Source organism: Kribbella sp. NPDC000426 (assembly GCF_040300265.1).
Taxonomy (GTDB): Bacteria; Actinomycetota; Actinomycetes; order Propionibacteriales; family Kribbellaceae; genus Kribbella.
Genome location: NZ_JBEPDK010000001.1, coordinates 167065 through 222438, shown reverse-complemented (window position 1 = coordinate 222438; position 55374 = coordinate 167065). Strand labels below are relative to the sequence as shown.

60 protein-coding genes and 2 pseudogenes (2 of these 62 cut by a window edge) are annotated in these 55374 nt (G+C 66.6%); 39 read left to right on the top strand and 23 right to left on the bottom strand.

Annotated features, from left to right (window positions below; translation table 11 throughout):
* The 3 genes in view from ABT313_RS01150 to ABT313_RS01140 are tightly spaced (at most 57 nt apart) and all read left to right on the top strand, a layout consistent with a single transcriptional unit that may run on beyond the window.
* Positions 1 to 361, top strand: the 3' end of a protein-coding gene (locus ABT313_RS01150; protein ID WP_350847326.1) for an SDR family NAD(P)-dependent oxidoreductase. 431 nt of this gene lie to the left of the window's left edge; the window shows 361 of its 792 coding nt (coding positions 432-792); its start codon lies off the left edge, out of view; its stop codon occupies positions 359 to 361.
* A gap of 57 nt (positions 362 to 418) precedes the next feature.
* A complete protein-coding gene (locus ABT313_RS01145) occupies positions 419 to 1126 on the top strand; it encodes a hypothetical protein (protein WP_350847324.1) in 708 nt (235 codons plus the stop codon).
* A 46-nt stretch (positions 1127 to 1172) separates the two neighbouring features.
* Positions 1173 to 2126, top strand: a complete 954-nt coding sequence (locus ABT313_RS01140; protein ID WP_350847322.1) for a sigma-70 family RNA polymerase sigma factor — start codon at positions 1173 to 1175, stop codon at positions 2124 to 2126.
* Positions 2127 to 2372: 246 nt separating this feature from the next.
* On the opposite strand, the gene ABT313_RS01135 is transcribed toward ABT313_RS01140, so the two are convergent.
* Entirely contained in the window at positions 2373 to 3341 is a 969-nt protein-coding gene (locus ABT313_RS01135; RefSeq protein ID WP_350847320.1) for an L-threonylcarbamoyladenylate synthase, read from the bottom strand.
* 135 nt (positions 3342 to 3476) lie between these two features.
* On the opposite strand from ABT313_RS01135, the gene ABT313_RS01130 reads away from it, so the two are divergent.
* Together ABT313_RS01130 and ABT313_RS01125 are read left to right on the top strand one after the other, a co-directional pair.
* Positions 3477 to 4295, top strand: coding sequence for an LLM class flavin-dependent oxidoreductase (locus tag ABT313_RS01130; RefSeq protein WP_350847318.1), 819 nt, complete (start codon positions 3477 to 3479; stop codon positions 4293 to 4295).
* A 99-nt stretch (positions 4296 to 4394) separates the two neighbouring features.
* On the top strand, positions 4395 to 4865 hold the full coding sequence (locus tag ABT313_RS01125) for a YdeI/OmpD-associated family protein (protein WP_350847316.1): 471 nt from the start codon (positions 4395 to 4397) through the stop codon (positions 4863 to 4865).
* A gap of 157 nt (positions 4866 to 5022) precedes the next feature.
* Here ABT313_RS01125 and ABT313_RS01120 read toward each other — a convergent pair whose 3' ends face one another.
* A complete protein-coding gene (locus ABT313_RS01120; RefSeq protein WP_350847314.1) occupies positions 5023 to 5688 on the bottom strand; it encodes a winged helix-turn-helix transcriptional regulator in 666 nt (221 codons plus the stop codon).
* 116 nt (positions 5689 to 5804) lie between these two features.
* Between ABT313_RS01120 and ABT313_RS01115 the strand changes: the two genes are divergently transcribed.
* The 3 genes from ABT313_RS01115 (at position 5805) to ABT313_RS01105 (ending at position 8223) form a co-directional block, all read left to right on the top strand.
* Positions 5805 to 6719, top strand: a complete 915-nt coding sequence (locus tag ABT313_RS01115) for an SDR family oxidoreductase (RefSeq protein ID WP_350847312.1) — start codon at positions 5805 to 5807, stop codon at positions 6717 to 6719.
* Between the two features lie 101 nt (positions 6720 to 6820).
* Positions 6821 to 7765, top strand: a complete 945-nt coding sequence (locus ABT313_RS01110; protein WP_350847311.1) for an LLM class F420-dependent oxidoreductase — start codon at positions 6821 to 6823, stop codon at positions 7763 to 7765.
* Positions 7766 to 7875: 110 nt separating this feature from the next.
* Positions 7876 to 8223, top strand: coding sequence for a TraR/DksA family transcriptional regulator (locus ABT313_RS01105; RefSeq protein WP_350847309.1), 348 nt, complete (start codon positions 7876 to 7878; stop codon positions 8221 to 8223).
* Positions 8224 to 8337: 114 nt separating this feature from the next.
* Here the strand turns inward: ABT313_RS01105 and ABT313_RS01100 are convergent, their stop codons facing one another.
* Positions 8338 to 8988 (bottom strand): DUF1345 domain-containing protein, encoded by a 651-nt coding sequence (locus ABT313_RS01100; RefSeq protein ID WP_350847306.1) that lies wholly within the window; start codon positions 8986 to 8988, stop codon positions 8338 to 8340.
* A gap of 84 nt (positions 8989 to 9072) precedes the next feature.
* On the bottom strand, positions 9073 to 9936 hold the full coding sequence (locus tag ABT313_RS01095) for a 4a-hydroxytetrahydrobiopterin dehydratase (protein ID WP_350847304.1): 864 nt from the start codon (positions 9934 to 9936) through the stop codon (positions 9073 to 9075).
* On the opposite strand from ABT313_RS01095, the gene ABT313_RS01090 reads away from it, so the two are divergent.
* The 14 genes from ABT313_RS01090 (at position 9889) to ABT313_RS01025 (ending at position 24301) form a co-directional block, all read left to right on the top strand.
* Entirely contained in the window at positions 9889 to 10860 is a 972-nt protein-coding gene (locus ABT313_RS01090) for a helix-turn-helix transcriptional regulator (protein WP_350847302.1), read from the top strand. The two genes, ABT313_RS01095 and ABT313_RS01090, sit on opposite strands and share 48 nt — an antisense overlap.
* 72 nt (positions 10861 to 10932) lie before the next feature.
* Positions 10933 to 12405 (top strand): sensor histidine kinase, encoded by a 1473-nt coding sequence (locus tag ABT313_RS01085; RefSeq protein ID WP_350847300.1) that lies wholly within the window; start codon positions 10933 to 10935, stop codon positions 12403 to 12405.
* An 84-nt stretch (positions 12406 to 12489) separates the two neighbouring features.
* A complete protein-coding gene (locus ABT313_RS01080) occupies positions 12490 to 12855 on the top strand; it encodes a response regulator (RefSeq protein ID WP_350847299.1) in 366 nt (121 codons plus the stop codon).
* Between the two features lie 15 nt (positions 12856 to 12870).
* Positions 12871 to 13554: a response regulator gene (locus ABT313_RS01075; protein WP_350847297.1), complete on the top strand. Its 684-nt coding sequence runs from the start codon at positions 12871 to 12873 to the stop codon at positions 13552 to 13554.
* Between the two features lie 139 nt (positions 13555 to 13693).
* On the top strand, positions 13694 to 15322 hold the full coding sequence (locus ABT313_RS01070; RefSeq protein ID WP_350847296.1) for a glycoside hydrolase family 13 protein: 1629 nt from the start codon (positions 13694 to 13696) through the stop codon (positions 15320 to 15322).
* Between the two features lie 315 nt (positions 15323 to 15637).
* Positions 15638 to 17017: a glutamate decarboxylase gene (gene gad, locus ABT313_RS01065; protein WP_350847294.1), complete on the top strand. Its 1380-nt coding sequence runs from the start codon at positions 15638 to 15640 to the stop codon at positions 17015 to 17017.
* A gap of 9 nt (positions 17018 to 17026) precedes the next feature.
* The gene (locus tag ABT313_RS01060) at positions 17027 to 17845 is read left to right on the top strand and encodes a hypothetical protein (RefSeq protein WP_350847292.1); all 819 of its coding nucleotides are present in this window, start codon (positions 17027 to 17029) and stop codon (positions 17843 to 17845) included.
* Between the two features lie 24 nt (positions 17846 to 17869).
* A complete protein-coding gene (locus ABT313_RS01055) occupies positions 17870 to 18139 on the top strand; it encodes a TraR/DksA C4-type zinc finger protein (RefSeq protein WP_350847290.1) in 270 nt (89 codons plus the stop codon).
* Positions 18028 to 18390, top strand: a complete 363-nt coding sequence (locus tag ABT313_RS01050; RefSeq protein ID WP_350849828.1) for a DUF899 family protein — start codon at positions 18028 to 18030, stop codon at positions 18388 to 18390. The genes ABT313_RS01055 and ABT313_RS01050 overlap by 112 nt, the downstream gene beginning before the upstream one ends.
* A 198-nt stretch (positions 18391 to 18588) precedes the next feature.
* On the top strand, positions 18589 to 20268 hold the full coding sequence (locus tag ABT313_RS01045) for an ABC transporter substrate-binding protein (protein WP_350847288.1): 1680 nt from the start codon (positions 18589 to 18591) through the stop codon (positions 20266 to 20268).
* A gap of 219 nt (positions 20269 to 20487) precedes the next feature.
* Positions 20488 to 21342, top strand: a complete 855-nt coding sequence (locus tag ABT313_RS01040) for an ABC transporter permease (protein ID WP_350847286.1) — start codon at positions 20488 to 20490, stop codon at positions 21340 to 21342.
* Complete coding sequence (locus ABT313_RS01035) at positions 21336 to 22277, top strand: carbohydrate ABC transporter permease (RefSeq protein ID WP_350847284.1); 942 nt, start codon at positions 21336 to 21338, stop codon at positions 22275 to 22277. Before ABT313_RS01040 ends, ABT313_RS01035 begins: the two co-directional genes overlap by 7 nt.
* Before the next feature lie 39 nt (positions 22278 to 22316).
* The gene (locus tag ABT313_RS01030; protein WP_350847282.1) at positions 22317 to 23006 is read left to right on the top strand and encodes a hypothetical protein; all 690 of its coding nucleotides are present in this window, start codon (positions 22317 to 22319) and stop codon (positions 23004 to 23006) included.
* A 53-nt stretch (positions 23007 to 23059) separates the two neighbouring features.
* Entirely contained in the window at positions 23060 to 24301 is a 1242-nt protein-coding gene (locus tag ABT313_RS01025; protein ID WP_350847280.1) for an endo-1,4-beta-xylanase, read from the top strand.
* Positions 24302 to 24304: 3 nt separating this feature from the next.
* Here ABT313_RS01025 and ABT313_RS01020 read toward each other — a convergent pair whose 3' ends face one another.
* The 6 genes and pseudogenes from ABT313_RS01020 to ABT313_RS00995 form a co-directional block, all read right to left on the bottom strand.
* Positions 24305 to 25165, bottom strand: coding sequence for a substrate-binding domain-containing protein (locus ABT313_RS01020; RefSeq protein WP_350849826.1), 861 nt, complete (start codon positions 25163 to 25165; stop codon positions 24305 to 24307).
* Between the two features lie 18 nt (positions 25166 to 25183).
* Positions 25184 to 25321, bottom strand: a pseudogene (locus ABT313_RS01015) (LacI family DNA-binding transcriptional regulator); the annotation flags it as partial.
* A 145-nt stretch (positions 25322 to 25466) separates the two neighbouring features.
* Positions 25467 to 27059, bottom strand: a complete 1593-nt coding sequence (locus tag ABT313_RS01010) for an amidase (protein WP_350847278.1) — start codon at positions 27057 to 27059, stop codon at positions 25467 to 25469.
* Complete coding sequence (locus ABT313_RS01005) at positions 27056 to 27337, bottom strand: hypothetical protein (protein ID WP_350847276.1); 282 nt, start codon at positions 27335 to 27337, stop codon at positions 27056 to 27058. Before ABT313_RS01005 ends, ABT313_RS01010 begins: the two co-directional genes overlap by 4 nt.
* 123 nt (positions 27338 to 27460) lie before the next feature.
* The gene (locus ABT313_RS44685; protein WP_502883942.1) at positions 27461 to 27739 is read right to left on the bottom strand and encodes an aldo/keto reductase; all 279 of its coding nucleotides are present in this window, start codon (positions 27737 to 27739) and stop codon (positions 27461 to 27463) included.
* A 128-nt stretch (positions 27740 to 27867) separates the two neighbouring features.
* Positions 27868 to 28335 (bottom strand): GNAT family N-acetyltransferase, encoded by a 468-nt coding sequence (locus ABT313_RS00995; RefSeq protein WP_350847274.1) that lies wholly within the window; start codon positions 28333 to 28335, stop codon positions 27868 to 27870.
* Between the two features lie 347 nt (positions 28336 to 28682).
* Here ABT313_RS00995 and ABT313_RS00990 point away from each other — a divergent pair, with 347 nt between their 5' ends.
* The gene (locus ABT313_RS00990) at positions 28683 to 29246 is read left to right on the top strand and encodes a TIGR03086 family metal-binding protein (RefSeq protein WP_350847272.1); all 564 of its coding nucleotides are present in this window, start codon (positions 28683 to 28685) and stop codon (positions 29244 to 29246) included.
* A gap of 357 nt (positions 29247 to 29603) precedes the next feature.
* On the opposite strand, the pseudogene ABT313_RS00985 reads toward ABT313_RS00990, so the two are convergent.
* Positions 29604 to 29828 (bottom strand): annotated as a pseudogene (locus tag ABT313_RS00985) (carbohydrate kinase family protein); the annotation flags it as partial.
* Positions 29829 to 29843: 15 nt separating this feature from the next.
* On the opposite strand from ABT313_RS00985, the gene ABT313_RS00980 reads away from it, so the two are divergent.
* Positions 29844 to 30245, top strand: coding sequence for a FadR/GntR family transcriptional regulator (locus ABT313_RS00980; protein WP_350847270.1), 402 nt, complete (start codon positions 29844 to 29846; stop codon positions 30243 to 30245).
* Positions 30246 to 30275: 30 nt separating this feature from the next.
* Here the strand turns inward: ABT313_RS00980 and ABT313_RS00975 are convergent, their stop codons facing one another.
* The 4 genes from ABT313_RS00975 to ABT313_RS00960 form a co-directional block, all read right to left on the bottom strand.
* On the bottom strand, positions 30276 to 31217 hold the full coding sequence (locus tag ABT313_RS00975; RefSeq protein ID WP_350847268.1) for a cyclase family protein: 942 nt from the start codon (positions 31215 to 31217) through the stop codon (positions 30276 to 30278).
* Between the two features lie 333 nt (positions 31218 to 31550).
* Positions 31551 to 32522 carry a TIGR03557 family F420-dependent LLM class oxidoreductase gene (locus tag ABT313_RS00970; protein ID WP_350847266.1) on the bottom strand — a complete coding sequence of 324 codons (972 nt, stop codon included), beginning with the start codon at positions 32520 to 32522 and terminating at the stop codon, positions 31551 to 31553.
* Between the two features lie 33 nt (positions 32523 to 32555).
* Entirely contained in the window at positions 32556 to 33545 is a 990-nt protein-coding gene (locus ABT313_RS00965) for an SDR family oxidoreductase (RefSeq protein ID WP_350847264.1), read from the bottom strand.
* Positions 33439 to 34128: a DUF6766 family protein gene (locus ABT313_RS00960; RefSeq protein WP_350847262.1), complete on the bottom strand. Its 690-nt coding sequence runs from the start codon at positions 34126 to 34128 to the stop codon at positions 33439 to 33441. Before ABT313_RS00960 ends, ABT313_RS00965 begins: the two co-directional genes overlap by 107 nt.
* A 79-nt stretch (positions 34129 to 34207) precedes the next feature.
* On the opposite strand from ABT313_RS00960, the gene ABT313_RS00955 reads away from it, so the two are divergent.
* The 5 genes from ABT313_RS00955 (at position 34208) to ABT313_RS00935 (ending at position 39564) form a co-directional block, all read left to right on the top strand.
* Positions 34208 to 35881: an alpha-amylase family protein gene (locus ABT313_RS00955; protein ID WP_350847261.1), complete on the top strand. Its 1674-nt coding sequence runs from the start codon at positions 34208 to 34210 to the stop codon at positions 35879 to 35881.
* Positions 35882 to 35909: 28 nt separating this feature from the next.
* The gene (locus ABT313_RS00950) at positions 35910 to 36605 is read left to right on the top strand and encodes a hypothetical protein (RefSeq protein ID WP_350847260.1); all 696 of its coding nucleotides are present in this window, start codon (positions 35910 to 35912) and stop codon (positions 36603 to 36605) included.
* Positions 36606 to 36646: 41 nt separating this feature from the next.
* A complete protein-coding gene (locus ABT313_RS00945; RefSeq protein WP_350847258.1) occupies positions 36647 to 37105 on the top strand; it encodes a hypothetical protein in 459 nt (152 codons plus the stop codon).
* A 64-nt stretch (positions 37106 to 37169) separates the two neighbouring features.
* Positions 37170 to 37691, top strand: a complete 522-nt coding sequence (locus tag ABT313_RS00940) for a type 1 glutamine amidotransferase domain-containing protein (RefSeq protein WP_350847256.1) — start codon at positions 37170 to 37172, stop codon at positions 37689 to 37691.
* An 85-nt stretch (positions 37692 to 37776) separates the two neighbouring features.
* Positions 37777 to 39564, top strand: coding sequence for a thiamine pyrophosphate-requiring protein (locus ABT313_RS00935; RefSeq protein ID WP_350847254.1), 1788 nt, complete (start codon positions 37777 to 37779; stop codon positions 39562 to 39564).
* A 194-nt stretch (positions 39565 to 39758) separates the two neighbouring features.
* Here the strand turns inward: ABT313_RS00935 and ABT313_RS00930 are convergent, their stop codons facing one another.
* Both ABT313_RS00930 and ABT313_RS00925 read right to left on the bottom strand, forming a co-directional pair.
* Entirely contained in the window at positions 39759 to 41102 is a 1344-nt protein-coding gene (locus ABT313_RS00930; protein ID WP_350847252.1) for a cytochrome P450, read from the bottom strand.
* A 75-nt stretch (positions 41103 to 41177) separates the two neighbouring features.
* On the bottom strand, positions 41178 to 41531 hold the full coding sequence (locus ABT313_RS00925) for a hypothetical protein (RefSeq protein ID WP_350847250.1): 354 nt from the start codon (positions 41529 to 41531) through the stop codon (positions 41178 to 41180).
* Positions 41532 to 41651: 120 nt separating this feature from the next.
* On the opposite strand from ABT313_RS00925, the gene ABT313_RS00920 reads away from it, so the two are divergent.
* The 3 genes from ABT313_RS00920 to ABT313_RS00910 are packed head-to-tail and all read left to right on the top strand — an operon-like array spanning position 41652 to position 42351.
* Positions 41652 to 41810 (top strand): hypothetical protein, encoded by a 159-nt coding sequence (locus tag ABT313_RS00920; RefSeq protein WP_350847248.1) that lies wholly within the window; start codon positions 41652 to 41654, stop codon positions 41808 to 41810.
* Positions 41811 to 41848: 38 nt separating this feature from the next.
* Positions 41849 to 42190: a TraR/DksA family transcriptional regulator gene (locus ABT313_RS00915; protein ID WP_350847246.1), complete on the top strand. Its 342-nt coding sequence runs from the start codon at positions 41849 to 41851 to the stop codon at positions 42188 to 42190.
* Positions 42163 to 42351, top strand: coding sequence for a hypothetical protein (locus ABT313_RS00910; RefSeq protein WP_350847244.1), 189 nt, complete (start codon positions 42163 to 42165; stop codon positions 42349 to 42351). The genes ABT313_RS00915 and ABT313_RS00910 overlap by 28 nt, the downstream gene beginning before the upstream one ends.
* Positions 42352 to 42548: 197 nt before the next feature.
* On the opposite strand, the gene ABT313_RS00905 is transcribed toward ABT313_RS00910, so the two are convergent.
* Positions 42549 to 43106: a hemerythrin domain-containing protein gene (locus ABT313_RS00905; protein WP_350847242.1), complete on the bottom strand. Its 558-nt coding sequence runs from the start codon at positions 43104 to 43106 to the stop codon at positions 42549 to 42551.
* Between the two features lie 637 nt (positions 43107 to 43743).
* Between ABT313_RS00905 and ABT313_RS00900 the strand changes: the two genes are divergently transcribed.
* Positions 43744 to 44397, top strand: a complete 654-nt coding sequence (locus ABT313_RS00900; RefSeq protein WP_502883925.1) for a GAF and ANTAR domain-containing protein — start codon at positions 43744 to 43746, stop codon at positions 44395 to 44397.
* A 239-nt stretch (positions 44398 to 44636) separates the two neighbouring features.
* Complete coding sequence (locus tag ABT313_RS00895; protein ID WP_350849822.1) at positions 44637 to 45365, top strand: endonuclease/exonuclease/phosphatase family protein; 729 nt, start codon at positions 44637 to 44639, stop codon at positions 45363 to 45365.
* On the opposite strand, the gene ABT313_RS00890 is transcribed toward ABT313_RS00895, so the two are convergent.
* The 4 genes from ABT313_RS00890 to ABT313_RS00875 form a co-directional block, all read right to left on the bottom strand.
* Positions 45332 to 45694, bottom strand: a complete 363-nt coding sequence (locus ABT313_RS00890; protein ID WP_350847240.1) for a VOC family protein — start codon at positions 45692 to 45694, stop codon at positions 45332 to 45334. The genes ABT313_RS00895 and ABT313_RS00890 overlap by 34 nt on opposite strands.
* Positions 45695 to 46055: 361 nt before the next feature.
* Positions 46056 to 46976, bottom strand: coding sequence for a hypothetical protein (locus ABT313_RS00885; RefSeq protein WP_350847238.1), 921 nt, complete (start codon positions 46974 to 46976; stop codon positions 46056 to 46058).
* Positions 46977 to 47069: 93 nt separating this feature from the next.
* Complete coding sequence (locus ABT313_RS00880) at positions 47070 to 48002, bottom strand: hypothetical protein (protein WP_350847237.1); 933 nt, start codon at positions 48000 to 48002, stop codon at positions 47070 to 47072.
* A gap of 48 nt (positions 48003 to 48050) precedes the next feature.
* Entirely contained in the window at positions 48051 to 49286 is a 1236-nt protein-coding gene (locus tag ABT313_RS00875) for a hypothetical protein (RefSeq protein WP_350847235.1), read from the bottom strand.
* A gap of 171 nt (positions 49287 to 49457) precedes the next feature.
* On the opposite strand from ABT313_RS00875, the gene ABT313_RS00870 reads away from it, so the two are divergent.
* From ABT313_RS00870 to ABT313_RS00860, 3 genes are all read left to right on the top strand, one after another.
* Complete coding sequence (locus ABT313_RS00870) at positions 49458 to 50897, top strand: DHA2 family efflux MFS transporter permease subunit (protein ID WP_350847233.1); 1440 nt, start codon at positions 49458 to 49460, stop codon at positions 50895 to 50897.
* Positions 50898 to 51023: 126 nt separating this feature from the next.
* Positions 51024 to 51737: a sigma factor-like helix-turn-helix DNA-binding protein gene (locus ABT313_RS00865; protein WP_350847231.1), complete on the top strand. Its 714-nt coding sequence runs from the start codon at positions 51024 to 51026 to the stop codon at positions 51735 to 51737.
* Positions 51738 to 51857: 120 nt separating this feature from the next.
* On the top strand, positions 51858 to 52754 hold the full coding sequence (locus ABT313_RS00860) for an alpha/beta hydrolase (RefSeq protein WP_350847229.1): 897 nt from the start codon (positions 51858 to 51860) through the stop codon (positions 52752 to 52754).
* 62 nt (positions 52755 to 52816) lie between these two features.
* On the opposite strand, the gene ABT313_RS00855 is transcribed toward ABT313_RS00860, so the two are convergent.
* Positions 52817 to 53806, bottom strand: coding sequence for a sigma-70 family RNA polymerase sigma factor (locus tag ABT313_RS00855; protein ID WP_350847227.1), 990 nt, complete (start codon positions 53804 to 53806; stop codon positions 52817 to 52819).
* Positions 53807 to 54120: 314 nt separating this feature from the next.
* Between ABT313_RS00855 and ABT313_RS00850 the strand changes: the two genes are divergently transcribed.
* Positions 54121 to 54723 carry a DUF5134 domain-containing protein gene (locus ABT313_RS00850; RefSeq protein ID WP_350847226.1) on the top strand — a complete coding sequence of 201 codons (603 nt, stop codon included), beginning with the start codon at positions 54121 to 54123 and terminating at the stop codon, positions 54721 to 54723.
* Positions 54724 to 54805: 82 nt separating this feature from the next.
* Positions 54806 to 55374, top strand: the 5' portion of a protein-coding gene (locus ABT313_RS00845; RefSeq protein ID WP_350847224.1) for a DUF899 domain-containing protein. The gene runs 136 nt beyond the window's last position; the window shows 569 of its 705 coding nt (coding positions 1-569); the start codon lies at positions 54806 to 54808; its stop codon lies beyond the right edge, outside the window.

Here is a 55374-nt window from a genome sequence, read left to right as displayed (position 1 = left end):
GCCCGAACCGGCCCGCGTGCCGCTGCCGCTTGTGGGCGGCATGAGCGTCGGCTGGGCGGCAATGGAAGCGCTCAACCGCGCGCTGTCGGCCGAATGGGCCCAGTACGGCGTTCGCACGATCTGCCTGCGTACGACGGGCATGGTGGAAACGCCGGTCATCGACGTCGTGTACGGGCTGCACGCCGACGCGCTGGGGATCACCAAGGAGCAATTCACTGCGCTGGCTGGTGGTATGAGCCACCGCAAGCGTCCGACCACATTGGCCGAACTCACCGAAGCGGCCGTGTTCCTCGCCTCGGACCGGGCATCGGCGATGACCGGCACTGTCGCCAACCTGACCGGCGGAATCGTCGTCGACTGACCCGCGCCGGCTGCCGGTTCCGGTGGCCGGACCATGGCTGAAAGAGGAGCACGAGCAATGAATGATCTACTCGAGAGTGCGGTCGCCGCGCATGGTGGCATCGAGCGGTGGAACCGGATCCGTTCGATCACTGTCGACGCCGCCATCTCCGGAGCCTTCTGGCAGCTCAAGGGGCAAGGCGACGCGCTGACGAAGGTCCGCTTCGAGGTGGACACCACGCGGGAACGGCTGACCATGGACTTCGTCGGCCAGGACCGGCGGTCGGTCTTCGAACCCGACCGGGTCGTCCTGCAACGACCGGTCGGCACGGTCGCCGAGGTGCGTGACGACCCGGAGCGGTCGTTCGACGGCCACCAGTTCGAGACGCCGTGGGACGACCTGCATCTCGCGTACTTCACCGGGGAAGGACTGTGGACGTACCTGACTGCGCCGTTCGTGTTCACCTGGCCGGGGTTCGTGTGTGAGGAGATCGCCGCGATCGAGGCCGACGGTGAAACCTGGCGGCGGCTGAAGGTGACCTTCCCCGGCCACATCAAGACCCACACCCGGACACAGGTGTTCTGCTTCGGACCGGACGGGTTGCTGCGCCGCCACGACTTCACCATCGACATCGTCGGCCGGACGGTCGAGTCGCAGCTTTTCGCCACCGACCACCGCGACGTCGACGGCATCGTCATCCCCACGACGCGACGGGCCTACGCGCCGATGGGCGAGGACCAGATCGTCTTCGTCGCCATCGACATGGCCGACATTGCCGTCCGGTGATCCGGGTTCCTTCTCACCGTCACGGGATCGGTGGATCATGCACACCATGACTGAAGCGAGGGCCGGCGACCAGGAGTTCGCCAGGCTCAGCGAACCGCACCGGCGCGAGCTGCTTGCCTATTGCTACCGCATGCTCGGCTCCGTCGACGAGGCCGAAGAGGTGGTGCAAGACGTCTACCTCGACGCCTGGCGTGGCTACGGCGCGTTCGAGGCACGGTCGTCGCTGCGTACTTGGCTGTACCGCATCGCGACCCGGGCGTGTTTCAAAGCACTGGAGAAAAGCCGGCGGAGACCTCTGCCCGCGGATCTCGGCGCCCCTCAGACAGACCTGGATGCGGCGCTCGGCGTACGGGCCCGGGAGGTGCCGTGGCTCCAGCCGATACCCGATTTCCTGTTCACCAGCGCACCGGCCGATCCAGCGACGGTCGTGGTGGAACGCCAGACCATGCGGCTCGCGCTGGTGGGAGCGCTGCAGCATCTGCCCCCGCGACAGCGTGCCGTGCTGATTCTGCGCGACGTGCTGCAGTGGCGTACCGCCGAGGTGGCGCAACTGCTGGAGATGACGACGGCTGCCGTCAACAGTGCGCTCCAGCGCGCCCGGGCCCAGGTTCCGCTCAGCCAGGACGACCTGACCGAACCTGCCGAGCCACGCCAAAGGGCCCTGCTCGACCGGTACGTCGCTGCCTTCGAAACCGCGGATGTCGATCAACTCGTCGCGGTACTGACCGAGGACGCCAGATGGGAGATGCCGCCGATCGTGACCTGGTTCGAAGGACGCGACGCCATCCTCGCTTTCCTGGCCAAACAGATGCGCGTGATCGGACCGGCCGCCCTGGTCCCCACCTCGGCCAACGGACAACCCGCCTTCGCGGTGTATGCCCACGACGGTGACGACGTGCTCCGCCCGCATGCGCTGCACTTACTGACCTTGACCACCGAGGGCGTCGGCCGGGTCGTCGCGTACCACGGCTCGGAGCTGTTCGCACTCTTCGGACTCTGACCCCGCCGGCTCGTCCCGCCAACGGGCCACCCGTGACGACAAGCAGGTGTCGATCGGCCGTGGCATGGATGCCGCCGATCCCCCCAGCCCCCCGGCTACGGCGGCATCCATGCCCGGTTAGAACTTTTATCGTTCGAAGTCACACTCTGTTACGACACCACGCGGTCCGGATCTGCCATCGTCGTCCGTGCGATCCGGCCGCGAATGTGGTTGGGGCGATGAGAGGTCAGACCATCTCGGCACAGGTCAGTCGCGCGGGCCTGCGGCGCGGCGAAGGCGGTTGGCGATGGCCAGGCCCAGTCCTCGCTCGTCCGGCAGGGAGGCGATGATCAGGTCGCAGCCCTGCTCGTCCAGCTCGCGGAGGTACTTGAACAGGCCTCGCGCATAGGCGGACTGCGAGTCCGGGACCGGCACGATCGCAGCTGCCTCGACCCGGGCACCGGCGAGTGACGGTGGTAGTAGGACGCCTACCCGGCGGCCGGCGCTGTGAGCGAGCTCGGACTCGGTGAGGATCTGGTCGGTCTCGACGAGTACGACGTGCGCCCGCGGTGCGTAATGGGTCGGATGCTGCCCCGGCACCCGGACGGCAGTCGCCGACGGGACGGCCAGCGGGTGTCCGAGCACCTCTTCCAGATCTTCACGGGTCAATCCACCGGGACGGAGCACGGTGGGCACGTCGCCGGTCACGTCCACGATCGTCGACTCGACGCCGACTTCGCACGGTCCGCCGTCCAGCACGATGTCGACATCGCCGCCGAGCTCGGTGCGGACATGATCGGGTGTCGTCGGGCTGACCGATCCGAAGCGGTTGGCCGATGGCGCCGCGACAGCGCCGCCGAATTCGGCCAACAACGCCAGCGCGGCAGGATGGTCGGGCACGCGGACGGCGACCGTCTCCAGTCCGCCCGTGGTCTCGAGGGGCACGCGCCGCCCACGACGCAGTACCAGCGTCAGCGGACCTGGCCAGAACGCCTCGGCAAGCAGCTTCGCGGTGGCCGGCACCTCCTCGACCCATTCGCCCAGTTGATCGGCGCTGCCGATGTGGACGATCAGCGGGTGCGTGGGAGGGCGGCCCTTCACCTCGAAGATCTTGGCGACCGCCTGCGGATCCTCGGCGTTTGCGGCCAGCCCATAGACGGTCTCGGTCGGGATTGCCACGAGTCCGCCGTTCCGCAGTACCTCGGCCGCCTTCTCGATCTGAGCAACTGCTAACACACCATCCATGCTCTCACGGCCTATTTCGGCGCCGGCAGCCCACGACGGAGCCGAGCTGTTGTCGAATTGGGGGTGGCGGGTTCGTGGATAGAGCAACCGGGCCTGATCAAGGCCCCAGACGCGAGGAGAATCACGATGAACGACCGGACCGGGCGAGCAGCCAGACCATTCCGTTTCGGAGTTGTTGCGCCGATCCTTTCGGACCTGCCGACCTGGCGGGATCGTGTGCGCCGCATCGCCGGCAGCGGTTACTCGACGTTGCTGATGCCCGACGTTCCTACCTGGCAGCCGGCTCTCGGGCCCACGCTGGCGACCGCGGCCGCCATCACTGACCTGCGGGTCGGCTCGTGGGTCTATGCGGCCGCGCTGCGCGAACCATCGAGTACGGCGTGGGAGGCGCACTCGCTCTCGGTACTCACCGAAGGCCGTTTCGAGATGGGCATCGGCGCCGGCCGGCCCGGGATCGAGGTCGAACTCGGACGGCCTGCCGTGTCAGTGGCTGAGCGTCGCACCAGGATGCGCGACACCGTGGCGGCCCTGCGTGAGTTCGACGGCCCCGACCTGCACACGCCGGTGGTCATGGCGGTGAGCGGTCCGAAGTCGCAGGCCTTGGCGCTGGACGTCGCAGACGCGGTCACGTTCGTACTCTCACTCGATGACGACCGGGGCGAAACCACAACCCGGGTCCGCGACTTCGCCGGCCGCACCGACATCGAGCTCGCCCAGCACGTCGCCGTCGTCGGTGATCGGGTCGCCCCGTTCATGGCACCGCCCACCCTCGACACCGCGGCGCTGCATGCGGCCGACTCCCTCGTCGTACTTCCGAGCGACCCCGCGGCTGCCGCCGAAGAAATCCAGCGCCGCCGCGAAGAGATCGGCCTGTCGTACTTCGTCATCGGCGCCGACTTCGCGGACACCTTCGCCCCGGTCGTCGCCAAGCTGGCCGGGCAGTAGACTGGTCTTGTCGCCCGAGACCCCGGCGGCGACCTCCTGGCCGCCGGTGTGGTCGCGGCGAACTTCCACGAGCGCCAGAACCATGCCAAGCTCACGATCGTGAGCCTGCAGCAGTTCCGCGCCGTCGTCACCGCCGGTTCGCGCGACCGCGCGGTGATCGTCGTACCGTTCGACCCGGACGAGACGTGGGGTGCCAAGGGCAACCATCCTGTCGGCGGAACCATCGACGGCAGGCGAATCCGCGCAAGGCTGTCGTCAACCGCCAACGGGTGGGTCCTGGTCATCACACCGATGTGGCTCCGTGACGCAGGCATCGCGATCGGCTCCGAGGTGACGGTCGAGCTGATCCCCGAGGGCCCGCAGCGCGACGACCTCGCCGACGACATCGCCGCGGCCCTCGCGGCCAACCCGGCCGCGGCCGCCTTCTTCGACACGCTGGCACAGTTCTACCGCAAGGCGTACCTCCGCTGGATCGATGCAACCACCCGCCGCCAGGACGTCCGCGCGGCCCGCATCGCCGAAGTAGTGACCCTGCTCGCCGCCCACGTCAAACAACGCCCGAAGCCATAACAAACCATGCTGACCGTTGGTAAAGATTGGCACACGCTCTGCACCTGAGGGCGGATTCCGCACTAGTCTGGCATTCCCCGAAGGGCCCAATTCCGGCGCAACCCCACACGCGCCGCTGGGCCCTTCGCCGCCGACCGGGCCATCGCGGGCTGAGTGTTCAGGGTGTGTCGATGGGCTCAGGTCTCGGGAAGCAGTCCAGCAGGCGTTCAACGGCTCCGACGTCGCCGGTGACGGTGATGTCCTCGGATCGCAGTGACTCGGTGAGACTGCGCTTCTTGGTGAATATGGCGGCGAACGCCTTCGGGTCGGTGGTGATGGTCGCGTCAGGATCGGCGGAGTCACCACGTCCGATGTCGAGTCGGCCGTCGCGGACGCGGACAGCGATGTGATCATCGCCGAACACGAGCACGTACGTCGCGTCGAGATCGCCGCTCGCACCGGCGTCGAAGTCTCCGGCAAGCGCGAGCATCAGTGCATCGACGCTGATCCCGGCGGTGAGGTCCCGGAACGGGGAGCGTCGGCCCCATCGGCCGAGATGGACGAGGACCGGCTGGAGGTCCTGTCCCCATTCGGTCAGCTCGTAGACCGCGGACCGAGCGGGCGGGCCGAGCCGGCGGCGCCTGACGATCCCGGATTCCTCGAGTTCGTGCAGCCGCTGGGTGAGGCGGTTCGGGCCGATCGCGGGGAGGCCGTTGCGTAGGTCGCTGAACCGTTTCGGGCCGAGCAGCAGTTCGCGGACCACGAGCAACGCCCAGCGTTCGCCGACCAGGTCCAGCGCGTGGGCAGCGGCACAGGCGTCGCTGTAGGTACGGGTGTTCGCCACGGCGCAGAGTCTAACCGGTCTGAGTTCCGAAACAAATGTATTTAGTTCCGAAGTTGTACTAGCCAGTTCACATGTGTAACCATCCTGTCCTCAGTCCCTACCGGAAGAAGAGGACGATGATTCTTGTCACCGGAGCCAACGGACGCCCTGGCTCGGCCGTCGTGCGGGAGTTCGCGCGCCACAATCGCCCGGTCCGTGCGCTGGTGCGTGATCCGGAGAAGGCAGAAGCGCTCCGGGCGTTGCCCGGCGTCGAGGTCGTGTACGGCGACATGCTGCAACCCGAGACCCTCGAACCGGCACTGACCGGGGTGAGTCGGGTGCTGATGATCTCCGGCGCCGGACCGCAGATGCTCGAGACGCAGTGCACCTTCATCGACGCGGCCCGCGCCGCCGGGGTCGGGCACATCGTGAAGTTCTCGGGCAAGGACTCCGTGACCGGGTTCGACCCGGAGAGATTCCGTTCGTCGCGAAGTCACGAGCAGATTCAGCGGTATCTGCTGGCCTCCGGGACGGCCTGGACAGTACTGCGTCCGAGCCAGTTCATGGACGTCTACTTCGAGGAGGTGCCGGACCTGGTCGCTTCGGGCGAGCTTCGTCTCCCACTCGGCGTCACGACGCTGGCGCCGATCGACATCGAAGACATCGCCAAGATCGCGTACTCCGTCCTCACGACGGACGGCCACGAATACACGACGTACCCGATGACCGGTCCAGAGGCGCTCACGATGACCGAAGTGGCCGAACGCCTCTCGGTCGTGACCGGCCGGACGATCCGCTACCGGGACGTGACATCTGCCGAGAAGCAGGCGGCCTGGCTGGCAGCGGGATACCCGCCGGCGCGCGCGAGCGCGTTCGCGCAGCTGTTCGAGGAACGCAGCCGGCTCGGGGAATCGAGCGTCGATCTCGGCGCCCATCGACGTTTCGGGATCGAACCGACGTCCTTCCTTGAATTCGCCCGCCGCAACGCCGCCGTCTTCCGGGGAGAGGCGCGGTACGGCGTCACCCCGGGGATAGCGGCAACTCTCGCCTGAGCCCGCCGCCGAGCGATTCCTCTGAGCGGCTGCGTGGTCTACATCCCTGAGCGCTCCCTTGCCTGGGCGCGCGAACCGTACGAGATTCGAGAGGACCTCAGGTGAAACTGAGCCTGTACATCCCCACTGGCACGACCCAGGAGTTCAACGGCTTCACCGATCCGCTCGCCGCGTTCGAGCGGATCCGGGAGTTGGCTGTCGCTGCTGACGAGTCCGGCTTCGAGACCATCTGGGCTCCGGACCACTTCGTCCCGTTCGGTCCGCCCGGGGCCTATGTGTTCGAAGCCTGGACCACGCTCTCCGCGCTGGCCCGGGAAACGAGCCGGATCCGCATCGGTCAGCTTGTGACCGGCAACGGTTACCGCAACCCGGCCTTGCTGGCGAAGATGGCTTCGACCCTCGACGTACTGGCCGGCGGCAGATTCACGTTCGGTATCGGGGCGGGCTGGTACGAGGACGAGTACCTTGCCTTCGGCTACGAGTTCCCGTCCGCGTCCGAGCGCCTGAAGCGCCTCGAGGAATCGCTGCAGATCCTGCAGTCGATGTGGAGCGGCGAGCCGACGACGTTCAACGGCAAGTACTTCCGGACCTCCGGCGTCGTCAACCAGCCGACCGGTGTCCAGACACCGCACGTGCCGGTGATGATCGCCGGCGGCGGCGAGAAGGTGACGCTGAAGCTGGTCGCGAAGTACGGCGACTTCTGCAACGTCCAGGAGTCACCGGACGAGGTCGAGCGCAAGTACGACATCCTCGAGCAACACTGTGTCGACGTCGGCCGTGACTACAGCACGATCACCAAGACGTCGACGTCGTACTGCATCATCGCCGACACAGACGAGGAGGCGCGGGCCGCCGTACCGCCGTGGGCGCCGATGGTGTTCCCGGGCGATCTCGGCTCCTACGGCCTCGTCGGCACCATCGACACGATCCGCGACCGACTCGCCGTCTACGCCGAAGCCGGCGTCGATGAACTCATCGTCGGCTTCCAGGACGCCCTGAACGTCGACACCCTCCGCCTCTTCGCCAAGGAGTTCATCCAGCCCTGACACCAGCCGGCGCCCGCCCTGAAACACCCCAGGACGGGCGCCGCACATGTCGTGCAGCCGAATCGGGTGCCCTGTGCCGTCGACCCAGCGGCGAATGCCACCATGGACAAATGGAGGAGACTCGCGTCCTGCTGGAGGCGCAACGGCGACAAGCGCTGCAACGGCTGGCGAGCCTGACAGGCGACTTCGACGAGGTCGTCGCCGCATCGCGAGACTCCAACGCCGACGACGAACACGACCCCGAGGGCGCCACGATCGCCTTCGAGAGATCCCAGGTCACATCGCTTGCGCAACAGGTCCAGAAGCAGCTGGCGGAGATCGAGGTAGCCTTCGGCCGACTGTCGGCCGGCACCTACGGCAGGTGTGAAGACTGCGCCCAACCAATCTCCCCAGCCCGTCTACAAGCCAGACCCGCGGCCACGACATGCATCCCCTGTGCGCAGCTCAGGACCGGGTGAAATGAACCTCGAGCTTGGTGTCCCCGGGGGTGATGTGGATTTCGGACTGGCAACCGGCCTCGGCTCGCAAAGCTTGTTCATGGAGGCCGTGGTGGCCGTGTATCCAACCGCCGACTACTTGCCGGTGAAGGTGCTGATGGCTATGCCGAGTACGGCGGCGTTGTAGAAGAAGGCGACGACGGAGTGCCAGAGGACGGCGTACCGGAGGCGTCGGCTGCGGACTTCCACGTCGGAGGTCGCGAAGGCGGCGCCGATGGCGAAGGCGAAGTAGCTGAAGTCGAGGAGGTTCGGGGTTTCTACTTCGGGAAAGGCGAGTCCTTTGTCCTCGTAGAAGTAGAGGTCGGCGTAGTGCATCGCGTAGCCGGCGTGCAGGATCAGCCAGGCGAGGACGACGGTCAGCGCGGCGAACGGCCGTACCGCCGAGAACGAGCCGGCGTCCTCGTCGAGGCTGTCCAGTGTCACGATCAGCAGTCCGCTGGACAGTCCGGCCGCGCTGGCCAGCAGTACGGCGGCGAAGCGCGCCGTCATCGACCGCCTGGGCAGCAGCCACCGGGACGGATCGTCGTCGCCGGTCCGGCCGCGCCGTACCAGAAGTAGTTGGCGAGTCAGGAAGATGGCGGCCAACAGGTCCCATCCCGCCAGTGTGATCAGCAGTACGTGCCGTCCGCCGCCCACGATCCACAGCACGACCAGTACGGCGAGACCGGCAGCGGCCAGCAGGACCCGGACGACTGCATCCAGCTTCCGTCCGACACCATCCAGCACGGGTCAGATGCTAGGGCCGCAACTGGACGATCACGCCCGAAACGTGGCCGTTGGCAACAACATCGCAAGAAACGAGACGAGGGGTCAGCTTCGGTCGATCCAGTTGGATCCGCCGGGGCGATATTGGGAATCGCACAGGGAGCTGTCGCCGGGTTGCCACGTGCACAGGTAGAGGTGATTGCCGTCAGGGTCGGCCAGCACCCAGGCCGACGGTGCGCCCTGATCGCTGACGAGTGTGCCGCCCGCAGCCAGTGCGGCGTCGATCCGTGGGCGTACTTGGCCCGGGTCGACCCAGACGTGCGGATGCCAGACCCGCTGTGTCGATCGATCATCTGAGGTCCGGAACCAGACCATCGGCAGTCCAGTGCGGGGGTCACCGACATCGCCCCAGGCGTCGGTGCCGATGACATGGTGAGAGTCCAGTACGGCGGCCCAGAACGGCGCGATCTTGGCGTACGCCGGCGTGTCCAGGCCGAGTTCGATTCGGGTGAGGCTCCCGCATTCGAGCTCGGCGCCGGCGGCAGCAACGATGTCGGTGACCTGACGAGCCAGCGTCATGTCGGTTTCGGTGACGCCGCCGCCATCACGGCTGCTCAGCCGCACATCGACCTGGAAGGGCCGCAAGTTGAGTTCCGCTTGATGGCCCAGGGCCTCGGCGGCCTGCCCGATGGACGCCACGATCCGCAGCCCCTGGGCGAAGCTTTCGGTGTGGATTCGGGTTTCCAGGCCGCCTTGTCCGAACGACAGCAGCATGGTCCAGCCGGGGAGCTCTGCGGCCGCGATCTGCTGCCCAGTCAGCGCCTGTGTGGTCATGAGTGGTCTCCTCCCAATCGCTTGGACCTGACGGTACGAAACAAAACTGGCCACCTGTACGTCCTGTTTCTCTGCTAATTTGCGAATATGCGCGCCGAGCGTCTGGTGGCGATCGCGCTGCTGCTGCAAGCGCATCGGAAGCTGACCGCGCCCGAGTTGGCGCGGCGCCTCGATGTGTCCGAGCGGACGATCCGCCGCGATCTGGATGCACTGCTGCTTTCCGGCTTGCCGCTGTACTCCGAACGCGGCCGTGGTGGTGGGTGGGCGCTCCTCGACGGTCCCGCGATCAATCTCTCGGCACTGACGCCGCAGGAGGCACAAGCGCTGTTCCTGGTCACCGGGCCTGAGCTGCTGGCCGGCCTCGGGCTGGAGCGTGGCATCACCTCGGCAGTCCGCAAGCTGCTCGATGCCCTCCCCGCGAACACTCGCGAGCAGGCCGACCGGACTCGGCAAGCCATTCACATCGACCCCACTCGATGGGGCCGACCCGCACAACCTGCGCCGGCCTCGCTCCTGCCGTTGCGGGACGCCGTCATCGCCGGAGTCCAGGTAGACCTCACCTACGCCCCGCCGGGAGCCGACGCCACGGTGCACCGCGTCCATCCGTACGGATTGGTGTCCAAGAGCGGCATTTGGTACCTCGTCGCAGGTGCTGACGCGGGGTTATGTACGTTCCGCGTCTCCTGGGCCATCGACGCCGCCGCCACGACCAAATCCGTCGAGCGACCTGACGGCTTCGACCTCGTCCGGGCCTGGGAGGACGTCAATCGCCGGCAAGTGCCCTGCTCGGCCAACCGGGTCGAGGTCGAGTTCCAGGTTCGCCCGGAGGATGTCGGCCGAGTCACAGTGGCGCTCTCGGAAGACGCGCAGATCCGCCCGATCGACAGCGGCACCGGAACCACACGCCGCTTCGCAGCAACCTTCAGCACGGTCCACGAGGCAGCCTGTGAGCTGATCTATCTCGGCGAGGGCGTCCAAGTACTCGAGCCGCCCTCCGTCCGCGCCGAACTGGTACGAATCGCCCACCGCCTGATAGCCACCCACACCCCAAGATGGTGACCACTTCCCTCCCCGGAAACGCCTCGGTTAGCGTTCGTGCAGGGAAAGTGTGGTGGGATGGACCGTCGCCGGATGAGCTCAGCGGTTGCCCGCCGGCTGACTGGACTGCTCGCAGCCGGTCTGCTGGTCGCTGCCGTGACCGGGCTCATCAAGCTCGGCGAGCCCCACGTCCCGACGCTCAGCCTGCTGGTGCTGTATCTGCTCGCGGTACTGCCCATCGCGATCTTCCGGGGTACGCCACTCGCCGTCGTCACGGCCGTGCTCAGCGTGTGGGCGTACGCGTACTTCTTCGTCAGCCCGCTGCACTCCCTCCTACTGGCTGACGCCCAGAACGGGATCGGCTTGGGCGTGTTTCTCGTAACTGCGGTGGTCGTGGGCGAGCTTGCGGCTCGGCTACGGCGGGCGGCGCTGGAGGCCCGACGGCTGTCGAACGAACAGTCCGCGCTCCGGCGGGTCGCCACTCAGGTGGCTCATGGGGTGGCGCCCGGTGTCCTGTTCACAGCCGTGACCGAAGAGGTGGGGCGACTCTGCGACGCTGATCTCGCGCGGATGGAGCGGTACGAACCGGACGGGACGGTCACCGGTGTCGGGGCTTGGAGCCGGGTGCCCGCCCATCTGGCCGTCGGCGAGCGGTTCGATCTCGACGGTCTGAGCATCGCCCGTGAGGTACGCCGCCACGCCGGACCGATCCGGTTGGACAGCTTCGCCGGTGCATCGGGCGCGATCGCGCAGGAGGCGCAGACCCTCGGAATCCGTTCCTCGATCGGCTGCCCGATCACGGTGGGCGGCCGGCTCTGGGGGGTCGTGGCCGCCTCGAAGACCAACGACGTACCCTTCCCGGCCGCGACCGAGGCACAGATCGCGGGCTTCACCGAGCTCGTCGCCACCGCGATCGAGAACGCGGAGGCCCGGGCCGAACTGATGGCATCCCGCGCCCGTGTGGTGGTCACCGCCGACCGGACGCGCCGCCAGATCGAGCGTAATCTGCATGACGGTGCACAGCAGCGGCTCGTCTCACTCGCGCTCCGGCTCCAGACAGCCCAGACCAAAGTGCCGCCTGAGTTGTCCGACCTGAACGCCGAGCTGGACCAGGTTCATGGCGGACTGACCGACGCCTTGGACGAACTCCGCGAGACGGCGCGTGGAATCCACCCGGCGATCCTCGCCGAGGGCGGCCTCAGCCCGGCCCTGAAGTCGCTGGGCCGCCGGTCGACGATCCCCATCCGCCTGACGCTCCGTGCGGAGCCGCGCCTGTCGGAGCGGATCGAGGCGAGTGCCTACTACTTCGTGTCCGAGGCCCTGACCAACGCGGCGAAACACTCGCAGGCTTCGCTGGTCGCGGTCACCACCGACATCACCACCGACAGCACCGGTGACGCGCTCCGCGTCGAGATCCGCGACAACGGACAAGGCGGCGCGGACTTCAGCCGGGGCACCGGGCTGGTCGGCCTCCGTGACCGGGTGGAAGCGCTCGGCGGCCAGCTGAGCCTCGACAGTCCCCGAGGCGCCGGCACCACCTTGACCGCTGAGTTCCCGCTGAGCTGACCTCCGCCGGAGCCAACGTTCGATTGCACAGAGAGTCGCGTTAGCTGGAATGCGCCGCGGCCCCCGGCGCGTGATTCTGGAGCCATGGGGTTGCGTTGTTTCATCGTCGACGACAGCACTGACTTCCTGGACGCTGCCCGGTCCCGCCTCGAAAGTGACGGGGTCACCGTGGTCGGAGTCGCCTCGACGATCGACGAGGCGTTGGCGGAACTGGACGGCGCCGAGCCTGACGTCGTACTCGTCGATGTGAACCTCGGCAGCGAGAGCGGCCTCGATCTGGCCCGGCGGATCCAGACCGAGACGAATGTGGACGCCGCGCAGGTCGTGCTGATCTCCACCCACGCGGCGGAGGACCTGATCGATCTGGTCGAGAGCGTGCCGGTCGCGGCGCTACTGTCCAAGACAGCATTGTCGGGTGTCACTCTTCGCCGGATCCTCGACGACAGGTAGGTCTACCGTGGGGAGATGACGATCGACTCGGCCGTCGACGGCGGTGCGACACGCACCCGCGTGCTCCTGGCCGAGGACGACGTACTCCTGCGCCAGGGGCTGGCCAGCCTCCTCGAGCAGTCGGAGTTCGAGGTCGTCGGACAGACCGGCGACAGCGTGTGGATCCTTCCGCTGGTGCGGGACCTTTCGCCCGACCTGGTCGTGGTGGATATCCGGATGCCACCCACGCACAGCACCGAAGGGCTGGACGCCGCCCGGGAGATCCGGCGCGAGTTCCCTGCCATCGGGATCCTCGTCCTGTCGGCCCACGCCGAGGTCGAGCACGCCATGGAGCTGCTCGCGTCCGGCCAGCGGATCGGCTACCTCCTGAAGAGCCGGGTGGCGGATGTGGGCGACTTCATCGAGACGATGGAGCGGATCCTCAGAGGTGGCTCGGTGATGGACCCGGCCCTGGTCCAGGAACTGGTCAACGCCCGCCGGGCCGACGATCCGCTCGCCGAGCTCAGTCCACGAGAGCACGAGGTGCTCGCACTGATGGCCGAGGGCCGCTCCAACTCGGGCATCGCACGCCGGCTGTGGGTGACCGAAGCGACTGTGGAGAAACACGTCCGGCATGTCTTCGTCAAGCTACGGCTCCCCGAGACCAGCGACGACCATCGCCGGGTGCTGGCTGTGGTCCGGTATCTCGACGCCCACTGAGTACGGGTCAGCCAGCCGCCAGAATTCGGGTTAGCAGGTAGCCCATCTGGACGCTGGCAGTGCTGCCCGGCCGCCCTCCGATAGCGGATCGTATTGACGAGATCAGCGGCCTGGGGAACGACCAGAGGGACCGATCGCGATGTTCACGACAAGGCCCCGCCTTGGAGCCGACTGGTGGCGGACCGCAGTCATATACCAGGTTTACCTGCGCAGCTTCCACGACTCCGACGGTGACGGTGTCGGTGATCTGGCCGGCGTCCGCGCGAAGCTCCCGTACCTGCAGGCGCTGGGAGTGGACGGCATCTGGCTGAACCCGTTCTACCCCTCACCGCAGCACGACCACGGGTACGACGTGTCCGACTACTTCTCGGTCGATCCCCGCTACGGCACGCTCGACGGTTTCGACCGTCTCGTTCGCGATGCGCACCGGCATGACATGAAGGTCCTCATTGACCTGGTCCCGAACCACTGCTCGACCGAGCATCCCTGGTTCACTGCGGCGCTGGCCGCAGAACCTGGGAGCCCAGAGCGCGAGCGGTTCCACTTCGCCGACGGCCGGGGCGAGGAACCACCCAACAACTGGCGATCCGTCTTCGGCGGCCCGGCCTGGCAACAGGTTCCCGACGGCCAGTGGTACCTGCACAGCTTCGCGCCGGAGCAGGCCGACTTCAACTGGCGCCACCCGGACGTCGCGGCGTACTTCGAGCAGGTACTGCGATTCTGGCTCGAGCGCGGTGTCGACGGCGTCCGCATCGACGTGGCGCACGGGTTGCACAAGGCAGCCGGACTGCCGGACCACGGGCAGGCGATCGACGACGAGCTCACGGGCGATCCGCTCAACCCGCACGCATGGAACCAGCCCGAGGTGCACGACGTGTGGCGCCGGTGGCGGCAGATCACCGACGGGTACTCGGCGTTCACCGGCCGCGAACGCGTGCTGATCGGCGAGGTCGGCGTACTGGACACCCGGCAACTCGCGCTGTACCAGCGGCCGGACGAACTGCATCAGACCTTCTACTTCGAGTTCCTCCGCGCGCATTGGGACGCGCAGATTCTCTCCGATGTCGTCGACCGCGGGCTGGGCACGATCCAGGACGCCGGCTCTTCGGTCGCCTGGGTGCTGAACAACCACGACATGCCGAGATCCGTCACCCGCTACGGCGGTGGGGTCCCAGGCTCACACGCCGGGGACGTCGATCTCGGGACCGCACGTGCGCGGGCGAGTGCGCTGCTGATGCTCGCGCTACCGGGAGCGGCGTACCTCTATCAAGGCGAGGAGCTCGGTCTGCCCGAGGTCACGGATCTGCCGGACAGTGTGCTGACGGATCCGATGTTCTACCGCAGCAACGGGGCGCGGCGGGGCCGGGACGGCTGCCGGATTCCGTTGCCCTGGTCAGCCGGCCAGGATGCTTTCGGCTTCTCCTGGTCGGATCCCTGGCTGCCGCAGCCTGACTGGTTCGCCACGCATGCTGTGGACCATCAGCTGGGCTGGGGCGAATCGATGCTGCATCTGTACCGCGAGGCACTCGGTGTACGCCGGCGGCTTCCGGCGCTGGCCTCGAACGACTTCGAATGGCTGGCGACCGAACCCGGCGTACTGGCCTTCACCCGCGGCGACGGTTTCTGCTGCGTCGTCAACTGCTCGTCGAGAGTGGTCGCTCCGCCGGTCGACGGCGAACTACTGCTCGCGAGTCACCAGGAAGCGGGCGACAAACTCTCGCCCAACAGCGCGGCGTGGTACCTGCTCTCGTCGCCGACCCCCACCTAGCAGGCGGGCCTGGCGTCTTGAGAACCCCTCCAACACCTCGGCGCCAGGCCCGCCCTTCCAAGGAGTTCCGATGCGACAGATTCGGATAGCCAAAGTCATCCGCAAAAAAGACCGCCGGTACGACGACGCCGCGGTGCTCCCGCTCGACCCCAGGGACCCGGACATCGTCCGCGCCAAGCAAGCAAATCTCAGACGTACCAGGTCGGCCGGTAAATAAGTCCCCGGCGTGTGCTCACCCCGCCGGGGGGATGCTCGGCCGGAGCCGAGGTGCTGATGATGGCAGGTCAGCAGGTGGGGCGTGGCTAAGGAGTCGTCGTGAGCGAGGCGGAGCGGTCGTACGAGAAGAGCGCCGAGTTGTTCGGCAGCAGTTTTCTTGCCCGGGAGGTGCCGACCCGCGACTTTCCGTCGGCGGGGATGACCGCGACCGATGCGCTGCGGCTGGTGGCCGAGGACCTGGCGCTCGAGGGGTTGCCGGCGCGCAACCTGGCCACGTTCGTCACCACCTGGATGGAGCCGGAGGCGCAGAAGCTGATCGCGTTCAACCTGCACCGGAACTTCATCGACCACGCTGAGTATCCGCGGACCGCCGAGCTCGAGCAGCGCTGCATCCGGATGCTGGCGGACCTCTTCCACGCCCCGGGCGAGACCACGGGCGCGCGGACGCAGGGCTCGTCCGAGGCGATCATGCTCGGCGCGCTGTCGCTGAAGTGGAACTGGCGCCAGCGCCGCCGCGACGCGGGCCTGCCGACCGACAATCCGAACCTCGTGTTCGGCGGCGACGTCCACGTGGTCTGGGAGAAGTTCTGCCGGTACTTCGACGTCGAGCCGCGGATCGTGCCGCTCCAGCCCGGCAAGTACACGATCGGCCCGGAGGACGTCGAGCCGCACATCGACGAGAACACGATCGGCGTCGCGGCCGTCCTCGGTACGACGTTCACCGGTCACAAGGACGACATCGGCGGCATCAACGACCTGCTGGTCCGGATCAAGAAGGAGCGGAAGCTCGACGTACCGCTGCACGTGGACGGTGCCAGCGGCGCCTTCGTCTGGCCGTTCCTGTACCCGCACTCGGAGTGGGACTTCCGGCTCGAGCAGGTGCGGTCGATCAACACCTCCGGGCACAAGTTCGGCCTCGTGTACCCCGGCATCGGCTGGCTGATCTTCCGGACCAAGGACGACCTCAACCCCGACCTGGTGTTCAACGAGAACTACCTCGGCAAGACGGACTCGACGTTCACGCTGAACTTCTCGACCGGGTCGGCGATGGTGGTCGCGCAGTACTACAACTTCGTCCGCTACGGCCGCCCCGGCTACACCTACATCATGGAGAACATGCAGCGGAACGCGGAGGTGCTCGCCGACAAACTCGAGAAGATGGGCGACTTCCGGGTGATCGGGCGCGAGTTCGAGCAGCTTCCGCTGGTCGCGTTCAGACTGACCGACGGGCATTCGTACGACGAGTTCGACGTCGCCTGGCAGTTGTCGGCCGAGCGCGGCTGGATGGTTCCGGCGTACACGATGCCGCCGGACGCGCAGGACGTGAAGATCATGCGGGCCCTGGTCAAGCAGACCCTGAGCCGCGAGCAGGTCGACACCCTCGCGCGGGACATCGAGGATGCGTGCCGGACGCTGGAGAAGAAGGGCGGGGCGCACGAGTCGGAGCGACAGAAGATGGTGGTCGGCTCCGGCCACTGAGCCGGAACCGTGAACACTTCAGGCCTGCCGATCGAGGTGCCGCCGGACGCGACGGATCTGGTGGTCGAAGGGCCGCGCCCGTTCATCACCCGCGTGCAGTACCGCCGTGCCGACGGCCGGCTGGTGCAGTGGGAGGCGCGAGCCCGCCGCAAGGCGGCAGGTGCACGCGGATTCGGTACGACGTGGTGGATCGGACTGCTGTTCGCCATCGGATCGGCGTGTTTCGTGATCGGGCCGATCCCGGCGTACGCGAAGGCCGTCGGCGGGCACGTCGATGCGCTCACGTACTTCGTCGGCTCGCTGTTCTTCACGTCGGGCGCGTACCTGTCGTACCTGCAGGTGGTGCGGCAGGCCGGCCATCGCTGGTTCGCCTGGGCGCCGCGGAGTCCCGGATTCTGGGCCTGTGCGATCCAGTTGGCCGGCACGCTCTACTTCAACGTGACCACGCTCGCCGGGCTGTTCGACGTACCGTCCGATCTGGCGAACCGGATCGTCTGGCGTCCGGACGCGATCGGCTCGGTGTGCTTCCTGCTCTCGTCGGCGATCGCGTTCGCGGAAGCCGGCCACCGCTGGTGGTCGTGGCGGCCCGGTGAGCGCGACTGGCACATCACCGCCCTCAACCTGTGGGGCTCGGTCTTCTTCGCCCTGTCCGCGATCGGCGCGCACTACGACCCGGCCGGCTCCATCTCCAACGTCCAACTCGCCAACGCCGGCACCTTCCTCGGCGCCGTCTGCTTCCTCATCGCCTCCCTCCTCACAATGCCCGAGGGCCGCACCGCAGCGACACCATCCGATTCCCCTGACACTGTTCGTGATCGCGAACGTTAAGACCCGGCGTGCCACGATGGATGGATGGAGGAAGCTCGCGACCTGCTGGACGCGCAACGGCGCCAAGCACTGCAACGGCTGGCGAGCCTGACGGGCGACTTCCATGAGGTGATCGCTGCCTCACGAGACTCGAACGCTGACGACGAGCACGACCCCGAGGGCGCAACTCTCGCCTTCGAGAGATCTCAGGTCACGTCGCTCGTGCAACAGGTCCAGACGCAGCTGACGGAGATCGACGCAGCCTTCGACCGACTATCCGCCAGCACCTACGGCTCACATCCGTCACCCGGCTGACCAACGTCCCGGACTATCACGTCACCACCGACGAGGCCGTCGCGCCGGTCGAGTACAACTACAAGGACAAGGCCACGCTGGTCGAGAAGGGCAGTCCCTGGTACGCCAGCGGGGAGTGGCAGGGAGTCAGTGTCTTCCTGCGCGACGGTGACGATGTCTACCACACGTACTCCGCCTACGAGCGCGGGATCGACCTGTACAGCGTCACCCGCCGGCCTGGGCACCACGGAGGCCTGGCGACCGCCTTGTGACGCTCCGTTTGAAACGACTTGATGTAAGGCCTCGACAGAGTCCACCTAGCTCTCCGCGAAGTCTTGACAGCCGGTTGTGATGAAACTTACTCTTCGAAAGTCTCGGAGCTAGCCCGAAACTTTCAGTTGGCGGGTCTGTGAAAGTGCGCCCAAGCTGTCCGGACAACTCGAACCCCGCCGATCTCGAAGAGGAGAATCATGGCCTTCGTGTCTTCGACGCCGATGAAGCGTCGCCATTTCCTGGGGCTGGCCGCTGCCGCTACCGGCGGGGTATTAGGTCTTTCCGCATGTAGCAAGGACGGCGGGGGGAGCGGGTCCGCCGAAGACCTGAAGGATCAGGCCGCCGGCGCAATGGACGGATTCGCCGCGGACAGCCAGTTCACGGCAACCGCACCGTTCACGATCTCCATGCTGTGGACAGACTGGCCCGACCTGCCGGTACAGAAGACGTGGCAGGTGTTCGAAGAGATCAAGAAGCGTACAAAGGTCGAACTGAAGCTGACCCACATCCCGTTCAGCGACGCCACCGAGAAGCGAAGCCTGCTGCTCAGCGCCGGTGACGCCCCATCAGCGATCCCACTCATCTATACCGGTGATGAGACGCCGTTCGTATCTTCTGGGGCGATCCTGCCGATGAGTGACTACGTCCAGCACATGCCCAACTTCCAGAAGTACGTCAAGGAGTGGGATCTGCAGGGCATGATCGACAACCTGAAACAGGCCGACGGGAAGTACTACATGGTGCCCGGCCTGCAAGAGGTGTCCGTGCCGGTGTTCACGTTGATCATCCGCAAAGATGTGTTCGACAAGGTTGGAGCACCGCGTCCTGAAACCTGGGACGACCTTCGAACCGGCCTGCGCCTGATCAAGCAGAAGTACCCGGACTCGAAGCCGTTGGCCGACGGGTTCGAGGCGCAGTCGTTGATCAACTACGCGGCACACGCTTTCGGAACCCAGGCAGGCTGGGGGTTCGGTGACGGAACGATGCCCAACGCTTCCGGCGACCTGGAGTACTGCGCGATCGGCGACGGTTACAAGCAGATGCTCGAATACTTCAACAGCCTGGTAACGGACGGCTTGCTCGATGAGGAGTCGTTGACCGCGAGCAACGACGGCAGCGGCGGCGGTAGCGTCGCGGAGAAGATCGCCCAGAACAAGGTATTCGCTGCATCGGGATCGAACGGCACGGTGATCGATTTCGCGAAGGCGCTCAACGAGACCGTCGGCGCGGGTAACTTCGAACTGCTACAGATCGCGCCACCCGGAGGGCCGGCCGGCATGGTCGTGGAACCGCGGAACTTCTGGCACGGCTTCTGCCTCAACTCCAAATTGAAGGATTCGGAGAACCTCCTGGCCACCTTGCAGTTCATGGACTGGATGTATTACAGCCCGGATGCTCGCGAGTTCTGGCGGTGGGGCGTCAAGGACCAGACATACACCAAGGACGCCAGCGGCAAGATCACGCTCAAGCCGCAGTACTCGCTGGGTGCCTTCAACATCAACCCGAAGGGCAAGACCGACATCCAGAAAGCGCTCGGCTTCTCCACCTTCCCCGCGGAGGCAACCGAGTCCAGAGCCCTGAAAGAGTCCTACAACTCCAAGGACTTCGTCGACTACATCGACACCGTGCTCAAGACCCGGAAACCTCGCGATCCCAATCCGCCGGCGCCCCTGACCGAAGGTGAGTTGGAGCAGGCAACCTTGCTCGCGACACCGCTCAAGGACGCGGTCGACACCAACACCCTGAAGTTCATCCTCGGCAAGCGCCCGCTGAGCGAGTGGGACAAGTATCAGTCCGAGCTGAAGGCCAAAGGCCTGGACCAGTACCTCGAGATCAAGAACAAGGCTCGCCAGCGGTTCAAGAAAGAGCACGGCTGACCATGATCCCGCAGGCGCTGAGAGGCAGGCATCGACGTGACTGTCACCGGAGGTGACTCCGCCGTAAAACCCGTGGGTCGTGTCGGCGAAGACGCGACCAGGACGCTCACCACAGGTCTCCGTGACGGGACCTCGGTCGAGAACAAGCGAGCCAGGAAGTCCGGTACGCCGCATCGCTCGTGGCGGCACGATCTGCGCCGCGATTGGCAGCTGTATGCGTTGGCGATCCTGCCGGTGGTCTTCCTCGTCGTCTTCCGGTACGTGCCGATGCTCGGCAATGTGATCGCATTTCGCCGGTTCCGCCCCGGGGGGAGCATCCTCGGGGAGGAATGGGTCGGCCTGCGTTATGTCAGGATGTTCATCCAGGATCCGTCTTTCTGGCACGTCTTCGCCAACACCGCCATCCTCGGTGGCTTGACTATGGTCGTGACGTTCCCGCTGCCGATCGTCCTGTCCTTGATGATCAACGAGGTACGCCGATCCCACTTCAAGAAGCTCGTGCAGTCGATCACCTACCTCCCACACTTCTTGTCGGTGGTGATCGTCGCCGGCATGACGATCCAGCTTCTTTCGACAACCGGCACGGCAAACCAGTTGATCACCGCCTTCGGCGGCGACGCGATCCCGTTCCTGCAGCGGCCTGAATGGTTCCGCACGATCTATGTAGGCACCGAGGTCTGGCAGACAGTCGGCTGGGGGACAATCCTGTATCTGGCCGCGCTGACGACTGTCGATGACAGCTTGTACGAGGCGGCGGCCATCGACGGTGCGAGTCGGCTGCGGCAGACTTGGCACGTCACACTGCCGGGCATCCGGCCAACCATGATCACGTTGCTGATTCTCAATATCGGGTCGTTCCTTGCGGTTGGGTTCGAAAAGGTGCTGCTGCTGTACAACCCGTTGACCTACTCGACCGCCGACGTCATCTCGACCTATCTGTATCGGGTGGGCCTGATGTCGAACAACCTCAGCTACGCCGCAGCCATCGGCCTGTTCCAAGCCCTGATCGGACTGGCAATGGTGCTGACTGCAAACGGAGTTTCACGACGACTGGTGGGAGCGAGCTTATGGTGACCCACGCCCCCCGACCAACAGCCGAGCTGAAGGCGGCGACACCTCGTCGTACCATCGGAATGCGCGACTCCCGGGGCTATCGCGTCTTCCGGGTCGCAAACGCCGCGGCCCTGATCGCCTTGTGTGCGCTCATGCTGTACCCGTTCATCACGGTGCTGGCCCAGTCATTCAGTTCCGAGGGTGCGATCAAAGCAGGGAAAGTGAGCTTCCTGCCGGTCGGCTTCAATGTCGAGACCTACCGGGCGGTGGTCGGGGACGGCACCTTCTGGCGCAACTACGCCAACACGTTCACCTACACCGTTGTCGGCACACTGATCGCCATGGTCCTGACGACGACGTTCGCCTTCGTACTGTCCAAGCCGCATCTCCGCGGTCGCAATCTTCTGATCGGCATAGCGGTTTTCACGATGTTCTTCAATGGCGGCATCGTGCCGAACTATGTACTTATCTCGGCGTTGGGCATGAAGAATACGATGTGGTCGATCGTGTTGCCGGGTGCGATGTCGGTATTCAACCTGCTGGTGATGAAATCGTTCTTCGAGAGCCTTCCCAAAGACCTCGAAGAAGCAGCTCAGATCGACGGACTCGGCTGGTTCGGAATCTTCTTCCGCATCGTCCTCCCGTTGTCCAAGGCGATCATCGCCACGATGGTCCTGTTCTACGCCGTCGCCTACTGGAATGACTGGTTCGCGGCCTTCCTCTACCTCGATCAGAGCGACAAGTTTCCAGTCACACTGTTCCTGCGCAACCTGATCGCCGGCGCCTCGACAACGGCCAGCGAAGGGGCGGCCGCGGCAGGCACCACCACCGCCGCGGTCTCGGCGAACATCCAGGCGGTGACCATGATCCTGACCATCATCCCCATCCTGTGCGTCTATCCCTTCGTGCAGCGTCACTTCGTCAAAGGCGTGATGCTCGGTTCGGTGAAGGGGTAGAGCCATCAGAGACCTCGCACGCAACCGAGACACGTCGGCATGACCCGGGTCGATCAGAGCGATGAGATAGGGGCGGGCATCCTGTCGCGGCTCGCCGCCGCGGTCTACCGCTACATGATTCTCGCCGTGTTCGGATTCCTGAACGCCCTGCCGACGTTGATCTTGTGGACGTTCCTCCGGGCCGACGCATCGAACATGGTGTTGTTCATGGCCGCTCTGCTGCCCATCGGCCCGGCCGGATCGGCAGCGGTCTATGCGTTGCGAGCTTGGAGGGATTCCCCGGATCTCCAGCCTTCGAAGGCACTGATTCGTGGCTACCGACTCAATCTCTTCGACACACTGAAATGGTGGGTCCCGGTCCTGGCCGTTGCAACGCCGCTCATGATGAACGTCGTCCTCGCCGGTGACGCCGGGGTGTGGCCAGCGGTGCGACCGGTCAGTCTCGCTCTGATCGTTTTGATGGGCATCTGGTCGGCCCAGTTGCTCGTCGTCACGTCGTTGTTCTCTTTCCGCACGCGTGACGCGATGAGGATCGCGACTGTTGAGGCCATCGGCCAATGGCGAGCGAGTCTTGGTTTTCTGGCCCTGATGGTCGTCGCGGCGGCCGTTGTCGGGTTGTGGTCCGAGGCTGTGCTGGCCCTGATGGGTTGGGCGTTCGTCTGCCTGCTATGGCTCATTGCCAAGCCGATCGAGGCCGACGTGGCCGCGAGATTCATCCGCGCTGAGTGAGCTGAACCAGCCACGGTGTCCCGCGAAACCAGCTCCTGCAACGAGGGATTGAAATGACGCCTGCGCTCGATGAAGGAAGCGCCTATGAGCACCGTCAGACCCGCGCGATGATCACCGTGGCCGGTCCTGATGGTAGGCCGCTGGCTGACCAGCCGGTTCGGATTCGCCAACTCCGACACGCTTTCGGCTTCGGCTGCACGGCTCCGGACATGAGATCGGAAGGCACGCCTTTGCCGGCATCGTGGCTCGCGCTCTTCGACACCGCGACCCTTGCGTTCTACTGGGGGCGCTATGAACCGGAGCCAGGGCACACCGAGCGTGATCGTCTGCTTCTGGCTGCTCAGAAACTCGCTGACAGAGGTGTCCGGTTGAAGGGCCATCCGTTGGTATGGCACACGGTCAAGCCACAGTGGGCCGACGCGTTGCCGTTGACTGAGGCGGAACAGACGCTACGCAGACGGATCCGCCGTGAGGTCGGCGAATTCAAGGGACTGATCGACACCTGGGATGTGATCAACGAGACCGTGATCATGCCGGTGTTCGGCAATGAGCCGGACGGCGTGCGCAACGCGGTGACACGGATGTGCGCCGACAAGGGGCGAGTCGAGATGGTTCGGATGGCTGTCGACGAGGCCCGGAGTGCGAACGAGGGTGCAACCCTGGTGATCAACGACTTTGATCTTGGTCCTCAATACGAAGCATTGCTCGCTGAACTACTCGACGCCGGAGTCGACATCGATGTGATCGGCCTGCAGTCCCATATGCACCAGGGATTCCGCGGGGAGGAGTATCTCGTAGACGTCTGCGACCGGTTTGCCCAATTCGGCCTTCCACTGCACTGGACCGAAACGACCCTGGTGTCGGGCGACCTGATGCCATCCGAGGTAAACGACCTCAACGACTATCGGGTCGAACGCTGGCCGAGCACAGCCGAGGGTGAACTTCGCCAAGCTGACGAGATCGTCAGGCACTACCGCACCCTGGTGTCGCATCCGGCCGTGCAGGCCGTCACCTACTGGGGATTCGACGACGCGAGCGCCTGGTTGGGAGCACCCTGCGGCTTGATTCGCGCCGACGGATCGGAGAAGCCGGCGTATCACGCGCTGCGGTCGTTGGTACGCGACGAATGGTGGGTTGCCGACACCGAGGAGATCACCGACACCGAAGGCCGGATCGCGTTGACGGCCTTCGCCGGAGACTTCGAATTCTCGGTGGGCGATTTGACGGGGACCGCGCATCTTCCGGTCGGTGCCGTGCGAACCGAGGCGAGACTGGGCAGCTCAAGCCCGTCGTAGCTGTCAGCCGGCCGGGGGCCCAGTCGTCTTCCGCACGATCAGTTCGGTCCCGAGCTCGACCCGACTGGCCGACAACTGCTCGCCGCGGGACATTGATATGAGCATCTGTGTGGCGACCGTCGCCATTTCCGATAGTGGCTGTCGCACAGTGGTCAACGGCGGAGTCACCCATTCCAACAGTGGGACGTCGTCGTACCCGACAACTGAGAGATCCTGAGGCACCCGCAAGCCGAGATCGTCGGCCGCCCGGATGACTCCGAGGGCCTGCGAGTCGGAACCGGCGAAGATCGCCGTCGGTCGTTGCTGTTGCTGCAGCAGCCGGGCCGCGTGTTCGTATCCGGCTGGTGCTTCGAAGTCTCCCCAGCAGATCATCGCGGGATCGACGTGGAGCCCCACCTCGTCGTGGGCGGATCGGAAGCCGTCGACACGGGCCCGGCTGCACAACACGTCTTCAGGACCTGAGATGACAGCGATCCTGGTATGCCCGAGGCCGATGAGGTGCCGGGTAGCTGAGAGACCGCCACTCCAGTTGTTCGATCCGACCGACGGCACCTCACTGGGCGGCTCGCCGTCCGTGTCGACGACGACGAACGGGATGGACCGCGAACTCAATTGGTGGCGTTGCATCTCGTCAAGACCGGAGAGGACCAGCAAAACGCCCAGCGGCCGGCGCGCCATGATGCTGTCCAGCCACTCCTGATCCGGCCGATGAGAGCCTCCGAGTTCAGACAGCACGATACTGATCTGCTCGGGAGCTGCAGCTCGCTCTACGCCGACGATGATCGCCTGTGCCCAGGCACTGCCGAACCAATGAAACACGACATCGATCAGCTGGCTGGAGCGAGCGGCTGCATTCGAAGCCACGGGTTTGCGGTACTGATGCCGGGTCAAGGCCTCTTCGACTCGAGTCCTCGTCGCTGCGGCCACGTCGCTGCGCCCGTTGAGGACCCGTGAGACGGTTGGGACAGAAACCCCGACTTCGGCCGCTATCGCCGCGATCGTCGCTCGATCCTTGGCCACCGAACTACCTCCCGTGCGACGTCTGAAACTTTCGGGGCAATCCTATCCTCCGGTGCCTGACAGCCTGTCTGACTCGGCCTTCAAGGTGTTCGAGTGGGACGCCAACGGTGACGGCCGGGGGAGGCCTGCGGCCGTGCAGCACGTGCTACTGCATGAGATCGGGGACCTGCTCGGCCAGGATGCGGCCGCGGTTGGCGGGCGCCGTGGTGCGGGCAGCGGCCGAGGGTACGACGGGGTCGGCTGGTCGGCGGTGGTGCCAATCGGTGGTGGCTTGGTACGCGGCGGCCACGGCGAGCAGACGGTCCTCGCCGTACGGCTTGCCGCCGAGGATCGTGCCGATCGGCAGCCCACTCCTGGTGAAGCCGATCGGTAGCGCAAGTTCCGGAAGCCCGAGCGCGTCGAACGGTGTCGGAGAGGTCTGGACGACCACCTCGCACTGCCCGAACAGGTCGTCGAGGACCCGCTCGAGCAGCCGGAGCTTGGCGCGTTGCCCGATCAGGTATTCGTTCGCGCCGAGCAAGGCGCCCTGCAGCCATCCGGTCACGGATACACCGAAACCACGCAGGTCCGAGCGCAGCATCGGCAGGAACGGTTCGCTCCGTTCGGGCAGCCGAACGTTGTTGAAGGCGGCGTTGGTGAGTAGGTCCCACTCGTCCGGCATGGTCACGTCGACGACGGAGAGACCATCGATCCCCGCCAGCAGGTCGAGCGCGGCGGTCCGGGCGACGGCGGTTTCCGACGTACCGCTGGTGAAACCGGGAATCACGCCGATCCGGGTCCGCCAGCGCGATCGGATGCGGCCGGCCCGGACGATCGGCGTAGCTGCGGTCACCAGGTCGGGTACCGGTGGGAGCCCTTGGGTTCTGGGATCCTCCGGGTCCTCCCCGGCCATCGCCGTGAGCATGATCGCCGCGTCCATCGCATCCCGCGCCAGCGTCCCCGGGTGGTCCCGGGTGTAGCTGAGGGGCACGATGCCGTGCAGCGAGACCCGGCCCATCGTCGGCTTCAGCCCGGTCAGGTTCTGCGCGTTCGAGGGCGCCGTGATCGAGCCGCCGGTCTGCGTCCCGACACTGGACGTAGCCATCCGCGCCGCGACCGCGGTCGCGGAACCGGACGACGAACCGCCGGGATCCGTGCTCGGGTCGGCCGGCGTCCACGCGTTCACCGTGGTGATCCGGCCGTCCGGCGTGGTCGCGCGAGTCGTTGCCAACGGCCCCATCTGGGTCTTGCCCAGGACGATGCCACCGGCCGCGGTCAGCCGCCGTACGGCGGTCGCGTCGTACGGCGGCACGAAGTTCTCGAACAGGTACGAGTTCGCGGTCGTGGTCACGCCGGCGGTGTAGTAGTTGTCCTTGATCGCCAGCGGTATGCCGTGCAGTGCAGGGCCGCGGTCTCGGCCGAGCGACCGGGCGCGCGCCAGCGCCTCGTCCGCCAGCACCCGGTTGAACGCCTGGTACGTCGGATCGAATTCCTCGATCCGGTCCAGATGGGCCCGCACCAGATCCTCGGGCGTCAGCCGGCCCTTGCGGATCAGCGTGGCAGCTTCGGCGATGGTCAGTTCGCTGATGTCGACCGACCGAGCGGGTGCGTCGACGAGCGCCGCAGGCCCCGTCGGCGCAGGAGCTGCGTGAGCGATCGACGGCAGCGCGACCGAACCGACGGTAGCCGCCGCGGCCAAGGCGCTCGCGCGGTACAGGAACGAGCGTCGGTCGACCTGATCGTCCTGGGGCGCGCTCATCGTGATTCCCGGACATCGTCGATGGACGGGTACAACGCCGGTGGCGCGGCCTGCTGGGCGAGCGCGGCGTCGGTTGCGAACGTGTACGAGCTCAGCGGCAGCACGGTCGTCCGGACGAAGTCCCGCAGGCTCGCCAGCGCCGTGTCTCGGCCCGGACTCCCGGTCTGCGGATCCGGCGCCCTCCCCGGCGGCAGCTGGTCGAGATCAATACCGATCGACGCCAGACGCGCCCTGATCATCGCGTCCAGCTCGGCATCCGTCGGCTGACTGAGACCCATCCGAGTCCCCTCCCGGTCGTGGCGGCAACCATGTCGGGAACATTTATGTCACCCCGCTTCGCACCTGACATTTCCCCGATGTCAACAACACGTTGCGCCGGAGGGGTGTCCTACTCGTCGGCGTCAGCAGGAGGACGACGTCGTGGCGTGGATCGTCCGCCAGGCGGTAACTTGCGGACGAAGCTCCACTACCGCTCCGCCCGCGCCGGCCGACGCGAGATCGCTCAGCACCCACAGCGTTTCCTCGAGGTCCGTGATGTGGTCCGGCCGGTGCACCTGGTACAGATCGATCCACTCGGTGTCCAGCCGCGGCAGGCTGTCCTCGACCGCGTCCGGGAGCTGACCGCCGCCGAGACCGGGCTGACCGAGAAGACGATGTTCGGCGGCCTGGCCGTTCGATATGACCGGCCGCCCGATGAAAGGCTGGCGCGTGGTCGACTCCGATGCGCTCTCGGAGAACGATGGCCTGCGGCGTTGGGTCGACCGCGGCGTCGCGTTCGCGCGCAGCCTGCCCGCGAAGTAGGCCCCCGTCAGAGGGCCAGCTCCTGGTCGAGCCAGACGCGGTCGCGGAGCGGGATGCCGTCGATGACGATCCCGTCCGGGTATCCGGCGGCCGCGGTGAACGCGTCGCGCTCGATGCTCAGCATCCGGAATCCTCTCCGTTGGTAGAAGCGCAGGTTGTCGATGTCCGCGGCGGCGGTCGCAACCAGTAGGTGCGTCGCACCGCGTGCCCGACAGAGTGCGATGGCCTCCTCGACCAGGGCACGACCGATCCCGCCGCCACGCCTGCCGTCGATGACCGCCATGCTCTTCAGCTCGAACGTCGACGGCTCGGCTGTCGCCGTCAACTGCAGCTGGCCGACGAGCTCACCGTTGTCTTCGGCAACGAGTACGTCGCCGAGGCCGACGTACCGATCGATCTCTTGCTCCGAGTCGTCAGCAAGCCGGAAGAGCGGACGCAGTACTTCGCGGTTCCCGTCGTACAGCCGTATCAACATGCCCCCACGGTGCCATCCGTACCGCGTGCTCGTCCGCCGAATTACGGGGCGGTGACGTGATGTCAGTTGCCTGTGCTTGGGCGGGTTCAGTACGACGCCGTACGACGGTGGCCGGTAGAAGTCGGTGTGGATGCGGAGGCCGATGGCCCAGTCCGCCCTGATCGCCGCCCATCGTGCCGGGATCGAGTGTCCGGAGCAGGCTCATCCAGAACACGCCGTGCCATGCGCCGTGGTCGCGAACGTCGCCCGGAGCGAGCAGCAGGATCAGCCCCGAGACCACCACGACCATGACCACGGAACAGCTGGCGACCTGGAAGTGTCCGGGGGGCCTAGTAGCGTGCGCTGGCATGACCTTTGCGCAGCAGTTGCGGGACTATGCCGCGAGTCTGGATTGGGTGTCCGGCTTGATTGCCGGTACTGCGGCCGAGGATCTTGGCCGGCCGACTCCGTGCAGCGAATGGGACGTGCGGTTGCTGATCGGTCACCTGATCGGCACTGCGTACCGTGGTCGCGGGACCGCGACCGGGCTCCCGGCCTCGGACGTCCCGCATGTCGTGACCGATGTGCCTGACGACAAGCTGGCCGCGACCTATGCGCAGTTGGCCGCTGAGATCGGTCCCGCGTTCGCATCATTCGAGGGCGGTACGTCCGTGCGAGCGCCGTGGGGCCAGGTGACTGCGCTGGAGGCGGTCCGTGGATTCACGATCGAGACTACGACGCACGGGTGGGATCTGGCCGTCGCGACTGACCGCCCGGGTGATGCTCCACCAGGCGTGGCCGAAAGGTGTCTGGCGTCGGCCGCCGACGCGGTCCCGGCCCGGTTGCGGGGTCTGATGTACGCCGACCCGCTGACCGACGATCCGCAAAGGTCACCCACGGAGCGGCTGGCCCGCCTCCTCGGCCATCACTGACGCTCAGCCTGGCCCCCGATCGCACAGCCGCGGCAGTTTGCCGGTCTACGCGTACGACGACGTGGCAACTGAACCGCGCCTCGGTTGCAGGGAGGCCCGGTGCCTCATGTGTTGCTGAGTCCGTGGTTGCGGCGGGCCTAGGCGATCAGTGCGCCGGCGGGGGTGCGATCACCGCTGGAATGCAAGCCGTCGCTGTGGCCTCGTTCTCAAGCGTCGTCGACATCCGGGACACCGGTGCCAAGGCCGGCGACCGGTGCAGCTCACGGGACTCGAGGACATCTAGTATCCAAACCGGCATTCGCGTCGCGCGGGCTTGGTGAGTGGGTCAGCGGATTGTGGTGCCTGGGGGTAGGGAGATCAGGTCGAGTTCGGGGTGGTGGGTAGGCCTTCCCAGTCGCCTGGGGTTGAGATGGAGAAGGCGGCGGTGGTGGTGGCTCGGGTGAGTCGGTCGGGGATGGGGAGGTTGTCGAGGACGGCCGAGAGGTATCCGGCTGCGAAGGCGTCGCCGGCACCGACGACGTCGAGGAGGGGTACCTGGACGGCTGGGCAGTGGTGGTCTCGGTCGGCGGTGTGGCGGCTGGCGCCTGCGGCGCCCGGATGGCCGCCCTACGCGCCGGGCCCGCGGACCTTGCACAGCTGACCCGTGCCATCGACACCATGTACGCCGCCTTGGACCAACGCGATCTGCATACCTTCGTGTCAGCCGACGTCAACTTCCATGTCACGCTTCTGGATCTGTCCGGCAGCAAGATGTTCGACTGTCTCGGCAGCGTCATCGAGACCGCGGTCCGGACCCGGGAAACCCTCGTGTTCCCGGTCGTCGAGGCGATGCGCCGAGGTCTCGAGCTGCACCGTCAACTGGTCCAGGACATCATGACCGGCTCACCTGACCTCGAGACAACGTCCCGCCGCCTGATCGTCGACGCCCACGACGAGGCCAACATCGCCCTCGGCGTCTGGGGCTCGGGCACCGTCAACGACATACCGAGCCAGCTGTAAGCGCCGGATGCCGTCGAGCTGGCCCAGCAGTCAGAAGGTGGCGATTGGGTTGACGGGGCTGCCTGAGGTGCCGGTGAGGCGGATTGGGGGGACGGCGAGGTGGAAGTCCCATTGCTGGAGTTGGGCGGCGGTTGTTGCGCAGGCTTCGAGGTCGCAGTTGTCGAGTAGCCACAGGCCCATGGCGACGAGGCTGACGGCGTGGACCGGCATGAGTATGTCAGCGTACCCGGACGGCTGGACGTCGGAGGGGGTGTCGGCTCCGATGAGTGCGACGCCGCGTTCGTGCAGCCACGGCAGGCAGGAGGCGTGCCAGCCGGCTTGCTCGATGCCGCCGGCCGGGCCGGATTCGTGCCGGGCGCGGCCGTAGCCGGTTCGCAGGAGCACTGCGTCGCCCGGGCGCACACGCACACCCTGGCGACGTTCGGCCTCTTCGAGGTCCTCGGGATACACCCCCTCACCCGGTCCCAGCCACGGCACGTCGCGCACCGTCGCGATGTCGAGCAGGACACCTCGCGTGACGATCCCGTCCGCCGCGGCTGTGACGGCGCCCCACGCTGATCCCGTTGCGGCGTCGACCATCGTGTGGGGTCGCCCATTGTACAGCTTGCCGTCCCAGAAGATGTGGCACGGCGAGTCGAGGTGGGTGATCGTGTTGCCGTGGAACAGAATCCCGAGCCGCTCGTTCGAGAAGCCCCAGCGCCGATCGTTGTGGAACGCGGCCGGCATGTGCTCGGCCCCCGGCATCTCAGCGGCGCACGGACACGTCGTGGTTGATCGGTCCATCTCTTCTGGTACGGCGATATCCCACGCGCACGACACGCTCCTGCCGTGCCGCACAGCCCGCGCTGCCGCGAGCCGTACGTCGTCGGTGATGTGGTTCAGCGTGCCGCGCTCGTCATCTGCACCCCACCGGCCCCAGTTCGACAACGTGTCGAAGTACCCCAGCACGTCGTCTTGCGTCGGTAGCGTCATCCCGTCAACTCCTCCGGCCGCGTGGTTCGAGGCATTGAGCGAGGTTACGCGGTGAGCTGGTCCAGATGGGTTTCGACCCAGGTGCGTACGGCTTGGTGGCGAGAGGGCTCGGTCAGTTCGTCAGGACTCGGTTGGTCGGTGGCGCTCGAGGTCGGTCTTGATGGCTGCCAGGGTTTGTTCGAGCTCGGCGTCGACACCGTCGTCGTGGCCGGTCCGGAGTCTGACCGTGAGCTTCGACGTGCCGTCGGTAGCCGGGGAGGCGACCCAGGTCGGACAGGCGGTCGAAGACGATGTTCGGGGCGACGTCGATCGTGGTCCAGGCTTCGTGGTTGTTCATGAGTGCTCCTTGCGGAGGCGGAGTTCGGGGAGGATCTCGGTGCGGTAGAGGTTCATCATGTCGACGGTGTGCGGGCCCATGTTGGCGACGTACACCTCGTCGAAGCCGGCCTCGGCGTACGGCGTGAACGCGTCGACATGGTCGCCCGCCTTCGGGCCGCAGGCGACGGACTTCGCCGTGGCCTCCTTGGTCACCAGTTGGCTGGCCTGCTCGAAATGCCGGGGCGAGGGGAGGACCTGGGCGAGCTCGCCGGGCAGGCCGGAGTTGCCCCAGATCCGGTGGGCCTGGTCGATACCTTCGGCCTCGGTCGGCGCGTAGCTGACCTTGAAACCGGCCTGCGTCGGTTTGCTGCCGCCGCCGTTGTCGCGGAATCGCTGCAGCAGCTCCCGGTCCGGGGTCGTGGTGATGTAGCCGTCCGCGATCCGCGCCGCGACATCGGTTGCCTCAGGCCCGAATCCGGACATGTAGATCGGCAGCGGCTGTTGCGGCCGGGTGTAGATCCGGGCGGTGTCGACGGTGTAGTGCTTGCCGTGGTGGCTGACGAACCCGTCCTCGGTCCACAGCCGGCGCATGATCTCGACCGCTTCCTCGAGCATCTCCAGCCGGACGTCGACGGTCGGCCACACCGACCCGAGGACGTGCTCGTTCAGCGCCTCGCCGGTTCCGATCCCGAGCGTGAACCGCCCGTTCAGCAGTACGGCGCTGGTCGCGGCCGCCTGCGCGATCACGGCCGGGTGGATCCGGACCGTCGGACAGGTCACCGCCGTTGTCACGGGTAGCTCGCACACCTGCGAGATCGCGCCGATCGCCGACCAGACGAACGCGCTCTGCCCCTGCTCGTCGTTCCACGGATGGAAGTGGTCACTGATCCACAACCCGTCGAACCCGGCCTCCTCGGCCATCCGAGCCTGCTCGATCAGCTCGGCGGGTGTGTACTCCTCACTGGAGAGGAAGTATCCGATCTTCACACGCACCTCCGATGTCGTGGTGGGTGGTTATGGCTACCGGTGGCTGCGCGTGAGGTAGACGGTCGCGGCTGCTGCGCCGGTGGCGAGGGCTGTGACGAGGCCGCGATGTCGCGAGGCCCACACCTGATAGCTGCGGGCGGTCGAGCGGTCGTCGAAGGCGCCGTGGGCACCGTAGTCGCGGTCGTCGTCGGCCGGGTCCCAGAGGTTGGCGGCCTTCTCGGCCGGCTCGTCGGCCTGTTGGGACTTGTAGCCGGTCCTGGCCAGGTAGCGGTCGAGCAGGCCGGCGGCGAACTTGTTCGCGACGATGGTGGCGGCTGTCGGCGCCCCGACCCAGTACTCGCGCCGGCGCGGGTGGTCAGCGGCGTACACAACGGCGTCGGCGGCGACCTCGGGCTGGAAGATCGGCGGCACCGGCTGTGGGTGCTTCGGCAGCCGCGACAGCACCCAGGAGAACTGCGGTGTATTGACGGCAGGCATCTGCACCATCGTGACGTGGACGTTCGACTTGTCGTGCATGAGCTCGCAGCGCAGCGAGTCGTGGAAGCCTTGGATCGCGTGCTTCGCCCCGCAGTACGCCGACTGCAGCGGGATCCCGCGATAGGCCAGCGCCGAGCCGACCTGCACGATCGTCCCCTGGTCCCGCGGCTTCATCCTGGTGAGCGCCGCGCGGGTGCCGTACACATACCCGAGGTAGGTCACGTCCGTCGTCCGCTGGAACTCCTCCGGCGCGATCTCCAGGAACGGCGCGAACACCGAGCTGAAGGCGACGTTCACCCACACGTCGATCGGCCCGAGCTCCCGCTCCACCTGCTTGGCAGCGAGCTCGACCTGCTCGTAGTCAGCCACATCCACCTCGACCGGCAGCGCCGTACCGCCGGCTCGCTCAACCTCCCGAGCAGCAGCGGAAAGCCCGGCCTCACCCCGAGCCAGCATCCCCACTCGGGCGCCTCGCCGACCGAACTCCACCGCCGTGGCGCGCCCGATCCCGCCACTCGCCCCAGTCACCACCACAACCTGTCCCATACGTGCCCGGTGTCCCCGCCGAGGCACGCCCAAACGCGACCGAACGTCGTTCAGCCGCCTGTCTCGGAGTGCCGATGTACTGCCAGGTGGTCACCGCCGGGCTGGCGTGGAGCTCCTGATCCTGGCTGTACGCCGCCGCGCCCGTTGCCGCGTGCAACCAGATCGAGACCAGGAACGCGAGCCCGAAGGCGATCGCGAGCGAGTTCTCGTACAGCGTGAGGATCAGCTCGGAACCGCGCCGTACCGGCCAGGGCGCCTCGCGATCGCCGCGGTGGTCCCGGGGGTCCTCGTCCTGCGGCGCGGGCTCGTCCAGCGGCCGCGACTCGGCCGAGCCTTTCTGCACAAGGTACGCCGTGAGCAGTACGTAGCTGAACATCTGCAGGAATTCCGACTCCCAGTTCTCGAAGACCGCTTCACCGAACGACGAGGAGCCGAGGTACTGGGTGAGCGTCTGCGGCGGCCGGCCGTGGTCGGTCAACTCCGCGTTCTGCTGGGCATGACCGGTCAGCGCGAGTCCGACCAGGAACGCGAAGAACAACCCCAGGTTTGCCAGCAGCAACGCACGCAGTCGAAGCCATCGCATAGCGCCCCGGTACCCGCAATGGCCTCAGTTCATGATGCCTGCGGGGTGTACGTCGTGGCCGGCGGGGGCACGGGGAGCTATGCGGCTGACCGAGACGGCGGATGTGTGGTGGAAGAACGCGGTGATCTACTGCCTCGATGTCGAGACGTTCTTCGACACCGACGGTGATGGATCAGGGGATCTGCGTGGGGTCTGCCAACGGATCGATCATCTGGCCGATCTGGGCGTGACGTGTGTGTGGCTGATGCCGTTCTATCCGAGTCCGGATCGTGACGACGGGTACGACATCACCGACTTCTACGGTGTCGATCCGCAGCTGGGTACGCACGGGGATCTGGTCGAGCTGATCACGCTCGCTCAGGATCGCGGGATCCGGGTGATCGCGGACCTGGTCGTCAACCACACATCGAACGCGCACCCTTGGTTCCGGAGCGCTCGCGCCTCGCGGCAATCGCCGTACCGCGGCTGGTACGTCTGGCGGGACGAACCGCCGGCGAACCAGCACGAGGGCATCGTCTTCCCGGATCAGGAGACGAGCCTGTGGGAGTACGACGATGAGGCGGGCCAGTACTACCTGCACCGGTTCTACAAGTATCAGCCGGATCTCGACATCGCGAACGTCGAGGTGCGTGAGGAGATCGAGCGGGTGATCGGTTTCTGGTCGCAGTTGGGGCTGTCGGGGTTCCGCGTGGACGCCGTGCCGTTCCTGCTCGACACGACCGGGGCCGAGGACGCGGGCAACCTGCCGGACCCGCACGACTACCTGCGCGATCTGCGGTCGTTCCTGGACCGGCGGTACGGCCGGTCGATGCTCATCGGGGAGGTCAACCTGCCGTACGACGACACCCGCCGGTTCTTCGGTGACGAGGACGGTGACGAGCTGACGATGTGCTTCGACTTCATCGGGATGCAGCGGCTCTACCTGTCCCTGGCGCGCAATGACCCCGCCGAGCTGGTGAAAGCGCTGCGGCAACGTCCGCGGCCTGCCGAGGAGGGCCAGTGGGGGACGTTCGTACGCAACCACGACGAGCTCACGCTGGACAAGCTGTCCGACAGCGAGCGGCAGGAGGTCTTCGACGCGTTCGGACCGGACAAGGACATGCAGCTCTACGGCCGCGGTCTGCGCCGGCGCCTGCCGCCGATGTTGGGCAACGACCAGGCGCGGCTCAAGATGGTCTACAGCCTGCTGTTCTCGCTGCCCGGTACGCCGGTGCTGTTCTACGGCGAGGAGATCGGTATGGGCGAGAATCTCGCGATCGAGGGCCGGGGTGCTGTCCGTACGCCGATGCAGTGGACCTCCGGCCCGAACGGCGGTTTCTCGACGGCCGACCCGTCGCAGCTGAGGGCACCGGTCACCGACGGGGAGTTCGGTCCCGAACACGTCAATGTGGCCGCGCAGCGCCGGGATCCCGACTCGTTGCTCAACTGGATCAAGCTGCTTATCCGGCGCTACCGGGAGTGCCCGGAGCTGTCGTGGGGAGAGTGCACGATCCTCGAACACGACGCCCCGGCGGTCTTCGCGCACCGATCGGAGTACGAGGGTGGTGCCATCGTCACCGCTCACAACTTCGCCGCCGAAGCCGGGGAGGTAACGCTCACGGTCGCCGGCTCGGGTGTCGGACTTCGCGCGGTCGATCTTCTGCGTGACGAGACCACCGACCTGGCGGAGGACGGCACGCTGACCCTGCAACTCGGGCCCCATGCCGCCCGTTGGCTCCGCATCGTCGGCCCCGGAGACCGTTATCTGATCTGAGCCCGACCGATGTGGGAGGGTGGCCGGCGTGGGTGACGAGAAGAAGCAGGCCCATCCGGGCGAACCGCGGTTGCCGGCGGCACTTGGTGTCGTGGTCGCGGTCGCGCTGTACGCCCTGCTGCCCAGTGCCCTCCAGATCGGGCCGCGGTTCGTGATCCCCGGGCTGGAGTTGTTGCTGTTCATCCCGTTGGTCCTGGCCAATCCGCGCCGGATGAGCAAGGAGAACCGCTTGCTACGGCGGTTGTCGATCGCCCTCGTGCTGCTGATCGCGCTCTCCAACACGACCGCCCTGGTGCTCTTGATCCGCTCGCTGCTGGCGGGCCAGGCGACCGCGGGCGCCCAGTTGCTGGCGGCCGCGGGACAGGTGTGGCTCACGAACGTGCTCGTGTTCGCGCTCGCGTACTGGGAACTCGACCGGGGCGGACCCGTCACCCGCTTCCGTGTCGACCGGCCTGGACTGCCCGATGCCGATTTCCGCTTCCCCCAGGACGAGGACCATGACGCGATCAGCGAGATGGCAAGGCGATCGTCGAGCCGGTCCGGCTGGGCTCCGGGCTTCGTCGACTACCTGTATGTGTCCGTCACCAACTCGTCGGCCTTCAGCCCGACCGACACCATGCCGCTGTCGGTCCGCGCCAAGCTCCTGATGGGCGTCGAATCCGTGTCGGCCCTGATGACCTCCATCCTCGTCGTGTCGTTCGCCATCGGCCTCCTGGGGCACTGACCCTGGCCGGATCCAGGGCATGTGGCCGGGTACTCGCAAGTGTGCGACTTCGCCGGAGCCATCCCGACAAGCCGGGCCTGACGCGTCAGCAAGCACAAGGTCGTCTTCGACTTCGTGGCGAAGGGCGGCCTGCAGCGCACCCTCGAGCTCGACGATCCGCACCTGGCCACGGCGGTGCGCTCGTTGAAGCGCGGCCGGCACCAGAATCCGCTGCTGCTGGTGTATCGCGAAACGGCGCCTATCACGAACTCGACGCCGACGCCGTCAACGGGCGTTTCCAGGAACTCGTCGGTGCCGACTACACCGTCAAGGACCTGCGGACCTGGACCGCCACCGTACACGCCGCTTCGTACGTCGACCCGCGCGTGATCGAGCAGTACGAACACGGCCACACGATCGCCGGCGCCGTACACCGAGCCGGCACGAACCTGGAGAACGCCCAGGTGCGCGCAACCCTGGAACGCTCGGTGAGCCGTCTGCTCAACGTTCGCATGCGCTGATGGGTCCCGGGTACCGGGTGCAGGAGGCACGAATCGAAGGACGTCTGAATCAGCGGAGGACCAGATGAGCAGGATCGCATTCCTCGTGGCCGCGGAGGGAATCGAGCGGGTCGAGTTGACGGAGCCGTGGAAGGCGGTCGAGGACGCCGGCCATGGGCCGGTCCTGGTGAGTCCGGACACCGGGCAGGTGCAGACCTTCGATCATCTGACCGCAGCCGTGAAGTTGCCGGTCGACCAGGTGGTCGGTGACGTCGCGGCGGACGAGTTCGATGCTCTCGTTCTGCCAGGAGGTGTGGCGAATCCCGACGCATTGCGCCGTGATGGCACGGCGGTTGCCTTCGTCAAGGACTTCGTTGCCTCCGGCAAGCCGGTGGCGGCGATCTGCCATGCGCCGTGGACCTTGATCGAGGCCGGCGTCGTTGCTGGACGGACGCTGACGTCGTGGCCCAGCCTGCAGACCGATCTGCGGAACGCCGGGGCTACGTGGGTCGATCAGGAAGTCGTGATCGACGGGAACCTGATCACGAGTCGGAATCCGGACGATCTGCCGGCCTTCTCGGATGCTCTCCTCAAGGCGCTCGGCTGACGAGCAGCAAGAGCTGAGGGGAAGACCGACCGGTGGGCCGTACATCTCGCCGAACTCTTGGCCACGGGCCTTCAGGAGGATTGATATGAGCACGACAGTTGGCGACTACATCCTGCAGCGGCTTCGCGAGTGGGGTGTCGATCATGTCTTCGGGTACGCCGGTGACGGGATCAACGGGTTGTTGTCGGCGTGGGAGAGGGCCGACAACCAGCCGAGGTTCGTGCAGGCGCGGCATGAGGAGATGGCGGCGTTCGAGGCGGTCGGGTATGCGAAGTTCACCGGACGGGTCGGGGTGTGTGCGGCGACCAGTGGACCGGGTGCGATTCATCTGCTGAACGGGTTGTACGACGCGAAGCTCGATCATGTGCCGGTGGTGGCGATCGTCGGGCAGACGGCGCGGAGTGCGATGGGTGGCAGCTATCAGCAGGAGGTCGACCTGCACACGCTGTACAAGGATGTTGCCTCGGATTACTGCGAGACGGTGATGGTTGCGGAGCAGTTGCCGAACGTGCTCGATCGGGCGATCCGGATTGCGGCGTCGCGTCGTACGGTCACTGCGCTGATCATTCCGTCGGACCTGCAGGAGCTGGAGTACACGGCGCCGTCGCATGCGTTCAAGATGGTGCCGTCGAGCACGGACCTGAGCTGGTCGGCGCCGGTCCCGGCGGCCGCGGATATCGAGCGGGCCGCGGAGATCCTGAACGCGGGCGAGAAGGTCGCGATTCTCGTCGGCCAGGGCGCGCGAGGTGCGGTGGACGAGGTCACGCAGCTGGCTCAGCTGACCGGTGCCGGTGTGGCTAAAGCCCTGCTGGGCAAGGACGTGCTGCCGGATGATCTGCCGTGGGTGACGGGGTCGATCGGGTTGCTCGGCACGAGGCCGTCGTACGAAATGATGATGGACTGCGACACGTTGCTGGTGGTCGGGTCGAACTTCCCGTACAGCCAGTTCCTGCCGCCGTTCGGTCAGGCGCGGGCGATCCAGATCGATCACGATCCGACGATGATCGGGATGCGGTATCCGTTCGAGGTGAATCTGGTCGGTGATGCGACGCGGACCCTGCACGAGTTACTGGCATTGGTCCGGCCGAAGAACGACCGGTCGTGGCTGGAAGGTATCGAGGCGAACGTCTCGCGCTGGTGGGAGGTGATGGAGCGGCGCGCTAATACGTCGGCCGATCCGATCAATCCGGAGCTTGTGTTCCATGAGTTGTCGCCGCGGCTGCCGTCGAACGCGATCCTGGCGGCGGACTCGGGCTCGGCGGCGAACTGGTATGCGCGGCACATCCGGATGCGGGGTGAGATGCGCGGGTCGTTGTCCGGGACGCTGGCGACGATGGGGCCCGGGGTGCCGTACGTGATCGGTGCGAAGTTCGGGCTGCCGGACCGGCCGGGGTACGCGTTGGTGGGGGACGGCGCGATGCAGATGAACGGGATCAACGAGCTGATCACGATCGCGAAGTACTGGCAGGAGTGGGCGGATCCGCGGCTGGTGGTGGCCGTGCTGCACAACAACGATCTGAACCAGGTGACGTGGGAACTGCGGGCGATGGGAGGCTCGCCCCAGTTCCTGCCTTCTCAGGAACTGCCGGAGTTCCCGTACGCCGGGTTCGCGCGGCTGCTCGGGCTGCACGGGGTGACCGCGGAGAAGCCGGAGGAGGTCGGGCCGGCGTGGGACGAGGCGTTGCGGGCGGACCGGCCGTGCGTGGTGGAGTTCCGCACCGATCCCGCCGTACCCCCGATCCCGCCGCACGCGACCTGGGACCAGCTGGAGAAGGCGCTGGAATCGATCGTACGCGGCGACACCGACCGGGTGAACATGGTCAAGGAAGGCGTGAAGTCAAAGGTGCAGGAATTCCTGCCAGGCAAGTCATGACCACCGCGCCGATCAAGTCGGTCCGCGCCTCGGCGTACACGGTCCCGACCGACACGCGCGAGGCGGACGGAACGTTCGAGTGCGACAGTACGACGCTGACCCTGGTCGAGATCTCTGCCGCCGGACGCACCGGGACGGGCTGGACCTGGGGGCCGGGATGGCGATGTCGGCGGTCGACTGCGCACTGTGGGATCTCAAGGCACGGGTGATGAAGCTGCCGCTGCATCGGCTGCTGGGGGCGGTTCGTCGGGCACGGGCCAGAAGCCGAGGCGGATGGTGGCGTGGTTGAAGGTGGCGGGCATCGGGCCCGCGAGTTTGGCGCGGGTGGTCGGGTCGACGTCGAGGTGGTAGCGGTCGGCGACGTAGCTGACCGCGGTGCTGGTGGTCAGCAGGACCACGTTGCGGCCAGGGCATTCCGCCGGACCGGCGCTGAACGGGATCAGTGGCCAGGATCCGTCGGCGCGGCCGTCGAGCCAGATGGACGGTTCGAAGCGGTTGGCGAAGTCGAGGGCCCGGTCGTCGCGGTGGAAGACGGAGCTGATGATTGCGAACTCGGTTCCGGTCGGAGCGGTCTTGCCGCGCCAGCCGGTGTCCCTGGTCGACTCGCGCAGAACGACGAGAGTGGTCGGCCACAGCCGGAGGGATTCCTGGACAGCTGCGCCGGCTTGCGCGAGAAGCGGTGAGGCGTCCGGATGTCGAGCCTCGGTGATGATGGGGTCGAGCGTCGACGGGTGCGCGGCGAGTACGGCGAACAGCCGCCACAGTGCGATGCCTGCGGCGTCGAACGCGAACAACCAGTGCGGGACCTGACCGGCCGGATCGAGACTGCTGTCGTCGGTGTCGAGCAGGCTGACCAACGACCCGGGCTCCGACTTGGCGACGTACGCCGCCAGGACGCCGAGGAAACGTTCCCGGACCTCCCCGCGGCGCGGGCGGAACTCTGCCCAGTTGGCGTCGGCGCGGAGCTGGTCGAGGTCCGCAGTGACCTCGGTGTCGTCGCGGGCCGCGTCGCCGAGGACGATCCGCCGTACGACGCGCGACCAGATCGACCGGAACTGGTCCCATCCGAGGGTCCCGGTCAGGGTGTCCAGCTCCTCCCGCACGACCTCGAGCATGCGGTGTCCGTGCTCGTGGACCGGCTGATGGGTGCCGAGGGCTTGTTCGTTCAGCTCGCGGCGGGCGGCCCGCAGAGGCGGATCGGTGACGAGGACCGCGTGTGGCTGGAAGTGGCGTAGGGCGCCGGCCTTCTCGGTGGTCGCGGCGCTGAACGGATCGGGTGTCTCGGCGAGCACCCGGCGTACGTCGGCCGCGGCGAGCACGAGCCCGATCGTCCGGCCGCCGATGCGGAACAGCAGCGGCCCGTCGCCGTACCTCTCGCGGAACCTGCGCACCAGCCGCAGCGCTCGGTCGTCGGCGTGGACCTTCTCCGCGAGCGTGCCCAGCCGCGGCCGGCGGAGGATGGCTCCCTGCGCAACCAGCGGCAGGAAGATGTCCCGAACGGCACGTGAGGTGTCGAGTGGCGAGGCGATCGGCAGCATGCCTCCCAGGTGTCCGCGCGCCGAACGGGCCAAACGCGACGAGCGACCTGCGCGGGGGAACTGGGGCGTCGTTCCTCAGGCGTGGTCACCGTCGAGGAGTTCGTGGATCTTCTCGAGGGCTTGCTGGATGTCGGTGTGGTTGTACTGCGCGGCCCGGGACTCGGCGCTGATGACGCCGCAACGGTGGACGCGGCGGAAGTCGCCGTACGGGAACTCGTAGTGCCCCTTGGTCTCCTCGTCCATCTCGTCGTCGACACCGAGGAACCACAGGCTGTAATCGTTCCAGCCGTGCTTGTCCAGGTACGCATTCTGCTCAGCCGCGGTCGGGGCGTGCTCGCTCCAGTCGTCCCGCTCGTCCTTGGTCGTCTGCCCCTTGCCGACCAGGTGCTTCGCGTGCTCGAACGCCTTGTCGTTCAGCTTCACAGTCATATCCGACCGGTTCCCGCCTGGTCGCACCTGAATCAGACTGACGGGCTCCGGGGCGAATGTGCCTGGGTATCGGCCAGCTGACGAGTTGTTTGCGGAGAGCAACAGTTTGTGGAGGTCATGATGAGTACGACGCCTGTGCCGCCCGTGCCGCCACTGCCTGATCCGACGGACCCTGACCGTCCGGGCCGCGACGACCCGGACACCACACCGTACCCGGATCCCGAGCCGCAGCCGGACGAAGATCCCGACGAGCAACTCCCGAGGCCTGACCGTCCGTGATCCCACGGACGGACCCGGGGACGAGGAGACCTGCGGCGATGGACGTTGCGGATCGGGCACCTGCCGACGGGCCCGCCCTGAACACGGCCTGGTTCCAGCGCGAGCTGGAGCAGGAACGGGAGTTCAGGCTCGAGCAGCTGATCAGCCTGTCCTACGCGGCCGACACGCCTTGTTCGGCGGCTCTCGACGAAGTCCGGGCCACGTTGACGGCCGGAGCCAGGCGTGCGGTGGCAGAGATCGACGCCGCGCTCTTCCGCCTCTCACGAGGCAGGTTCGGCACCTGCGAGCGCTGCGGCCGCCCGATCCCGGTCCACCGCCTGGCAGCGCTCCCGACCATCAGACTGTGCCTACCATGCGAACGCGCCCAGCTCGGCCGCTGATGGTGATCCCCAATGGATACAGCGGGTGCGGCACCCGTGGGGCATACCCGTCGGCCTGCGGGTCCGGCGTACCGAACCCATCGCTTCGCCGAGTGGCGCCCGCGGCCGGGATCGTGAAGCCGACGTCGTTCGGCGCCTGGAAGACCTCGGCGCTGACGTGATGCGCACCGTCTTCGTTGCCCACGACACCGATCAAGGGCACCTTCCCGTACGCCGAGGGCCGGCCACTCGCCAGCACGTAACGTTGTCATGAGCAACCTCCATCGCACAGGCCTCTGAACCGCCCGGTAGCCGTGGGAGACGGCGGCAGAGTTCGTCGCTGAGGGAGTCAAGGTGTATGGCGAGCCTCAGTTCTGCCTCACTCCTCGGCTTCGCGCTGCACTTTCTGCTGCAGTTTGTCCTTCGGTAGTCCGGACGCGCCGGTGATGTCGGCGTTGCGCGCTTGCTGCGCGAGTTGGTCGCGGGTCATCTCGCCTGGTTGTTCGCCGAGGTGCTGCTTGCGGCTCGCGGCGAACGCTTGGCCGAGTTCGATACGGCGTTCGTCGGACAGGTTGGAGCGCATGCCGGGAAGGACCTTGGTCTCTTCTTCCTCGACGTGGTGCGACACCGCGTCGATCAGGTTCTGCAGCACGGTCTCGAACTGGGTCGACTCCGGATCGGTGTTCGCGAGTTCGGCCAGTAGCTGATCGGCCTCGATGTGTTCTTGCTGGCTGTGCGAGACCTCGTCCTTCTCACCGGCTTCCGCGGCCGCGACCGGGTACACCTCGGCTTCTTCGGCCCGGCTGTGCGCGGTCAGCAAGGTGGTCAGTACGGGCAAGAGGTTCGGCCGCTTGTCCGGATTCTGCTTGAGCTCGTCGAACAGCCGCTCCACCTCGCGGTGGTCCTGCATGATCAGATCAACTACGTCGCCTGGCATTTCGCTGTCCCCTCAGGTTCGGATGGGTGCTCGGCAGGTACCCAGACGCAATCCTGATCACCGGAGTCCGTCGTACCCGAGCTCACCTGCAGCTGAACTAGTGCAGCGGCATTGGGCATTGGGGTTCGGTGGCTACGTCGGCGAGATCGTAGGCCGTCAGGGGACACCGCCGGCAGTACAGCAGTCCGTCGCGAGGGTCGGTGAACAGTTCGTGCCCGTGCGGCTGTCGGGTGGCGGGGCATCGGGTCTTGTGGGGCTCATGCCGGTCGGTGAAATGGGCACCGCATCGGACGCAGATCCACCCTGCGGGGACGAGCCCTGTGGTCGTCACCCGCTGTGCGTCAGCCACCCAATGGCCGTTGATCTCGACGAAGAACCCCGTCACGCCTCGTCTCCGAACGCTGTGAACAACGTCCAGAGTGCCCGGCGGTGCCGATCTCAATCCAGGTGCTACGGGGTCAGGAGAACCTTTGCTCGCTCCGAGGTCGAACGTTTCGGGTCGGCCGATCTGGGCACCAATTGCTTGCCGTCCAACAGGGGGCGGGTGATTGTGGGGGGATCTTCGGAGGCGTCCGTGGAAATCGGTGACCCGGCAGTGGTACCTCAAGCGGCCGTCGACTCGCCGGATACTGCCTCTGTGTTTGCCCGGCTCGCGCTCGAGTTGCATGCCTCCGGCGGAGTCGAGGAGACGGTCCAGGCCGTGGTCGAGTTCGCGCTGCAGGCACTGAGCTGTTCGTACGCCGGTGTCGCGCTGGCGACTCGCTCCGGGCCCGACGTTCCTGCGGTGACTGATCCCGTCGTGGAGGAGATCTACCGGTGGCAGATGGCCGACCAAGCGGGACCGCTGACGGCATCCATGCGCGATCACACCACGATCCTGGTACGCGACACCGAGTCTGACGACCGGTGGCCTGACTGGGCAGCGAAGGTATTGTCGTTGGGGGTTCGCAGCGTTCTCGACGTACCTCTGACCACCGCGAGCGGCACTGTCGGCGTTCTGGGGCTCTACAGCTCGGCGCCCGACGCGTTCGACGCCGACGACGAGGCCGTGGCGCACATCTTGGCGCGGCACGCATCAGTGGCGGTGGCGACCGCCCGCAAGGAGCAGACGCTCGCCCGCGCGGTCGACGCCCGCAAGCTGGTCGGGCAGGCGATGGGGATCCTGATGGAGCGTTACAACCTCGACGGCGACCGTGCGTTCGCGATCTTGAAGCGCTACTCCCAAGACACCAACACCAAGCTGCGCGACGTCGCCCAGCAGTTGATCGACACTCGTCGGCTGCCGCGGTAGCCGCGCTCGGTGCCCGGGTTCAAGCTGATCGCTGAGGCGTACTCGCCGACCGAGAGAGGCTGGTGGGAATGGTCGCCGGTACGCCGACGTGCCGCTGTCGTGGGCCCCGACCGAGCTGGTTTCGCGCGAACAGACCTGCTCCCGGCGTTGCGCGAACTCCAGCGATCACCGGCGTGTCCCCGGGTCGTCGCGGGTACCGGGTGGGGCGACTCGAGGAAGGTGACGTGCCAGTGAGGTTCATGACGTGGAACGTCTGGGGACGGTTCGGGGATCGCTGGATGCAGCGGCAGCGGGCGATCATCGATACGGTGCGGGGACAACGACCGGATTTCGTTGCCCTGCAGGAGACCTGGCATCGCGACGGCCAGGCGCAGACCGGTCTGCTCGGGTTCGAGCTCGGCATGAAGTCGGCGTTCGCTCCGTCGCGGATGCCGCAGGACCCGGACCCCGACGTACAGCTCGGACTCGGCATTCTCAGCCGGTTTCCGTTGTGTGAGGTCGAGCAGCACCAGTTGTCTACCGGCACTGTCGCGTTGCGCGCGGAGATCCGGCTCGGAACGAGCAGCTTGCATTTCATCACCAGCTGTCTGGATTGGGAGCAGGACCATCAGCAGGAGCGCCTGGATCAGGCAAGTTCGCTCTCTGCGCTGGTGTCTGAGCTGCGAGCTGGTGGTGACGCCGTGGTTCTTGCCGGCGACCTCAATGCCCCGCCCGATCACCCGGAGCTCGAGCCGTTGCTCGCCGTACTCGACGACTGCTGGCAGCCACGGACGTCAAACGGCACCACGTACAGCTCACGCAACCCCTATCTGGGCAACGGCGAGTGGCTGGAGGACGAGCGCATCGACTACATCATGGCCGACGGCAATCTGGTCCCAGCCGGCTCCCGGCTGGCGGGCTTTCACGAGGACCATGGCCGCCCGCCTTCTGACCATTACGCGGTGGTCGTCGATGTACCTGTCGTCTGAGCAGGCCTGGTAGGCGCCGTGATGACGCAGAACTCGTTGCCTTCGGTGTCGCGAAGTACGACGAAGCTGTGCTCCTCGGGATACGGCCAGTTGTCGGGGCGGGTGGCGCCGAGCTTCAGGAGCCGCTCGATGTGGCCGTCGCGGTCGGAGGTGTAGAGATCGAGATGTACAGGGCGCGGTCCATGTCGGTCGCATTCACGCAGACCGTCGCGAGTCGGAGATCCCCGACCTCTTCGGGTCGTTCTGTTGTAGTCGGCATACGTTTCCGGTGCCCCGCGACCTGCCGGTCTAACTGGGGGCGTGCCCTCGGTTGGGCCAGGAGCGTGCATGAGTGTCTGATCGAGGCGAGCGTCGATGACATGCTCGCGATATGCCGATCGCCAGCAGACCCGGGCATCTGCCTGGTTGCGTCTGTTCTTGGTGGGTACCGAAATGCATGGCGCCGGGTTGATGCCCCCGAGTCGCCCGGCGCGGCGGCCTCTGTGTTCAGAAGAGCAGCACCGGGGCCGACCGGTTGCAGCCGGAGCCAGAGAGGTGCGGGCCCGGGGCCCGCACCTCTCGTATGTGCCGCCGGCCGAGTCATCCACGCGGCCGTTCTGCTGCCGCGAGACGGCATGGCGTCCGCCAACCTGACCGTGGGGCCAAACGCCTCGAAGTCGGCGTGGCCCTGGTCACGCTCCACCTCGTGGTTCAGTCGCCGTTCAGCTGATCGGAACTCGGCCCGGGTGTCCACCGGAAGTAGATAGGGTCGACGAACTTCGCCGGTGCCTGACCGAGCCCCTTGATCACGGTCGCCGTACCGTTCGTGTGCCCGACCGCGTACATGAACGCCGATGTCGTGTCGCGGTCGATGGCCAGCAGCAGAGTGCCGTACTGCCCGCACCTGCTCGCGACCAGCGTGTCGAACCGCTGCCAGGTGGCCGTTCGCACCACGGTGACGACCGGCCGGGCCGGGACCGTCAGCGGGATCCGGATCGTGTAGAGCCGACCACCCCGCGTGGTGGCGAGGAAGGTGTCGTAGGTCGCCGTCTTGCTGATCAGCGCCAGCGCCTTGACCGACGCGAACCCGAAGAACGTCCCGCTGAGCTGCCAGCGGGCGTTCCAGCGGAACAGCGTCCCGTCGGTCCGCATCGCGTAGTGCGTCGTCCGCTCGACCACACCACTACCGAGCCGGGCGTACGGCGCCGTCTCCAACGTCCCGTACGGCGACCAGCCGGATCCGATCCGGACGAGGTCCCGCGGCTTCGTGGTGTCGATCTGGCCGGCACCGTTGACGTGGTACGACGAGCTGTACAGCACTTGGTCGATCACGACGAGGCCGTAGCGGTGCCGGTTGACGTTGACGGTCTGCTCATTGGCGAAGCTGTCCGACAGCCGCACCTTTCCGGCGCCGTACACCGCAGGCGTCGTGAGCGTCTTCAGCACGACCGGCGGCGTGGTCGCCACCACGGTGGTCTGGGTATGGCCGCCGGCCGCCGTGACCGACCCCAGTTGGATGTTGCACGCCGCTGTCGCGGCTCCCGCGTCCGTGCGGACCGCCTCTGCGGCCGGCGTCAGCACGGCCAGGGCCAGGACGACCCCAGCTCCCACACTCGTTGCTTGTCGCCACATCTCCCGCTCCCCTCAGTCGGCCGGCGTCGATCTCCCTCCTACATCGATCCTTGAACCAGAGGGAGAGTTGCGCAACGCCGGCCGCCCCGGGAATCAGCCGCCGTTGAGGGGGTCGTAGGCGGGGGCGAAGCGGAAGCGGTCGAAGTCGCCCCAGTTGAGGGCGACCTTGCCGAGGTTCCTGATCGCGGTGCTGGTGCCGTTCGCGTGGCCGACGGCGTACACGTAGTAGCTGCCGTTGTCGTGGTCCTCGGCGAGGACGATCGAGCCGGTTCCGCACGGGGCCGCGATCATCGTCTCGAATCTTTGCCAGCTCGTCGTGCGGACCGGCGTCGCTACCGGCCTGAGCGGGCTGGTGGTCGGGATCTTCAGCGTGTACAGGCCGCCGGCCCGGTTGTTCACCAGGAACAGGTCGTACGTCGCCGTCGTGGCGATCAGTGCGAATGCCTTCATCGTGCTGAGTCCGCCGACGTACCCGGTGTTGCGGAAGCCCGAACCGAGATCGGTCCAGCGCCCGAACCGGCCGGATGTGTCCTGCGCGTACAACGTCGTACGCGACGGCTTGCTCGCGGCCGAGGCTTTGTAACGCGCCTGGACGAGGAAACGCTTCCCGCTCCAGCCACCGCCGTACTTCTTCAGCACGTTCGATCCCCGCACCAGCGAACCGTCGGAACGGACGATGGCCGAACTGTCGTACAGATACCCGCCGATGACCAGCTTCCCGACCCGGGCCGTCCGGCCGCCCGTCATCGGAGTCTCCGAGAACGTGGTCGGCGTGCTGCCGATACCGAAGGGCGACTGGTAGATGTTCGGTGTGCTGAGCACCACGCCTTCGGTCGGTGGTGCGGTCGCGGTGACGACCTCGCGGTTCTGGCCCCAGGTCTGGTTGAACGAGCCGACTACGAGCGCGCAGGCCGCAGTCACCTCGGCGGCCGCGGTTCTCACGGTCGGAGCGGCCTGGGCCGGTTGGAGTACCGGCCCGAGGGTCAGCGCCAGGCCGGCCGCCACGGCGGTCGTCTTGCGGAGCATTCTGTTGTCCTCTCGGAGGGCTTGGTCGCCGTCGGCGAAGTCACTACGTCAATGGCTGGTGATGACGAGGGTTGGTGGTGGATGGACGACGCCTTGGAGGGCTGCGGTTTCGTAGACCTGGGGTAGGCCTGGGTGCCAGGCCAGGAGGCGGGTGCGGGATCCTGCGTCCAGGGCTATTACCAGCCAGCCCTCTTTGGTGAAGGCTAGCGCCGGTTGGGATTTGGCGGGGAGTTCGATGCCGGGGACGAGCTCCAGGTGGCCGGTGTCGAGATCCAGCGTCGCGATGTCGAGGGGCGAGAGTGGGCTGCCTTCGATGTCGGGGTCGGGCGTGGGGTGGTCGAGGAGGAAGGCGAGCGTCTTGCCGTCGGGGCTGACGACGCCGCAGCAGGCGGGGCGTGGAAGCGGGAATGCGGTGGTCTTGCCGCCGGCGACGATCCGCCGGTGCAGCGTGCACGATGACGGGTCGTCGTGGCAGCCGCTGGTCCAGAAGACCTGGCCTGCACCCGTCGCGAGCGGTGCCACATGTTGATCCAGCTTGGCCTGCAACCGACCGGTGCGTGCATCGACGAGCGCGAGCCACATCGGTGAGATTCCGGGATCGGGCTGCATCAGACCGACGACAGTGTCGCCCACGATGGCGGACGCGTAGAAGCCGAGCGGCAGCCGTACCCGCTGCCCGCCGGCGAGCGGAGCGATCGTTCCGTAGGGGTTGTCGATGTCGCTGGCAAAGGATGCGATCCACAGGCGATTGCCATCGGTCAGCGGAGACTCGGTAGGGCCGAGCGGCCGGATGACACTCACGTGGTGATCGACGCTGACGCGCAGCATGGCGTACGGAGCCGCCTCGTCGCAGGAGCCGGTGGTCGCGTACGCCGTGATCGGATCGCCGGCCAGCACAGCGGCGTACTCGCCCGGCCGGACGGCTTGGTCGGGCAAGGTTGTTGTCCGGCCGCTGTCGAAGTCGACCAGCCGTAGGCGGTCCCCGCCGAGCATCACTTGGATTCCGGTGCGCTCGGCGGACGCCGTACTCGACACGATAGGCAGCGGTACGTCTGCGCCACACGCGCCGGGAGTTGTCGGCCAGGGGTTCGCCGCCCGTCCGTCGGGGATGACGCTGTTCAGCTCGGACGGGGTGGTAGTCGGCGGCTTATGCGCCGGACCCGTCGAGGCCCGAAGAACGATCAGGGTCAGCACAGCCAGCAGGATCAGGCCCCACCCGGCGATCCGGCGCCCACGTCTCGAAGCGCTCCCCACCTCGAGAAGCTCTTCCCGATCCTGCTCCATACCACCATGAAATCACTGCACTTCTGAAAGCACCCGCAAAGTCTGGGACGGCGCCCTCGGCCGGGGGCGCTGCCGGTTGCGGTCGTTGCAGACCGCAGGAGCTGTACGGCGATGAGTTTGCGCGGCGGAGGCGGTCTGTAGGGAGAGACCGTATTCGGAAGTGGAGAGATGATGACGGACGAAGTCCGGACGACGCCCGTGCAGCGCTGGGTCCTGGCGCTCAGTGGGCTGGCGTCGTTCATGGTGATCCTCGATGCGCTGGTGGTGGCCACCGCGTTGAGCTCGATCCGCAAAGATCTTGGCGCCTCCTTGGCGGAGCTGGAGTGGACGGTCAACGCCTACACCCTCAGTTTTGCCGTTCTGCTGATGACCGGGGCCGTGCTGGGTGACAGGTTCGGGCGGCGCAGGATGTTCGCAGTCGGGCTGGGCCTGTTCGGGCTGGCGTCGGCTGCGTGTGCGCTGGCTCCGGATGTGGTCACTCTGATCGCGGCGCGGGCGGTGCAGGGTGCCGGCGCGGCAGTCGTCATGCCGCTGGCCCTGACTCTGCTCAACGGCGCCTTCCCGCCACACCGGCGGGGGTGGGCGACCGGGATCTACGGCAGTGTGACCGGCCTCGCTGCCATGCTGGGACCGGTGATCGGCGGACTGGTCACCGAAGGGTTGAGCTGGCCGTGGATCTTCTGGCTCAACGTGCCCATCGCCGCGGTCGCCGTACCGCTCGTGCTTGCGCGGATCCCGGAGAGCAAGGGGCCGGGTGGCCGGCTCGACCTGCTCGGCATGGTGCTGGCCGGCATCGGAGCGCTGGGTCTGACGTGGGGGTTGGTCCGCGCGAACTCTGTCGGTTGGATGTCGGCCGAGACCGTGGTCGCATTCGTGGTGGGCGTTGTCGCGACGGCGGGGTTCGTCGGCTGGGCATTGCGGGCGCGGGCACCGATGCTTCCGCTGCGGCTGTTCAGGTCGCGCGCGTTCTCGGCCGGGAACGCGGTGATCTTCTGCGTGAACGCGGCGATGATGGGGGCGATCTTCTTCACCGCCCAACTGCCGCAGGTGACATCGGGTGACGGTCCGCTGATGGCCGGCGTGAAGTTGCTTCCGTGGGGTGTGGCGCCGTTCCTGATCGCACCGCGTGCGGGCGCGCTGGCCGGGCGGATCGGTGAACGTCCGTTGATTCTGGTCGGCGCGGCGCTGCTCACTGTCGGGTCGGCGCTCCTGGCGGTGGTGTCCACCCTGCACAGGTCGTACGCCGTGACAGTGATTCCGATGGTGATCGCCGGTGTCGGATTCTCACTGGCCATTCCCGCAGTCACCAAGGCGGTCGTGAGTGCGGTGGCGATGGAGGACATGGGGCGCGCGTCCGGGACGTTCAGCACTCTGCGCCAGCTTGGTGGCGCCTTCGGAGTGGCGATTCCGGCGGCCGTGTTCGCCGCGACCGGCGGGTACGCCGGCCCGAGCGACTTCATCGACGGGTACCGCCCGGCGATAGCAGTGACCGCGGCCCTCGCCCTGGCTGCCTTCCTCGCCGGACTGCCCTTGCCTCGCCGGGCTCGCAGCGGTCAGGTGCAGGCCGGGCCTGTCGCACAGGAAACAGGCAGCGGCGCAGCAACGAAGTGAGCCCGCCTGTTCGACCAGTGCGCCTCCAGATCGTCGGGAGGTTCCAGCGTCAGACCGGACGCCGGTGAGCACCGGGTCGCCCGCTCTGTGAGATGAGTACGTCGGAATGCTGTGCAGGAGGCACCCTTGGCCGCGGACGAAAGACCCCCTGTTGTCGCTCCGGCCTGGCTCGAGCCGCTGCCCGATCGATTGCTCGACGATCTTCGCGGCCAACAAGCCGGGTCTCAGGTCAAGTACCCGTTGCTGGAGTCGGTCGAGCTTGCCTTCATCGTCGCTCTCCAGCAACTGGATCCTCGTGACAGGGCGGTGCTCGTGCTGCGGGACGTTCTGGGCTTTCGGCCGAGTGAGGTGGCCGGGATGCTGGACTCCGACGTGGGCGAGATCGGGGACACTTTGGAACGGGCCCGAACCATGCTTGGTCTGCTTCGTCAAGCAGCCCCCAAGCACCAAGCTGATGGGTCGGGCGACGACCGTCGCGCGCTCGCGGAGCGATTCGCCTGTGCGCTCGAACGGGGGGACGCCGGTTGGTTGGCCGCATTGCTGAGTGCCGACGCACGGTTGTCGGTGCCGACCGAGTTGCGTGAATACCGAGGAGCGGTTCCGGTGGCCGCGATCCTGGCTGCGTACTCGGCCGGGCGGGGAGTGCGGTTGCTCTCGACGAAAGCAAATGGTCAGCCGGCCTTCGGATGCTATGTCCGCGATCCCTGGCGACCGATCGCTCGGGTGGACAGTTTGATCGTCCTGACCGTAGGGGAGGGCCTGATTTCGGTGGTGACACGCTTCGTCTGCGGAGCTCACCATCCGTCCTTCGAGCTGCCAGCCGTCGTTCCGATGGATTAAGGTCCGCCGATGCCATCGACCGATGAGTTGGGCGTTCGATGCCGGTCTAACGGGTGATTGCTCAACGCCATGTGCTGCCCCGGCCAGATCCCGCGGTAGCCATCACCAGGAGGCCGAATCATGAGTCGCGAACAACGCGCCCAGGCGCGCAGCAGGATCCAGAAGGGTGACTTGTCCCGGACGGTGGCCAAGCAGCGAGCGGACTTCAACTCGGTGTTCGAACGGCACCCGCTGGGCAACGACATCGGTCTCGTGCCCATCGTCATCGGCGGCGTCCCCGCGCTGGATGTCAAGGTTTCCGGAGCGGACGGCGATGGGGACGGGGTGATCCTTTTTCTGCACGGCGGCGGCTATGTGGTCGGAACGCCGCGGAGCGGCGCCAACGTCGCCGCGCCCCTGGCGCGGCAGACCGGCCTGCGTGTCGTGGCGCTGGACTACCGCCTGGCGCCCGAGGCACCCTTCCCGGCGGCAGTCGACGACGCGTTGGCGGCGTACAAGGAACTGCTGGACTCTGGTCGTGAGGTGTTCATCGCGGGCGACTCCGCCGGCGGGGGACTGGCGCTCGCCACGATCCTGGCCGCGCGCCGGGAGGATCTGCCGCTGCCGCCGGCGGTTGTCGTTTTCTCGCCGTGGGTCGACCTGACGTTGTCCGGGGCCAGCATGGACGCCCGCGGAGACTTCGACCCGTTGTTCAGCCGTGCACATATGGAGGCGTACGCCGAGCACTATCTCGCCGGTCACGATCCGAAGGACGAGCTGGCCAGCCCGTTGCTCGCCGACCTGACGGGGCTGCCGCCGCTGCTGATCCAGGTCGGCACGGCGGAGGTTCTGCTCGACGATTCACTGCAACTCGCGGCTCGGGCCGCGGAGCAAGAGGTCGACGTCAGCCTGGATGTGGTTGCGGGCGCACCGCACGTCTACCCGTACATGCTCGGCCTGATGGACGAGGCCGAAACCGCCCTGGCGCGGGCCGCCCAGTGGCTGACCCAGCGTGGATTCGGGAAGCGCACCGCCTAGATCGAGGCTGACGGTGAGACATGGTGCCGCGCATCCCCGCACAAACGAACCAGGCCGGCGATCTACCGGCCTGGTTGGCTGGTGGGTAGGCCGAAGTGTGGAAACAGGTTTGGATGGTGGAATGCGAGGATTGCTGACACCTGGCTGCTGTTGAGGGTCAGGACCTGCAGGCTGTGGGCGTGGAAATGGCCGTCCGCTCCGCGGTGGTACATGGCGAATGCCGGCTGGCTGTTCGCCGATGTCGAGACCATTCTGCGGAGGTTTTCTTTCGCGACGAGTTTGGTGGCGAGGAGTTGGAGTACGTCGTTTCGCCCGCTGAACCAGGTCGGCATGGGAGGCATTTCCCATCGGACGTCTTCGGTCAGGAGCCTTTCCAGCTTCGAGAGGTCTGCTGTTTCGAAGGCTGCGGCGTATTGATCGAGGAGTGAGCGCCGAGAGGGGTCGTCCGGCTCGCTGATCTGATCTTCCTTGGGTGCGAGGTCGGCCAGGGTCGCGCGTGCCCGCTGTAGAGAGCTGTTGACTGCAGCGGGGGTGGTGTCGAGCAGCGCGGCCACGTCGGCGGCCGGCCAGGCGAGTGCCTCGCGAAGAACGAGCACAGCGCGCTGCCGTGGTGGCAGGTGCTGAAGAGCTGCGATGAAGGCCAGCCTGAGACTTTGGCGGTGATCGACCACTGCTGCTGGGTCGGAGGTCATCATTGCGTCTGGCAACGGCTCGAGCCAGCTGATGTCTGTGGTCGGGCCGAGCAGGTTGTCCAGGTCTGTACCGGGAGATCCCAGAGCCGAGGGTATGAATCGTCTGCTGCTGTGCTGGAGCGCGTCCAGGCAAACTCTGGTGGCGATCCGGTAGAGCCAGGTCCTGAATGACGAGCGGTGCTCGAACTTGTCAGCTGCTCTCCAGGCGCGGATGTATGTCTCCTGGACTGCGTCTTCGGCGTCCTGGAGAGATCCCAGCATCCGGTAGCAGAAGATGATCAGCGGTCCCCGGTGTTCGACGAACTCCTCTTCCAGATCCATCCCGGTCTCCTCCGCTCGAGCGTGACAATGTGTGACCACGTGTGAGCGGGTGGCGCGCGTGCGTCCCGCTCTCGTCTATGACGGCCCGGACAGTCCGGATTCATCGCCCGACGAGGAATTCTCGAGGACACAGTGGCCGGGGACAGGCGGCTACACGGACCGGGGCGTACGGCGAACTGCTGGATGGGGCCTGGTCGGGATCGAGCGATGATTTCGCGCTCCGCCTCCCGTCTATACAGGTGAGCGGCATGGAAATGAGTGCCGGACGCAACATCGGGTGCACGACCGGTCGTGACGGCATCGTCTTCGCCTGCCGGATCGTTGCCTACCCGTTGAGAGTAACGGAGTCGACGGTGCTTCTACCCTCTTTCGCCAGCTGGTGCCTGACCTTGGCGTTCGCCTGCTCAGGCGGATGGTTCGTATACCAGGCCATCAGTGGCGCGGGCGACCTCACCGCGAAGGTCTCGCCGTTGCTGCACGCGGTGATGTGTCTCGTGATGATTCCGATGGCCTGGCCCGAAGGCCTCCCGCCAGCATCCGTGCCGCAGGTGGCTCTGTTGGGTACGGCAACGATCTGGTTCGCCGTGTCGGCGGCCCGCGCACGGCGGTTCAAAGTTGCGATCAGCAACATTCATCATGCGTTGATGGCGGCCCTGATGGTGTGGATGGTCGTCATGCCGATGCCGATGCCGATGCCGATGCCGGCCGGCGCGGAGATGCCGGGGATGCAGACGGACGGGCATGCCATGGAGATGGACCCTGGGACCACTCCAACTGGCGGCATCGCGCCCGGCCTCGCCGCGCTGGCCGCCTACTGCCTCGTCGTCACGGTCGTGCTGCTCGTCCGGGCCGGCAGGACGGTTCGCACCTCCCGGTCCGTCCGTCACCTGCCGTCTGCGGCCGGACATGCCGCAATGAGTTTCGGTGCAGGAGTGCTGATTCTGGCGATGGCCTGACCGAAGTCCCACCAGTTCCCGATCGGGAGTGCCGGCCGGCGCTCCGGTTCCAAGAGTTCGACATCAAGGAGAAGCACAGACCATGGATCTGCCGAAGATCGTATCCCGGGACGAGTGGCTGACGGCCCGCAAGGCGCTGCTCGCGGAAGAGAAGCAGGTAACTCTCCAGCAGGACACACTCAGCGCTCATCGCCGCGAACTGCCGATGGTGAAGCTGGACAAGGACTACCTGCTGGAGGGTCCCGAAGGAAAGACGAGCTTGCTCGAGGCGTTCGAGGGCCGCAGGCAACTGATCACCTACCACTTCATGTTCTCTCCCGACGACACCGAAGGTCATAACAGCTGCTCGCTGCTCGTGGACAACATCAGCCACGAGGAGCACCTGCATGCCCTGAACACCACGGTCGCGCTCGTCTCCCGAGCACCGCTGGACAGGCTCACGCCGTTCAAGGATCGGATGGGGTGGACCGTTCCGTGGTACTCCTCGTTCGGTAGTGACTTCAACTACGACTTCCACGTCACCACCGACGAGGCCGTCGCGCCGGTCGAGTACAACTACAAGGACAAGGCCACGCTGGTCGAGAAGGGCACTCCCTGGTACGCCAGCGGGGAGTGGCAGGGAGTCAGTGTGTTCCTGCGCGACGGTGACGA

Bases quoted from the DNA above. Each gene is read 5' to 3' on its own strand.
- ABT313_RS01145 (WP_350847324.1), top strand. From the start codon at position 419: ATGAATGATCTACTCGAGAGTGCGGTCGCCGCGCATGGTGGCATCGAG.
- ABT313_RS01140 (WP_350847322.1), top strand. From the start codon at position 1,173: ATGACTGAAGCGAGGGCCGGCGACCAGGAGTTCGCCAGGCTCAGCGAA.
- ABT313_RS01130 (WP_350847318.1), top strand. From the start codon at position 3,477: ATGAACGACCGGACCGGGCGAGCAGCCAGACCATTCCGTTTCGGAGTT.
- ABT313_RS01115 (WP_350847312.1), top strand. From the start codon at position 5,805: ATGATTCTTGTCACCGGAGCCAACGGACGCCCTGGCTCGGCCGTCGTG.
- ABT313_RS01105 (WP_350847309.1), top strand. From the start codon at position 7,876: ATGGAGGAGACTCGCGTCCTGCTGGAGGCGCAACGGCGACAAGCGCTG.
- ABT313_RS01090 (WP_350847302.1), top strand. From the start codon at position 9,889: ATGCGCGCCGAGCGTCTGGTGGCGATCGCGCTGCTGCTGCAAGCGCAT.
- ABT313_RS01095 (WP_350847304.1), bottom strand. From the start codon at position 9,936: ATGCGCTTGCAGCAGCAGCGCGATCGCCACCAGACGCTCGGCGCGCAT.
- ABT313_RS01085 (WP_350847300.1), top strand. From the start codon at position 10,933: ATGAGCTCAGCGGTTGCCCGCCGGCTGACTGGACTGCTCGCAGCCGGT.
- ABT313_RS01080 (WP_350847299.1), top strand. From the start codon at position 12,490: ATGGGGTTGCGTTGTTTCATCGTCGACGACAGCACTGACTTCCTGGAC.
- ABT313_RS01075 (WP_350847297.1), top strand. From the start codon at position 12,871: ATGACGATCGACTCGGCCGTCGACGGCGGTGCGACACGCACCCGCGTG.
- ABT313_RS01070 (WP_350847296.1), top strand. From the start codon at position 13,694: ATGTTCACGACAAGGCCCCGCCTTGGAGCCGACTGGTGGCGGACCGCA.
- ABT313_RS01055 (WP_350847290.1), top strand. From the start codon at position 17,870: ATGGAGGAAGCTCGCGACCTGCTGGACGCGCAACGGCGCCAAGCACTG.
- ABT313_RS01045 (WP_350847288.1), top strand. From the start codon at position 18,589: ATGGCCTTCGTGTCTTCGACGCCGATGAAGCGTCGCCATTTCCTGGGG.
- ABT313_RS01035 (WP_350847284.1), top strand. From the start codon at position 21,336: ATGGTGACCCACGCCCCCCGACCAACAGCCGAGCTGAAGGCGGCGACA.
- ABT313_RS01030 (WP_350847282.1), top strand. From the start codon at position 22,317: ATGACCCGGGTCGATCAGAGCGATGAGATAGGGGCGGGCATCCTGTCG.
- ABT313_RS01025 (WP_350847280.1), top strand. From the start codon at position 23,060: ATGACGCCTGCGCTCGATGAAGGAAGCGCCTATGAGCACCGTCAGACC.
- ABT313_RS01010 (WP_350847278.1), bottom strand. From the start codon at position 27,059: ATGAGCGCGCCCCAGGACGATCAGGTCGACCGACGCTCGTTCCTGTAC.
- ABT313_RS01005 (WP_350847276.1), bottom strand. From the start codon at position 27,337: ATGGGTCTCAGTCAGCCGACGGATGCCGAGCTGGACGCGATGATCAGG.
- ABT313_RS00995 (WP_350847274.1), bottom strand. From the start codon at position 28,335: ATGTTGATACGGCTGTACGACGGGAACCGCGAAGTACTGCGTCCGCTC.
- ABT313_RS00990 (WP_350847272.1), top strand. From the start codon at position 28,683: ATGACCTTTGCGCAGCAGTTGCGGGACTATGCCGCGAGTCTGGATTGG.
- ABT313_RS00980 (WP_350847270.1), top strand. From the start codon at position 29,844: ATGGCCGCCCTACGCGCCGGGCCCGCGGACCTTGCACAGCTGACCCGT.
- ABT313_RS00975 (WP_350847268.1), bottom strand. From the start codon at position 31,217: ATGACGCTACCGACGCAAGACGACGTGCTGGGGTACTTCGACACGTTG.
- ABT313_RS00965 (WP_350847264.1), bottom strand. From the start codon at position 33,545: ATGGGACAGGTTGTGGTGGTGACTGGGGCGAGTGGCGGGATCGGGCGC.
- ABT313_RS00960 (WP_350847262.1), bottom strand. From the start codon at position 34,128: ATGCGATGGCTTCGACTGCGTGCGTTGCTGCTGGCAAACCTGGGGTTG.
- ABT313_RS00955 (WP_350847261.1), top strand. From the start codon at position 34,208: ATGCGGCTGACCGAGACGGCGGATGTGTGGTGGAAGAACGCGGTGATC.
- ABT313_RS00940 (WP_350847256.1), top strand. From the start codon at position 37,170: ATGAGCAGGATCGCATTCCTCGTGGCCGCGGAGGGAATCGAGCGGGTC.
- ABT313_RS00935 (WP_350847254.1), top strand. From the start codon at position 37,777: ATGAGCACGACAGTTGGCGACTACATCCTGCAGCGGCTTCGCGAGTGG.
- ABT313_RS00930 (WP_350847252.1), bottom strand. From the start codon at position 41,102: ATGCTGCCGATCGCCTCGCCACTCGACACCTCACGTGCCGTTCGGGAC.
- ABT313_RS00925 (WP_350847250.1), bottom strand. From the start codon at position 41,531: ATGACTGTGAAGCTGAACGACAAGGCGTTCGAGCACGCGAAGCACCTG.
- ABT313_RS00920 (WP_350847248.1), top strand. From the start codon at position 41,652: ATGAGTACGACGCCTGTGCCGCCCGTGCCGCCACTGCCTGATCCGACG.
- ABT313_RS00915 (WP_350847246.1), top strand. From the start codon at position 41,849: ATGGACGTTGCGGATCGGGCACCTGCCGACGGGCCCGCCCTGAACACG.
- ABT313_RS00910 (WP_350847244.1), top strand. From the start codon at position 42,163: ATGCGAACGCGCCCAGCTCGGCCGCTGATGGTGATCCCCAATGGATAC.
- ABT313_RS00905 (WP_350847242.1), bottom strand. From the start codon at position 43,106: ATGCCAGGCGACGTAGTTGATCTGATCATGCAGGACCACCGCGAGGTG.
- ABT313_RS00895 (WP_350849822.1), top strand. From the start codon at position 44,637: ATGACGTGGAACGTCTGGGGACGGTTCGGGGATCGCTGGATGCAGCGG.
- ABT313_RS00890 (WP_350847240.1), bottom strand. From the start codon at position 45,694: ATGCACGCTCCTGGCCCAACCGAGGGCACGCCCCCAGTTAGACCGGCA.
- ABT313_RS00885 (WP_350847238.1), bottom strand. From the start codon at position 46,976: ATGTGGCGACAAGCAACGAGTGTGGGAGCTGGGGTCGTCCTGGCCCTG.
- ABT313_RS00880 (WP_350847237.1), bottom strand. From the start codon at position 48,002: ATGCTCCGCAAGACGACCGCCGTGGCGGCCGGCCTGGCGCTGACCCTC.
- ABT313_RS00875 (WP_350847235.1), bottom strand. From the start codon at position 49,286: ATGGAGCAGGATCGGGAAGAGCTTCTCGAGGTGGGGAGCGCTTCGAGA.
- ABT313_RS00870 (WP_350847233.1), top strand. From the start codon at position 49,458: ATGACGGACGAAGTCCGGACGACGCCCGTGCAGCGCTGGGTCCTGGCG.
- ABT313_RS00860 (WP_350847229.1), top strand. From the start codon at position 51,858: ATGAGTCGCGAACAACGCGCCCAGGCGCGCAGCAGGATCCAGAAGGGT.